This is a genomic window from Ensifer adhaerens, assembly GCF_001270265.1.
GTDB lineage: Bacteria > Pseudomonadota > Alphaproteobacteria > Rhizobiales > Rhizobiaceae > Ensifer > Ensifer adhaerens_B.
Window position 1 is genome coordinate 115344 of sequence record NZ_LGAP01000005.1, and the last position, 57671, is coordinate 173014.

49 protein-coding genes (2 of these 49 cut by a window edge) are annotated in these 57671 nt (G+C 62.7%); 30 read left to right on the forward strand and 19 right to left on the reverse strand.

Going from position 1 to position 57671, the window contains the following annotated elements:
• The 3 genes from AC244_RS11900 to AC244_RS11910 form a co-directional block, all read right to left on the reverse strand.
• A protein-coding gene (locus AC244_RS11900) for an ABC transporter permease (RefSeq protein WP_053249037.1) crosses the window boundary here: on the reverse strand, positions 1 to 179 show its beginning. Its footprint begins 691 nt before the window's first position; the window shows 179 of its 870 coding nt (coding positions 1-179); the start codon lies at positions 177 to 179; its stop codon lies off the left edge, out of view.
• Complete coding sequence (locus AC244_RS11905; protein WP_053249038.1) at positions 176 to 1117, reverse strand: ABC transporter permease; 942 nt, start codon at positions 1115 to 1117, stop codon at positions 176 to 178. The genes AC244_RS11900 and AC244_RS11905 overlap by 4 nt, the downstream gene beginning before the upstream one ends.
• A gap of 65 nt (positions 1118 to 1182) precedes the next feature.
• Positions 1183 to 2760 (reverse strand): ABC transporter substrate-binding protein, encoded by a 1578-nt coding sequence (locus tag AC244_RS11910; RefSeq protein ID WP_053249039.1) that lies wholly within the window; start codon positions 2758 to 2760, stop codon positions 1183 to 1185.
• 233 nt (positions 2761 to 2993) lie between these two features.
• Between AC244_RS11910 and AC244_RS11915 the strand changes: the two genes are divergently transcribed.
• On the forward strand, positions 2994 to 3614 hold the full coding sequence (locus AC244_RS11915) for a helix-turn-helix domain-containing protein (RefSeq protein WP_082366827.1): 621 nt from the start codon (positions 2994 to 2996) through the stop codon (positions 3612 to 3614).
• Positions 3615 to 3626: 12 nt separating this feature from the next.
• Here AC244_RS11915 and AC244_RS11920 read toward each other — a convergent pair whose 3' ends face one another.
• Positions 3627 to 4658, reverse strand: a complete 1032-nt coding sequence (locus AC244_RS11920) for a trans-3-hydroxy-L-proline dehydratase (protein ID WP_053249040.1) — start codon at positions 4656 to 4658, stop codon at positions 3627 to 3629.
• Positions 4659 to 4877: 219 nt separating this feature from the next.
• Here AC244_RS11920 and AC244_RS11925 point away from each other — a divergent pair, with 219 nt between their 5' ends.
• The 6 genes from AC244_RS11925 to hpaH all read left to right on the forward strand — a co-directional run bounded on the left by AC244_RS11925 (position 4878) and on the right by hpaH (position 16057).
• The gene (locus tag AC244_RS11925; RefSeq protein ID WP_234716917.1) at positions 4878 to 5606 is read left to right on the forward strand and encodes a GntR family transcriptional regulator; all 729 of its coding nucleotides are present in this window, start codon (positions 4878 to 4880) and stop codon (positions 5604 to 5606) included.
• A gap of 156 nt (positions 5607 to 5762) precedes the next feature.
• Positions 5763 to 11213: an alpha-2-macroglobulin family protein gene (locus AC244_RS11930; protein ID WP_053249137.1), complete on the forward strand. Its 5451-nt coding sequence runs from the start codon at positions 5763 to 5765 to the stop codon at positions 11211 to 11213.
• Between the two features lie 50 nt (positions 11214 to 11263).
• Positions 11264 to 13303: a penicillin-binding protein 1C gene (gene pbpC / locus AC244_RS11935; protein ID WP_414735918.1), complete on the forward strand. Its 2040-nt coding sequence runs from the start codon at positions 11264 to 11266 to the stop codon at positions 13301 to 13303.
• Between the two features lie 267 nt (positions 13304 to 13570).
• Entirely contained in the window at positions 13571 to 14230 is a 660-nt protein-coding gene (locus AC244_RS11940) for a response regulator (RefSeq protein WP_053249042.1), read from the forward strand.
• 208 nt (positions 14231 to 14438) lie between these two features.
• Positions 14439 to 15053, forward strand: coding sequence for a LysE family translocator (locus tag AC244_RS11945; RefSeq protein ID WP_053249043.1), 615 nt, complete (start codon positions 14439 to 14441; stop codon positions 15051 to 15053).
• Between the two features lie 188 nt (positions 15054 to 15241).
• On the forward strand, positions 15242 to 16057 hold the full coding sequence (gene hpaH / locus AC244_RS11950; protein ID WP_053249139.1) for a 2-oxo-hept-4-ene-1,7-dioate hydratase: 816 nt from the start codon (positions 15242 to 15244) through the stop codon (positions 16055 to 16057).
• Between the two features lie 40 nt (positions 16058 to 16097).
• Here the strand turns inward: hpaH and AC244_RS11955 are convergent, their stop codons facing one another.
• The 4 genes from AC244_RS11955 to gcl all read right to left on the reverse strand — a co-directional run bounded on the left by AC244_RS11955 (position 16098) and on the right by gcl (position 21090).
• On the reverse strand, positions 16098 to 17366 hold the full coding sequence (locus tag AC244_RS11955; RefSeq protein ID WP_053249044.1) for a glycerate kinase: 1269 nt from the start codon (positions 17364 to 17366) through the stop codon (positions 16098 to 16100).
• Positions 17367 to 17573: 207 nt separating this feature from the next.
• Entirely contained in the window at positions 17574 to 18494 is a 921-nt protein-coding gene (gene glxR / locus AC244_RS11960) for a 2-hydroxy-3-oxopropionate reductase (protein WP_234716922.1), read from the reverse strand.
• A complete protein-coding gene (gene hyi, locus AC244_RS11965) occupies positions 18464 to 19279 on the reverse strand; it encodes a hydroxypyruvate isomerase (RefSeq protein WP_053249046.1) in 816 nt (271 codons plus the stop codon). The genes glxR and hyi overlap by 31 nt, the downstream gene beginning before the upstream one ends.
• A 26-nt stretch (positions 19280 to 19305) precedes the next feature.
• Positions 19306 to 21090 carry a glyoxylate carboligase gene (gene gcl / locus AC244_RS11970; protein ID WP_053249047.1) on the reverse strand — a complete coding sequence of 595 codons (1785 nt, stop codon included), beginning with the start codon at positions 21088 to 21090 and terminating at the stop codon, positions 19306 to 19308.
• Between the two features lie 169 nt (positions 21091 to 21259).
• Here gcl and AC244_RS11975 point away from each other — a divergent pair, with 169 nt between their 5' ends.
• Entirely contained in the window at positions 21260 to 22081 is an 822-nt protein-coding gene (locus AC244_RS11975; protein WP_053249048.1) for an IclR family transcriptional regulator, read from the forward strand.
• 55 nt (positions 22082 to 22136) lie between these two features.
• On the opposite strand, the gene AC244_RS11980 is transcribed toward AC244_RS11975, so the two are convergent.
• Positions 22137 to 23258, reverse strand: a complete 1122-nt coding sequence (locus AC244_RS11980) for a C45 family peptidase (protein ID WP_321166225.1) — start codon at positions 23256 to 23258, stop codon at positions 22137 to 22139.
• Positions 23242 to 24357, reverse strand: coding sequence for a P1 family peptidase (locus AC244_RS11985; protein ID WP_053249049.1), 1116 nt, complete (start codon positions 24355 to 24357; stop codon positions 23242 to 23244). Before AC244_RS11985 ends, AC244_RS11980 begins: the two co-directional genes overlap by 17 nt.
• A gap of 113 nt (positions 24358 to 24470) precedes the next feature.
• Here AC244_RS11985 and AC244_RS11990 point away from each other — a divergent pair, with 113 nt between their 5' ends.
• The 5 genes from AC244_RS11990 to AC244_RS12010 are packed head-to-tail and all read left to right on the forward strand — an operon-like array spanning position 24471 to position 30341.
• On the forward strand, positions 24471 to 25985 hold the full coding sequence (locus tag AC244_RS11990) for an ABC transporter substrate-binding protein (RefSeq protein ID WP_053249050.1): 1515 nt from the start codon (positions 24471 to 24473) through the stop codon (positions 25983 to 25985).
• Between the two features lie 52 nt (positions 25986 to 26037).
• Positions 26038 to 26976, forward strand: coding sequence for an ABC transporter permease (locus tag AC244_RS11995; protein ID WP_053249051.1), 939 nt, complete (start codon positions 26038 to 26040; stop codon positions 26974 to 26976).
• Positions 26976 to 27809 carry an ABC transporter permease gene (locus AC244_RS12000; protein ID WP_152975922.1) on the forward strand — a complete coding sequence of 278 codons (834 nt, stop codon included), beginning with the start codon at positions 26976 to 26978 and terminating at the stop codon, positions 27807 to 27809. The genes AC244_RS11995 and AC244_RS12000 overlap by 1 nt, the downstream gene beginning before the upstream one ends.
• A 2-nt stretch (positions 27810 to 27811) precedes the next feature.
• The gene (locus AC244_RS12005; protein ID WP_161807858.1) at positions 27812 to 29452 is read left to right on the forward strand and encodes a dipeptide ABC transporter ATP-binding protein; all 1641 of its coding nucleotides are present in this window, start codon (positions 27812 to 27814) and stop codon (positions 29450 to 29452) included.
• Positions 29445 to 30341, forward strand: coding sequence for a MurR/RpiR family transcriptional regulator (locus AC244_RS12010; protein ID WP_053249054.1), 897 nt, complete (start codon positions 29445 to 29447; stop codon positions 30339 to 30341). Before AC244_RS12005 ends, AC244_RS12010 begins: the two co-directional genes overlap by 8 nt.
• Before the next feature lie 252 nt (positions 30342 to 30593).
• Here AC244_RS12010 and guaD read toward each other — a convergent pair whose 3' ends face one another.
• On the reverse strand, positions 30594 to 31946 hold the full coding sequence (guaD, locus tag AC244_RS12015; protein ID WP_053249055.1) for a guanine deaminase: 1353 nt from the start codon (positions 31944 to 31946) through the stop codon (positions 30594 to 30596).
• Entirely contained in the window at positions 31943 to 33181 is a 1239-nt protein-coding gene (locus AC244_RS12020; protein ID WP_053249056.1) for a urate hydroxylase PuuD, read from the reverse strand. Before AC244_RS12020 ends, guaD begins: the two co-directional genes overlap by 4 nt.
• Positions 33182 to 33328: 147 nt before the next feature.
• Here AC244_RS12020 and AC244_RS12025 point away from each other — a divergent pair, with 147 nt between their 5' ends.
• Positions 33329 to 34243: a LysR family transcriptional regulator gene (locus AC244_RS12025; RefSeq protein ID WP_053249057.1), complete on the forward strand. Its 915-nt coding sequence runs from the start codon at positions 33329 to 33331 to the stop codon at positions 34241 to 34243.
• A gap of 137 nt (positions 34244 to 34380) precedes the next feature.
• Here AC244_RS12025 and AC244_RS12030 read toward each other — a convergent pair whose 3' ends face one another.
• Complete coding sequence (locus AC244_RS12030; RefSeq protein WP_053249058.1) at positions 34381 to 35361, reverse strand: quinone oxidoreductase family protein; 981 nt, start codon at positions 35359 to 35361, stop codon at positions 34381 to 34383.
• 99 nt (positions 35362 to 35460) lie between these two features.
• On the opposite strand from AC244_RS12030, the gene AC244_RS12035 reads away from it, so the two are divergent.
• Entirely contained in the window at positions 35461 to 35838 is a 378-nt protein-coding gene (locus tag AC244_RS12035) for a winged helix-turn-helix transcriptional regulator (protein WP_053249059.1), read from the forward strand.
• A 2-nt stretch (positions 35839 to 35840) separates the two neighbouring features.
• On the opposite strand, the gene xdhC is transcribed toward AC244_RS12035, so the two are convergent.
• The 4 genes from xdhC to uraH are packed head-to-tail and all read right to left on the reverse strand — an operon-like array spanning position 35841 to position 40934.
• Positions 35841 to 36704 carry a xanthine dehydrogenase accessory protein XdhC gene (gene xdhC, locus AC244_RS12040; RefSeq protein ID WP_053249060.1) on the reverse strand — a complete coding sequence of 288 codons (864 nt, stop codon included), beginning with the start codon at positions 36702 to 36704 and terminating at the stop codon, positions 35841 to 35843.
• 12 nt (positions 36705 to 36716) lie between these two features.
• A complete protein-coding gene (xdhB, locus tag AC244_RS12045) occupies positions 36717 to 39062 on the reverse strand; it encodes a xanthine dehydrogenase molybdopterin binding subunit (protein ID WP_053249061.1) in 2346 nt (781 codons plus the stop codon).
• Between the two features lie 12 nt (positions 39063 to 39074).
• Entirely contained in the window at positions 39075 to 40556 is a 1482-nt protein-coding gene (gene xdhA, locus AC244_RS12050; protein ID WP_053249062.1) for a xanthine dehydrogenase small subunit, read from the reverse strand.
• A 6-nt stretch (positions 40557 to 40562) separates the two neighbouring features.
• Positions 40563 to 40934, reverse strand: a complete 372-nt coding sequence (gene uraH / locus AC244_RS12055) for a hydroxyisourate hydrolase (protein WP_053249063.1) — start codon at positions 40932 to 40934, stop codon at positions 40563 to 40565.
• A 171-nt stretch (positions 40935 to 41105) separates the two neighbouring features.
• On the opposite strand from uraH, the gene puuE reads away from it, so the two are divergent.
• Genes puuE through AC244_RS12070 form a run of 3 tightly spaced genes read left to right on the forward strand, consistent with a single transcriptional unit; the run spans position 41106 to position 44068 of the window.
• On the forward strand, positions 41106 to 42521 hold the full coding sequence (gene puuE / locus AC244_RS12060; RefSeq protein ID WP_053249064.1) for an allantoinase PuuE: 1416 nt from the start codon (positions 41106 to 41108) through the stop codon (positions 42519 to 42521).
• Positions 42522 to 42530: 9 nt separating this feature from the next.
• A complete protein-coding gene (gene alc, locus AC244_RS12065; protein WP_053249065.1) occupies positions 42531 to 43553 on the forward strand; it encodes an allantoicase in 1023 nt (340 codons plus the stop codon).
• 29 nt (positions 43554 to 43582) lie between these two features.
• On the forward strand, positions 43583 to 44068 hold the full coding sequence (locus AC244_RS12070) for an ureidoglycolate lyase (RefSeq protein ID WP_053249066.1): 486 nt from the start codon (positions 43583 to 43585) through the stop codon (positions 44066 to 44068).
• 70 nt (positions 44069 to 44138) lie between these two features.
• Here the strand turns inward: AC244_RS12070 and AC244_RS12075 are convergent, their stop codons facing one another.
• Positions 44139 to 44996 (reverse strand): helix-turn-helix transcriptional regulator, encoded by an 858-nt coding sequence (locus tag AC244_RS12075; protein WP_082366828.1) that lies wholly within the window; start codon positions 44994 to 44996, stop codon positions 44139 to 44141.
• A 103-nt stretch (positions 44997 to 45099) separates the two neighbouring features.
• Here AC244_RS12075 and AC244_RS12080 point away from each other — a divergent pair, with 103 nt between their 5' ends.
• Positions 45100 to 46347, forward strand: coding sequence for a cytochrome P450 (locus AC244_RS12080; protein WP_053249141.1), 1248 nt, complete (start codon positions 45100 to 45102; stop codon positions 46345 to 46347).
• A gap of 68 nt (positions 46348 to 46415) precedes the next feature.
• Complete coding sequence (locus AC244_RS12085; protein WP_053249068.1) at positions 46416 to 46736, forward strand: 2Fe-2S iron-sulfur cluster-binding protein; 321 nt, start codon at positions 46416 to 46418, stop codon at positions 46734 to 46736.
• 144 nt (positions 46737 to 46880) lie between these two features.
• Here AC244_RS12085 and AC244_RS12090 read toward each other — a convergent pair whose 3' ends face one another.
• Positions 46881 to 48173 (reverse strand): NCS2 family permease, encoded by a 1293-nt coding sequence (locus tag AC244_RS12090; protein WP_053249069.1) that lies wholly within the window; start codon positions 48171 to 48173, stop codon positions 46881 to 46883.
• 436 nt (positions 48174 to 48609) lie between these two features.
• On the opposite strand from AC244_RS12090, the gene AC244_RS12095 reads away from it, so the two are divergent.
• The 10 genes from AC244_RS12095 to AC244_RS12140 all read left to right on the forward strand — a co-directional run.
• Entirely contained in the window at positions 48610 to 48807 is a 198-nt protein-coding gene (locus AC244_RS12095) for a heavy-metal-associated domain-containing protein (RefSeq protein ID WP_053249070.1), read from the forward strand.
• A 324-nt stretch (positions 48808 to 49131) separates the two neighbouring features.
• Positions 49132 to 49497, forward strand: coding sequence for a DUF4396 domain-containing protein (locus tag AC244_RS12100; RefSeq protein WP_234716919.1), 366 nt, complete (start codon positions 49132 to 49134; stop codon positions 49495 to 49497).
• 109 nt (positions 49498 to 49606) lie between these two features.
• Positions 49607 to 52129, forward strand: a complete 2523-nt coding sequence (locus tag AC244_RS12105) for a heavy metal translocating P-type ATPase (protein ID WP_053249071.1) — start codon at positions 49607 to 49609, stop codon at positions 52127 to 52129.
• Between the two features lie 111 nt (positions 52130 to 52240).
• On the forward strand, positions 52241 to 52711 hold the full coding sequence (cueR, locus tag AC244_RS12110) for a Cu(I)-responsive transcriptional regulator (RefSeq protein ID WP_053249072.1): 471 nt from the start codon (positions 52241 to 52243) through the stop codon (positions 52709 to 52711).
• A gap of 94 nt (positions 52712 to 52805) precedes the next feature.
• Complete coding sequence (locus AC244_RS12115; protein WP_152975923.1) at positions 52806 to 53216, forward strand: hypothetical protein; 411 nt, start codon at positions 52806 to 52808, stop codon at positions 53214 to 53216.
• Positions 53217 to 53542: 326 nt separating this feature from the next.
• Positions 53543 to 54994 (forward strand): TolC family protein, encoded by a 1452-nt coding sequence (locus AC244_RS12120; RefSeq protein WP_053249074.1) that lies wholly within the window; start codon positions 53543 to 53545, stop codon positions 54992 to 54994.
• A 14-nt stretch (positions 54995 to 55008) separates the two neighbouring features.
• Positions 55009 to 56358 carry a multicopper oxidase family protein gene (locus tag AC244_RS12125; protein ID WP_053249142.1) on the forward strand — a complete coding sequence of 450 codons (1350 nt, stop codon included), beginning with the start codon at positions 55009 to 55011 and terminating at the stop codon, positions 56356 to 56358.
• 38 nt (positions 56359 to 56396) lie between these two features.
• The gene (locus tag AC244_RS12130; protein ID WP_053249143.1) at positions 56397 to 56882 is read left to right on the forward strand and encodes a plastocyanin/azurin family copper-binding protein; all 486 of its coding nucleotides are present in this window, start codon (positions 56397 to 56399) and stop codon (positions 56880 to 56882) included.
• A 26-nt stretch (positions 56883 to 56908) separates the two neighbouring features.
• Entirely contained in the window at positions 56909 to 57181 is a 273-nt protein-coding gene (locus AC244_RS12135; protein WP_053249075.1) for a copper-binding protein, read from the forward strand.
• A gap of 81 nt (positions 57182 to 57262) precedes the next feature.
• Positions 57263 to 57671: the 5' portion of a DUF411 domain-containing protein gene (locus tag AC244_RS12140; protein WP_053249144.1), read on the forward strand. 56 nt of this gene lie beyond the right edge of the window; 409 of the gene's 465 nt are visible here — the first part of the coding sequence; its start codon is at positions 57263 to 57265; its stop codon lies off the right edge, out of view.

Here is a 57671-nt window from a genome sequence, read left to right on the forward strand (position 1 = left end):
GCACTCAGGTCGAAGGCGAGCGGATCGTAGGGTGCCAGCACCTGCGGAAAAAGAGCCAGCGCGATCGACAGGGTGAGAATCGCAAAGCCGATGACGAAGGACGGTCGCGAGAAGGCCCGGCCAAGAAAGGGACGCAAGCGACCCGCTTTGCGGATGGGAGATTGCACGACAATGCTCATGACTGGCGAAGCCTCGGATCGAGCCAGGATTGCACGATGTCCGTCAGCAGGAAGACGACGGAAACGAGCACAGCGAAGGTGAGCGTGAGCCCCTGGATCAGCGGATAGTCACGCGCGAAGATCGCCTCCAACATCAGCCGACCGACGCCCGGAACGGCAAAGACGGTCTCGGTGACCAGCGTTCCGCTCATCAGGTTGCCGATGGAAAGGCCGAGCAGCGTCACGGTCGAGACCAGCGCGTTGCGCAGCACATGCCGCGTCATGACGATGCGCCGCGACAACCCCTTGGCGCGGGCGAACTGCACGTAGTCGGCATCGAGCACTTCGATCAGGGAGGCCCTCAGGTTGCGCAGGATGATGGCCGAGGTGTAGAGCGCGACGCTGAGCGCCGGCAGGATCAGGTGATGAAGGTTGTCGAGAAAGCCCGTCCCGTAGCCGCCGACGGGAAACCAGCGCAGCTGGGCTCCAAGAACCGTCAGCAGCACCAGACCGATGTAAAAGACCGGCATGGACAGCCCGACCTGGAAGACGCTGCGAATTGCCACATCAACGGGACTGTTGACCCGCGAGGCGGCAAGAAACGCGAGCGGCCCTGCGAGACAGATTGCCAGCAGAACCGAGTAGAGTGCCAGGAAGATCGTGGTCGGCAGGCGCGCGAGGATGATCTCGGTGACCGGCGCCTTCAGCATGATCGAACGCCCGAGATCGCCGGTCAGTGTGTTCTTGACGAACACGAGAAACTGGATCGGCAGCGGCTGATCGAGGCCGAGATTGTGGCGGATCTGCTCGAGTTGCGCGTCCGTCGCCTTGGCTTCGGCCATGGCGATGGCAGGGTCCCCGGGCAGCAGCCGGACAAGCAGGAAGATGAAGATCATGACCAGAAGAAAGGTCGGGATGATCTGCAGCAACCGCGCCAGAAGATAGGATAACGAGGGCATGGATTGAACCTTGTGAGCGGTGTCGGGCAGCGCTCGCCGCCCGACATGCGGAAATCACGCTGTCGTCACTTGGCCCGCCAGGCCTCGGAGAAATCGTTCGCACCGAGTGGCGTCTGTACATATCCCTCGATCGACTTCGAAACGGCAACGGCAAAGGGGGTTTCGAACAGGAAGAGCAGCGGCGCGCCCTCTGCATAGATTTCCTGCATCTGCTTGTATTCGTCCTTGCGCTTGGCCGGATCGACCTGGACATTGGACGCCTCGAACAGCGTGTTGAATTCTGCGTTGTTCCAGCCGGTACCCACTGCCTGCCGCTGCTTGTAGTAGCCGAGCCAGCCGGTGACCTGCGCCGGGTCGTTGACGTCGTTTGCCCAGCCATAGGTGTGGATGTCGAAGTCTCCGGACCGGTTCTTCTCGCCGCGTGTCGGATTGTCGACCTGTTCGACCTTGAGGTTGACGCCGAGCGGCGACCACATCTGCTGCAGGGCGGTGAACAAGGTCGCGTCGTCCGCGCTGCCGGCAAGCGTGGTGAACGTCACCTCGAAGCCCCCGCCGAGGCCGGCTTCGTCGAGCAGTTGCTTGGCCTTTTCAGAATTGTAGGGATAGAGCGGCTCGGGTCCGTAATGGAGCTGGGTGGCGGCCGACATCAGCGACGTCATCGGCTTGCCAGTATCGAAGGTGACGAGCTTGATCAGGACGTTCTTGTCGGTGGCGTAGTTCAGCGCCTGCCGTACCTTGACGTCGGCAAGCGGGTTCTTGGAGCCGTCCTTGCGGGTCTCACGCGTATTGATCGGTGCATAGACGATGCGGGTCGAGGGAAAGAGCTCCATCTTCAGCGCGGGATCGGCGCCGAGTTCGCCAACCCGGGCGAAAGGAATGAATTCCGCGGCATCGACCTCACCGGCCTGGAGCTTGAGAATGCGAGTAGCGTCGTCAGGGATGATGACGAAATCAACCTGGTCTAGATAGGGCAGCGGTTGCCCGTCCGTGCCGGGCCGCCAATAGTTCGGGTTGCGTGCGAAGGTCATGCTCGAGCCCTGCACGCGGCTCTTCATGGTGAATGGGCCGGAGGTTACCGGGCCGGCCTCGAAGAAGGCGCGCGCCTTTTCCTGGTCGTTTGCGCCGGCCGCCTTCTCGAAGGCCGCTTGCGGCATGATGCCGGTGTTGAAGGTCGCGAGAATCGAGACGATGGTCGGGTCCGGGTTCTTGAGCGTCAGCGTCACCTGGTTGCCTTCGGCGGAAACCTTGTCGACGGCGCCAAGCAGGCCGGCCCAGGGGCCAAGCTCTGGGTTGCGGGCCCGATCGAGCGAGAACACCACGTCGGCACCCGTCAGGGCCGACCCGTCGGAGAATTTCAGGCCGTCACGCAATTTGAGCTTGATCGAAAGCCCGTCGGCAGCGACGTCGTAGCCCTCGGCCAGCCCCGGCACGATCGACCCGTCCGGGCCGTTGCGCAGCAGCGTTTCGTAAAGGCCGGTGACCATCCAGAGATCCGGATTGCGATCTGCATAGACCGGGTCGATGACCGTGGAATCGTCGTAGCGCGCAAAGGTCATCGCGCCGCCACGCTCGATGGCCAGTGCAGACGTGGCCGCAGCCAGCCCGAGTGCCGCGCCTAGTAAGATCGGCAACAAACGTTTCATCTCTCACTCCTCCTGTTTGATCGACCGGCAAACGCCGGCGCGACACCTCGGCGCATTAATTGGATATTGGATCCACTTTTTCCGGACGTTTTTCTTGCGTCCGGATTGCGGCGAAGGCATTCTTGTTGTTCCCCTTTTTAAAGCGGTAAAGCAGCGGAGCTGATCCGCTTGCATAACCGACTTTAGCTGGACTAAAGTACAACAACAGACGCGAGTCAAGCAGAAAGAAAACCATGCCTCTCGATACGGATGAGGCGCCTGTGGCCGACGCCGGCGCCCCCCTTTCCGACATGCCTGCGGCCGCAACCATCGGCCAGATGCTGCGGGCACGCCGCAAGGAAATCGGCAAGACGATGAAGCAGGTCGCGCACGAAGCGGGTCTGACCGAGGGCTTTATCAGCCAGATCGAAAGAGGCATTTCGACCCCGTCGCTGATCTCGCTCTACAATGTCGCCAATGCGCTCGGCACCAGCGTCGACACCTTCCTGTCGCAGCCGCCTCAGCATGCCCATTCCATGGTGTCTCACGCCGGCGAGCGCCGCGGCTATAACGTCGAGACCAAGGAGCGCGTCTATGAACTGCTCGAGCGCGGCTTTCCCGGCGCCCAGCTCAACGGCTGCATCACCCACATGCCGGTCGGTTACGCCTCCGAACTGACCAGCCATGAAGGCGAGGATTTTCTCTATCTGATCGAAGGCGAGATGCTCTACGAGATCGACGGAAAGGAATATGTGCTGAAGGCAGGAGACACCCTGCACTTCCCCTCGTCCCTGCCGCACCGCGCCCGCAACATCGGCGCAGGGCCGGCCCGCGAACTCTGGGTCGGCACCACGCGCATCATTGCCGAGGAATAGGCCGCCGAGGGCCTACTGTTTGCGAGGCCAGGTATCGGCGAGCCGGTAGCCGGCCGGCCACGGATCAGCCGGATCGAGCATCACCTGGTGCGTGCCGGTGACCCAGGCGCGACCGGAGATTTCCGGAACGATGGCCGGGCGCCCACCAACGGTCGTTTCGCCGACGATGCGGCAATCGAACGTCGAATCGATGATGGAGTGACCGACAAAACGCTGCCCGACCTTCATTTGTCCGCGGGCGTGCAGCACCGCCATGCGTGCCGAGCAGCCCGTGCCGGTCGGCGAGCGGTCGAGCTTAGCTGGCTGGATCACCACCGTGTTGCGACCGTGCAGGACGCCGTCGCGCTCTTCCACCGGCAGCGTCAGCTGGCAAAACGAGATATGAGCCCATTCCGAGTTTTCGGGATGTGAAAATCCGAGCTGCTCGTTGGCGGCACGCGTGATCTTGATACCGGTCTCGGCCAGTTCGCGGGCTTCGTCCGGCGTCACTGAAAAGCCGAGCGTGCGAGCATCGGTGATCACGAAGCTGTCGCCGCCATAGGCCGTGTCGACGGTGAGCGTGCCGAGCCCTTCCACCTCAAGCTTGGCATCGAGCTTGCCGGCAAAGGAGGGCACGTTGGTCACCGTGATGCGCTCGGCCTTGCCGTTGCGGCAGGTGGCGACGACATCGACCAGTCCGCCGGGCGCCTCCAGCACCATCCTCGTCTCGGGCTCCTGCATCGGCACGATGCCGCTGTCGAGCAGCACGGTCGAGACGCAGATCGAGTTGGAACCCGACATCGGCGGCGTGTCCTCCGGCTCCATGATAATGAAGCCCATGGTCGCGCGCGGATCCTTCGGCGGCACCAGCAGGTTGATGTGACGGAAGACCCCGCCGCGCGGCTCGTTGAGCACGAAATTGCGCAAGGTCTGATCCTCGGCGATGAAGCGCCGTTGCTCCCAGAGCGTCTTGCCCGGCGGCGGCGCGACGCCGCCGACGATAACATCGCCGACTTCCCCCTCCGCATGGCAGGAAACAATATGAATGACCTTGCTGCTGCGCATCTCTCGCCTCCACACGAAGCATGCGAACCGCATCCACATGCCATGCCTTGATATCTGCACGTCGACACTCAGGAGAACGGCTCTCATTCGGCGGCCAAAGGGCCGCTGACAGTCGACTTGCCAACAGTCATAGAAAGATTGGATCCAATATACAATCTGAAATATACGAAACTTTGAGGAAAGCCGCACGCTCTGTTGCCCGGCCAAAGGAATGGACCTATGACCAGAACCACGGCAGTTTTCCGCACTGCCAGAGACACAAGCCGCTGGGGTCTGGACGCAATGAAACTCGATGCCGTTGATATCAGGCAAGCCGCTTCTGCAGCCGATATCGTCTATGAGGCATTGCGCAAGGCGATCATCGAGGGCGCGCTCGCCGAAGGCGAAAACCTGCGGCAGGACCAGATCGCCCAGATGTTCAACACCAGCCGCATCCCCGTGCGCGAGGCGCTCTCGCGCCTTGAACAGCATGGGTTGATCACGACACAACGCTACAAGGGCGCCGTCGTTGCCGGCCTCTCCATCGAGGAAATCGAAGAGATCTTCGAATTTCGCGCGCTGCTGGAGGCAGAAGTCATCCGGCTTGCCGTGCCCAACATGGACAGAAGGACGCTCGAGCTTGCCCGCAGACACTGCGACGAGTTTGGAAAAGAATCCGATTCGGCCAAGTGGGGCGAGACCAACCGGAACTTCCACTACAGCCTCTATGAGGCCGCGCGGCGGCCCTACTACCTGCAGATCGTGCGCGCCTCGCTCGACCGTATCGATCGCTATCTCCGCGCTCAACTGACGCTGACGGACGGCATGAAGCGCGCGGCGCGCGAGCATGAGGCGATCCTCGAGGCCTGCACCAAGGGCGACGCCGAACTGGCCTCGTCGCTCACCCGAGACCATATCCTCGACGCCGGCCGCTCGCTCGTCGCTTTCCTTAGGGAACAGAGAGGTTAAGCGCCCTGTCGGCGTGATGTCGTCGTACCAGGACACGCTGTTCGTTCTCGCGTAAATTGTCGTCCAACTCTTGGACGTCTGCGGTTGACAAGGCGTCAGGAACCTTGAAAAAGTGAAGCCCTATCGAGACCGGCTGCGTTGGGAGGACTTATGTCTGTGCGCGCGTTTTTCGGCCTTTCCACTCTCCTTGTTTCTGTTCTGGCCGCCGGATACCCGGCTTTTTCGGCCGAGACCGGCCGCCAGGTCGAGATCACCCAGGACGGTGACTATTTCGGTTTCGATCTTCGAACCGAGCAGAATGTCTCCCTGGATCAGTGCGAGACCGCCTGCATTGCGGACCAATCCTGCCGTGCGTTCACCTACAATCCCAAGGTGAAATGGTGCTTTCTGAAGTCGGACTACAACCAGTTGAACGACTTCCCCGGCGCCATCGCCGGCAAGATCGTCCAGACACAGGCCGCGCAGCCGGACCTCGGCGCTCCTCCGCGCCTTTCCTTCATTTCCGACCAGATCCTTCAGGACGCGCGCGACGCCAAGGCGAACCTTTCGCTTGCCGACGACCAGCAGGGCTTCGGCGTCAACAGCCTGATCGAAACGGCGCGCGCCCAAGCGGCCGCTGGCATCATCGACGGTGCCTTGAAGGCATTCCAGGGCGCGCTTGCGATCACCCCCGAAGACAGTGAGCTGTGGCTCGAAACGGCGCGCACGGCAAACCGGGTCACCGGCAATACCGATGTCGCCACGCAGGCCGCCCTTGCGGCGATCAACGGCTACCAGCTGACCCGCACTGCCGAAAGCCGCGCCCATGCGCTGGCCGTTCTCGCCAAGGCACTGGAAAATGCCGAGAACTTCCGTGGCGCGCTGAATGCCTACAAGGCCAGTCTCGAACTCGTGCAATCGAAAACGGTCGAGACCGCCTACCTCGACCTGAAAGAGCGCAAGCGCTTCCGCGTGATCGAAAACACTGTGGACGCCGACAGCGCCTCGCCGCGCGCCTGCGTGCAATTCTCCGAGCAACTGCTGAAGAGCGGCGCCGACTATGCCTCCTTCGTCACGCTCGACGGCGCTGCACCGAAGGCAGTCGAAGCCAAGGGCGACCAGATCTGCGTCGAGGGATTGTCGCACGGACAGCGCTACAAGCTGACGCTGCGCACCGGCCTGCCCTCGTCGGTCGACGAAGTGCTGGAAGCGCCCGTCAGCCTTGAAATCTATGTCAAGGACCGCGGGCAGATGGTGCGCTTTACCGGCGATAGCTTCGTGCTGCCGTCGACGGCGCGGCGCGGCATCCCGCTAGTTTCCGTCAACACCGACAGCGCCAAGCTCAAGCTCTATCGCATCGGCGATCGCAGCCTGGCCCAGGTGCTGCAGAATTCGCAGTTCCTGACGCAGATCGACGGCTACAGTGCCCAACGCATCGAGGATGAAAGCGGCGAGCTCGTCTGGCAGGGCTCGATCGGCATCGAGAGTATCCTCAACAAAGAGGTCATCACCAGCTTCCCCGTCGATGAAGCGTTGCCGCAGCGCAAGCCCGGCGTCTACGTGCTGACCGCGGCATCGGAAACCGGCGTCAGCCAGGATTGGGACGCCCGCGCCACCCAATGGTTCGTCGTCTCCGACATCGGTGTATCCACCTATGCGGGGACCGACGGCCTGAATGTCTTCGCCCGCTCGCTCGCCACTGCCAAGCCGATCGAAGGCGTGGAGCTGCAGCTTGTCGCCAAGAACAACGAGATCCTCGGCACGGCGACGACGGATGGCGATGGCCGCGCCACCTTCACCGCAGGCCTCATCCGCGGCACCGCCGCCCTGACCCCGGCCGTGATCACCGCCAAGAACGGCGAGGACGATTTCGTCTTCCTCGACATGACCAGGGCCGGATTCGACCTATCGGATCGGGGCGTCACCGGCCGTGCCGCCCCCGGCGCGATCGACATCCTCGCCTGGACGGAGCGCGGCATCTATCGCGTTGGAGAAACCGTGCATGCGGCTGCCCTCGCTCGCGACGTCAATGGCGAGGCGATCGAGAACCTGCCGCTCACCTTCGTGTTCCTGCGCCCTGATGGCGTCGAATACCGTCGGATGATCAGCGATGGCGGCAAGCTCGGCGGCCACACGCTCGATCTCGATGTTCAGGAAAGCGCCATGCGCGGCACCTGGACGATGCAGATCTTCACCGACCCCAAGGCCTCGCCGATCGGCGAGAAGCAGTTCCTGGTCGACGATTTCGTGCCGGATCGCACGGAATTCGATCTGACGAGCGAAGCAAAGGAGATCGCCGTCGGCGAACCGGTGCAGGTCGCCGTCGACGGACGCTATCTCTATGGTGCACCAGCCGCCGGGCTTACGCTTGAGGGCGAAGTGGTTCTCAAGCCGACGCGCGAAAGTGCTGCTTTCAAGGGATATTTCTTCGGCCTTGCCGACGAGGAGGCGAGCGAGGACACGCGCCTGCCGCTGGAAGAGCTGGTGCCGCTCGATGACGACGGCAAGTCGACCTTCGACGTTGCGCTCAGCGAAGTGCCGTCGACGACGCAGCTCATCAACGCCAATGTCACCGTGCGCATGCGCGAAGCCGGCGGCCGCGCCGTCGAGCGCTCCTTGACGCTGCCGGTGAAGCCGGAAGACCCGATGATCGGCATCAAGCCGGAATTCTCCGGCGATCTTCAGGAAAACTCGGTCGGCAAGTTCCGCGTGATCGCTATCGACCCCGACGGCGGCAAGGCCGCCATGCCGGGCGCGCTCTGGAAGCTCATCAGCGTCGAGCGCAACTATCATTGGTACCGCGACGGAACCGCCTGGAAATACGAACCGGTGGTCACCACCAAGCAGGTGGCGAACGGCACGCTCGACGTGACCGCCGAGGGCGGCGAGATCGCCGTGCCGGTCGGCTGGGGTCGTTACCGTCTCGAAGTTGAGACGGCTGCTCTCGACGGACCGACGTCGAGCGTCGAGTTCGATGCCGGCTGGTATGTCGCCTCGACGTCGACCGAAACGCCCGACGGCCTCGAAATCGCGCTCGACAAGGAAAACTATGCCGTCGGCGAGACCGCCAAGCTCAAGGTTTCGCCGCGTTTCGCCGGCGAGTTGCTCGTGACCGTCGGGACCGAAGACCTGGTCACGACGCAGACCGCAACGATCGCCGCCGAAGGTGGCGAGGTCGATCTGCCCGTCACCGCCGATTGGGGAGCCGGCGCCTATGTGACTGCGACCCTCTATCGCCCCGGCGACGCGCAGGAAAGCCGCATGCCGATGCGGGCTATCGGCATCAAATGGTTGGCCGTCGATCCGGCCGATCGCAAGCTTGCCGTCACCCTCGAAGCGCCCGAAAAGACCGAGCCGCGCAAGCCGCTCGACATCAGCCTGCAGGTGGCAGGCGCCGGCGCCAACGAGGAAGCCTATGTCACGATCGCCGCGGTCGACGTCGGCATCTTGAACCTGACCCGTTACGAAGCTCCGGATCCGGCGGCCTGGTATTTCGGCCAGCGCCAGCTCGGCCTCGAAATGCGCGATCTCTACGGCCGTTTGATCGACGGCTCGCTTGGCGCGACCGGTAAATTGCGCACCGGCGGCGACGGTGGCCAGGTCGCACTGCAGGGAAGCCCGCCCACCGAGAAGCTCGTGGCGTTCTTCGAAGGCCCAGTGAAGCTCGACTCCGACGGCAAGGCGACAGTCAATTTCGATATCCCGCAATTCAACGGCACGGCGCGCATCATGAGCGTCGCATGGACAAAATCCGGCGTTGGGCATGCCGTCCGTGACGTCGTGATCCGCGATCCGATCGTCGTGACCGCAAGCCTGCCCCGCTTCCTCGCGCCGGGAGATCGCGCCGAACTGCGGCTCGATATCGCCAACACTGACGCCCCGGCCGGTGACTACCAGGTAGAGCTGACCACCAACGGACCGGTGACGGTGGAACAGGCAGGTCCTAGCGAAACGGTGCGCCTCGAACAGGGCGGCAAATCGGTTCTGACGCTGCCGCTCGTCGGCCAGCACACGGGCGACGGCCTCGTCACCGTCCAGCTCACCGGCGCCTCCGGGCTTTCGCTCGAACAGGCGCTCAACATCCCAGTGCGCCCGGCTACTCTGCCGGTCACGCAGCGGCAGGTGGTTAACCTTGCAGCAGGAAGTAGCCTGACGATCGATGGTCAGTTGCTGGCCGATAGCGTGCTCCAGGGCGCGTCGGTTTCGCTGAGCGTCACCCGGTCGGCCGCCTTCGACATTCCCGCCATCCTGATGGCGCTCGACCGCTACCCTTATGGCTGCGCCGAGCAGACGACGAGCCGGGCGTTGCCGCTTCTCTATATGAGTGAACTGGCGAAGCAGTCGGGCCTCCCCGAGGACGGCGAGGTGACGAAGCGGGTGCAAGAGGCGATCTACCGCGTGCTCTCCTACCAATCGTCTTCCGGCAGTTTTGGCCTTTGGGGTCCGGGTTACGGCGACCTCTGGCTTGACGCCTATGTCACCGACTTCCTGACACGCGCACGCGAACAGAAGTACGACGTGCCTGAGGCAGCGATGGTGCAGGCGCTGGAAAACCTCCAGAACGGCCTCGGCTACGACACCAACGTTAGGGATCGCGGCAACGAGATCGCCTATTCGCTCTATGTGCTCGCGCGCAATCGCAAGGCTGCGGTCAACGACATCCGCTACTACGCCAACACGCTAATCAACGATTTCCCCACGCCACTGGCCAAGGCGCATATCGCGGCGGCATTGGCGCTCTATGGCGATGCCCAGCGGTCGCAGGAAATCTTTGCGTCCTCCGCCAACATGTCGACCGGCCTCGTCAATGTCAGCCTGTCGCGCTCCGACTACGGTTCTTCGCTGCGCGATGATGCAGCCGTCCTGGCTCTGGCCGCGGAAAGCCGTCCGGTTCCACCGATCATCCCGGAACTGTCGAAGGTCGTCGCCCGGCAATGGGAGCAGAAGAAGTACACCAGCACCCAGGAACAGGCCTGGATGCTGCTTGCAGCCCGTGCCGTTCAGGGTGGCGACGAGGACATGCTGCTTGACGTCAACGGCGCCTCGAAGACCGGCAGCTACGCCGCGAGGATGCCCGGCGACGCTCTTCTCTCGCATCCGGTGGTGATCAAGAACGAGGGAGCGGATGCCGTCTCTGCCGTGGTGACCACGGTTGCGGCCCCGGCCCAGCCGCTGTCAGCCGGCGGTGACGGCTTTGCTATCGAGCGGACCTATTACACCCTTGATGGTGCCGAGGCCAATGTCAGCCAGGCCAGGCAGAACGAGCGCTATGTCGTGGTGCTGAAAGTGACCGAAACCAACGACTGGCCGTCCCGCGTGCTGGTTTCCGATTTGCTGCCGGCAGGCTTCCAGATCGACAACCCGAGCCTCGTCGACAGCGCCCAGCTGACGAACTTCGAATGGCTCGGCGAGATCACCGCCACGCACACGGAATTCCGCAACGACCGCTTCGTCGCCGCCTTCGACCGCACTGCCGGCGACAGCCGCGAGCTGACGCTTGCCTATGTTGTGCGCGCCGTGAACCCGGGCGTCTACGATCATCCCGCAGCAAGCGTCGAAGACATGTACCGGCCGCAGTTCTCGGCACGCACCGCGACCGGGCGCATGGAGGTCTTGGCGGCGCAATAGGCCTGATGATGTCGATAGCGCGAAAACTGCTGATCGCGATCTCCGCCGGCATGTTGCTGGCGGGGCTTTCGGTTTTTGCGCTCGACAAGGCCGATCAGGCGTTTCCGCCGCCGCTCGAGGCGGCCGGCATCGTGTCCCGCGAGGTCCTCGCTGTCGACGGGCAATTGCTCAGGGCCTTTGCAACGCCTGACGGTCTCTGGCGACTGAAGACCACTGTCGATGATGTCGACCCGCAGTTCCTGCGGATGCTGGTCGCCTATGAGGACCAGCGGTTTCGCGAGCATGCCGGCATCGACTTCCTCGCGCTTGGCCGCGCCGCGCTGCAGTTCGTCACCAATGGCCGCATCGTTTCCGGCGCCTCCACTCTTTCGATGCAGGTGGCGCGGCTGATCGAACCGCGCGAGCAGCGAAGCATTGCGGCCAAGCTGCTTCAGATCGCCCGGGCGATCCAGATCGAGCGCCGCCTGTCCAAGGACCAGATTCTCGATCTTTACCTGAGTCACGCGCCCTATGGCGGCAATCTGGAAGGCGTGCGCGCCGCGAGCCTTGCCTGGTTCGGCAAGGAGCCGAAGCGCCTTTCGGTCGGCGAAGCCGCACTGCTGGTAGCGCTGCCGCAACTGCCGGAAAAGCGCCGGCCGGACCGAAATCATGCCGCAGCCGCGGCGGCACGTGAGCGTGTCTTGACCCGCATGGCCGTTGCCGAAGTGATCGGCGAAGGCGAGGCCGAGCGCGCTGCGATGACAGATATTCCCACTCGCCGCCTTCAACTGCCGGCCTATGCCGCCCATCTGGCCGAGGCGGCGCTGCGCAAGCAGCCGACGGCCGTGCAACATCACACGACGCTGCGCCGCAACGTGCAACGCGGCCTGGAGACGGTTGCACGGGAAGGCGCCGCCAAGTTGGGGCCGCGGGTGTCCGTCGCCATGGTCATGGCCGACGCGCGCACGGGCGAGATCATCGGCGAAGTCGGCTCGGCCGACTATTTCGATGCAAGCCGCTCGGGCTGGATTGACATGACGCGGATCAACCGCTCGCCCGGCTCGACGCTGAAGCCCTTCATCTACGGTCTCGCCTTCGAGGAAGGCCTGGTCAGCCAGGAAACGATCATCGAAGATCGGCCGGCCGACTTCTTCGGCTATCGGCCGCGCAATTTCGACATGAGCTACCAAGGCGACGTCAGCGTGCGCCAGGCGCTGCAACTGTCGCTCAACGTACCCGCCATCCGCCTGCTCGATGTCGTCGGCCCTGCCCGGCTGATGGTGCGGTTCCGCCGCGCCGAGGTGAAGCCGGTGCTGCCGGCCGGGGAGGCTCCCGGACTGGCGATCGGCCTTGGTGGCGTCGGCCTGACGCTACGAGATCTCGTGCAGCTTTATGCGGGTCTCGCCAATCGCGGATTCCCGGTGCGGCTTGGCGATGGCATCACCGGCACGGCCGGATTGATTGACGGCGAGCCGCTGCTGTCTGCCGTTTCCGCCTGGCATGTCTCTGATGTGCTCTCCGCCGTCGTTCCGCCGGCAGGAAGCCGCCAGCGGGGCATCGCCTATAAGACGGGCACCAGCTATGGCTACCGCGACGCCTGGTCGGTCGGCTACGACGGCCGTTATGTCCTCGGGGTCTGGGTCGGGCGGCCGGACAATGGCGCCGTCCCGGGATTGACCGGCTATGGCGCCGCCGCCCCCATTCTCTTTGAAGGCTTTGCCAAATCCGGCTTGCCCATCACGCCGCTGCCGGATGCGCCGTCAGGTGCCGTTCGCATCTCGCAGACCGAGCTGCCGATCAGCCAGCGCCGTTTCTCGATGACGGCAAGCGGTCTCGTCAACGCTTCGGCGCGCGAGCCGGCGCCACAGATCGTCTTCCCGCCGGAGGGTGCGCGCGTCGAACTCGGCGTCGGCCTTGAGACAATGTCGCCACTGACCTTGAAGCTGCAAGGAGGCCGCGCTCCTTTCCGGTGGCTCGCAAATGGCAAGCCGCTTCCCGATCCGACCCGCAGGCGGACAACGCAATGGCAGCCGGACGGTGCTGGCTATTCCACCCTCACGGTTATCGACGCCGTGGGTCGGGCTGCCAGCGTCCGGGTCTTCATCGAGTAGGGGTAAACCTTATTCGGCTGCGGTTTTGCGCGCCTCGCTCAGCAAGGCACCGACCGGCTTGTGGACCGTCGCGTTGGCTCACTCCCTCGGCGCCGAAGCAACCGACGGTGGAATGGCAAAATTGCGAACAGCACCGCGTAAGATTGACGAAATAGTAGTTCTATCAGGAGAGGTTGCAATCGCTCACGCTAATCCATTGCACCGCCTCTGCTCGCCGACCTGATGATCGTTGCCGACAATTGCTGATTTCAATGAAGGATTGCTTACATGTCGAGGGCCATGACCGTCACCGTTGCCGACGACCACGCCATCGTGCGCGAAGGCTTGAAGATGCTGCTCTCGACGATGGAAGGCATATCAGTGGTTGGTGAGGCCGCTGATGGCGAAGCCGTTTTGGCACTTGCCCGGAGCGAGCCGTCGGACCTTCTGATCCTTGATCTCGGCATGCCGGGTGTGGCGGGCATTCAGTTTATCGCCGACATCAGGGCGATCGCCCCAAGGATGAAGATCCTGGTACTGACCGCCAATATCGAGCCGCGAACGGTTCGCGCTGCCATCGATGCCGGCGCCAACGGCTATCTCACGAAGAATGGCGACCCGGCCGAGCTTACCGCTGCGGTTGACGCGCTTGGCGCCAACGGCATCTACCTCGCACAATCGATACGTTTTGCAGTCAGCGACCCGGAGCGGCGGACCCTGCCCTCCGCCACCGATGAAGCGCTTTCGCCCATTCCCCTGACCAGGCGCGAAATGCAGATCCTTTCGCTCGCAGCACAGGGCCTGACGGCGCGCGAGATTGCCGAGCGGCTTGGCATCAGCCCTCTCACTGCACGCAAGCACCGCGAAAACCTGATGCGCAAGCTCAGCCTGCATAGCGCCGCCGAGATCGCCGCCTACGCGGTTCGCATCGGCCTGCCCATTGGCTGAAATCCGCATGCCGCGCCGGCTCCATCGGTGACATTCCCTTAACCACCCCATCGTTAGCCGCCGGTTCGAAGCTCCGAAATACGGCACCTGCCGTATGTCGCGAAGATACAACCAAGCGTAGTTATCTGCCGGCTCGATTTCCGGACTGACCGGGTCGAGACGAATGCCGCGCTGCCCGAGGAGCGGCCGGCAAACCGGAGGAACTGCGATGCCCTCGATCGAGCACTGGATTTCGTTTGCGGTCGCCACGGCGATCTTTGCCTGCATGCCGGGGCCAGCCATTCTCTATATGACGGCGCAGACACTGGCCCATGGGCGCAAGGCCGGTTTTCTGGCGGCTCTCGGCATTCATATCGGCTGCTATGTGCATATCGCAGCAGCAACCCTCGGGCTTGCCGCCCTTCTCAGTCACGCACCGTTTCTCTACGCTGCGATCAAACTCGCCGGCGCCGTTTATCTGGTCTGGCTTGGCGGCACGATGCTGCTCGGCATCGGCAAGCATGGCGGACATAAGACGGACACCAGTCCGGGCGTGTTGCGCGACAGCATCCTCGTCGAAATCCTCAACCCGAAGACCGCGTTGTTCTTCGTGACGTTCCTGCCGCAGTTCGTCGATCCGGCAGCGGCGATGCCGGTCGCGCTGCAATTCCTGGTCTTCGGCATGCTCGTCAACCTGGCATTGTCGGCGGCGGATGTTGCGGCTGTGCTGCTCGCCTCCCTGACCCTTGGCCGTTTCACTGGCGGCCAGAGCCGGCTGGTCCCACGCGCCTGCGGTTCGATCCTCATCGGTCTCGGCATGTTGCTGGCAACGCAGTCCGTCTGACACGTAAGGTTCTGTGGCCGGATGCTCGGCTCTTCCATCAAAGCATGCCCGCCGGCCATCTCGCCCTTTCCTATCCCGGCTGTTTCAGCGATGATATCCACGCCTTGAACGCCAACGGAAAGCTCGAAGTCCTTCGGACGCCCATCTCAAGGTTATGGTTGCGCTCCATGCCAGAGGAATACGGTCGCATGCTCAGCTCCGCCGAAATTTCGCAAGCAGCCGAGAGCCTTCACCAGGCGGAAGTCGATCGCAGCCAGATCGGTCTGCTCTCCCTCAAGCATCCCGGCATGACGATAGACGACGCCTATGCGGTTCAGTCCGCCTGGGTCCGGCGCAAGCGGGACCTCGGCCGGCGGATCATCGGCTTCAAGATCGGGTTGACATCCAAGGCCATGCAGCAGGCGCTGAACATCGACACGCCGGATTCCGGCGTGCTCTTCGACGACATGCTGTTCGAGGATGGCGCCACCATTCCCGCCGACCGGTTCATCCAGCCCCGAGTCGAAGCAGAAATCGCCTTCGTGATGAAGGCGCCGCTCAAGGGGCCGCGCGTCACCGTCCTGAACGTGCTTAACGCGACCGACTTCGTCATCCCTGCCTTGGAGATCCTTGATACCCGCATCGTCAGACGCGATCCGGAGACGCAGCAGGCGCGGGGCATCGCCGATACGATCGCCGACAATGCTGCAAACGCCGGGCTGATCCTTGGAGGACGACCGATGCGGGCCGACGCGGTCGACATGCGCTGGATGGGCGCCATCGTCTCGCGCAACGCCGAAGTCGAAGAAACCGGATTGGGCGCGGGCGTTCTCAATCATCCCGCCCGCGGCATTGCCTGGCTCGCCAACCGCCTGGCGCAGTATGGCGATGCGATCGAACCGGGGCAGATCGTGCTTTCCGGCTCGTTCGTGCGTGCAGTGGAAGCGCGCAGTGGCGACACTTTCGTTGCCGATTTCGGCAACCATGGCACAGTCAGCTGCCACTTCGCCCGAAGCGCCGCCTGACCAAGCGGCGCCAATGCGTTAGTCGCTCTATCCTCGCGCGCTATTGCACCAGGATAGCCCGGAAATCGTTGACATTGGTACCCGTCGGCCCGGGCTTGAAGATATCGCCAAGCGCGTCGAAGGCGCTCCAGCTGTCATTCCGCTGCAAGAGTGCCGCCGCATCGAGCCGTTGCTCGGCGAGCCGCGCGATGGTCGTGCCATCGGCAAAGGCACCGGCATTGTCCTCAGAACCATCAATGCCGTCGGTATCGGCAGCAAGCGCCGAAACGCCCTTGGCGCCATCGATGCCGAGCGCCAGGGACAGCAGGAACTCGCTGTTGCGCCCGCCCTTGCCTGCGCCACGCATGGTCACGGTCGTCTCCCCGCCGGAAAGAACGACAACGGGCTTGGGGAAGGGCCGGCCGCGGCCTGCGACCTCGCGGGCAATCGCCGCGTGAACGCTGCCAACGTCACGCGCCTCACCTTCGATCGCGTCCGAAAGAATGATCGCCTCGATGCCGGCTTCCCGCGCCTTGGCGGCCGCCGCTTCGAGCGAGACGGAAGCGGATGCGATCAGGCGGACCTCGTTGGCGGCGAAACGCGGGTCGGACGGAGACGGGGCCTCGGCTGCCGGATCGGCGAGCCACGCCAGAACTTTTTCGGGGAGCTGCAAGCCGTAGCGCTCGACGATCTTCAGCGCGTCGGCTCGGGTGCTTGCATCCGGCAAGGTCGGGCCGGAGGCCACCAGCGCCGGGTCATCGCCGGGTATGTCCGATACGACGAGGGAAACGACCTTCGCCGGGTAGGCAGCGGCTGCGAGCCTGCCGCCCTTGATCATCGAGACATGCTTGCGCACCGCGTTCATGGCGCTGATCGGCGCGCCCGAGGCGAGCAGCGCCCGATTGACGGCAACTTCATCATCGAGCGAAAGCCCCGAAGGTGGCGAAGGCAGCAAGGCCGAACCGCCACCGCAGACAAGGGCGACGACCAGATCGTCTTTCGTCAGGCCGCTGACCTCGGCAAGCAAGCGCCGCGAGGCTTGCAGACCGCTTTCATCCGGCAGTGGGTGCGATGCTTCCAAGACTTCGATGCGTTGGCACTGGGCTGCATACCCGTAGCGGGTGACGACGACACCGGAAAGTGGACCGCCCCAGTGGCGCTCGAAGGCTTGCGCCATCTGTGCCGCACCCTTGCCGGCCCCCACCACGACGGTCCGGCCCTTTGGCCGCTCCGGCAAATTTGCCGCGATCACCAGTGCCGGATCGGCAGCGGCAACAGCAGAGGTGAACAGCGTCTCCAGGAAGCTGCGTGGGTCGGTGATGGCTGGCATTGGTCTCCCCCTGGAGCATGTCGCATCGCCTTCGATGCTCTACTACCCGTCATTCGCAATTCCGGACGCAAGACCGCTGCGCGCTCTTGCTGGAATTGCTTAGTCGTCTCGGGCGGCGGTTCCTCCTACCGCCGCCCGAACACATGATCGGCCCGGTGCAATGGGTCTCCGAACGGATCATGCGCATTTATGCGGCCGGCAAAGGTCTCAGGCGACCTGATGGTTCGCCATGCGCTCCAGTGCACGCACCAGGCCGGAGTGGTCGAGACCGCTGTCGCCATTGGCGGCGCAGTTGTTGAACAGTTCCTGGGTCGCAGCCGTGTTGGGCAGCGAGATGCCGAGGGATTTTGCGCCCTGCAGCGCCAGGTTCAGGTCCTTCTGATGCAGCGAGATGCGGAAGCCCGGATCGAAGGTGCGCTTGATCATGCGCTCGCCATGCACTTCGAGAATGCGCGAGGAGGCAAAACCACCCATCAGCGCTTCGCGCACGCGCGCCGGGTCGGCGCCGGCCTTCGACGCAAAGACGAGCGCTTCGGAAACCGCTTCGATCGTCAGGGCAACGATGATCTGGTTGGCGACCTTGGTCACCTGGCCATCACCGCAATCGCCGACGAGGGTGATGTTCTTGCCCATCAGCTTGAACAACGGCAGGGCGCGGTCGAAACTCTCCTGCGAGCCGCCGGCCATGATCGAAAGCGAGGCGTTCTTGGCGCCGACTTCGCCGCCGGAGACCGGCGCATCGACGTACTCCGCACCGGTTTCGCGAACCTTCCTGGCGAACTCCTTGGTCTCGATCGGCGAGATCGAGCTCATGTCGATGACCAGCTTGCCCTTGGAAAGGCCATAGGCGACGCCGTTCTCGCCGAAGAGCACGTCCTTCACTTCAGGCGTATCGGGCAACATCAGGATGATGGTGTCAACAGTCTCGGCAAGTGCCTTCGGCGTTTCAACGAACTTCAAGCCGTTGTCGAGCAGTTCCTGGCGCGGCGGGATCGCAAACTTCGAGGTGATGATCGTGTGTCCGGCATCCTGCAGATGGCGTGCCATCGGCGTACCCATGATGCCCAGTCCAATAAAGCCGATCGTTGCCATTGTGCTTAACTCCTGATCTTGATGATGTCTGCGGATTGCGTGCGCTTGCGCTCGGCGCCAAGCCAGCCGAGGCCTTCGACCGTGGTCGTGCGCGGCTTGTATTCGCAGCCGATCCAGCCGTCGTAGCCTGCCTCTTCGAGTGCGTCGAAGACGTAGGGATAGTTGATCTCGCCGGTACCCGGTTCGTTGCGGCCGGGGTTGTCGGCAAGCTGGACGTGGGCGATGCGGCCGGCAAAGCGCCTGTAGGTGCCGATGAGTTCGCCCCGCGTGCGCTGCTGATGGTAGAGATCGTACTGGATGAAGAGATTGTCGCTGCCGACCTCGTCGATGATCGAAGCGGCCTGCTCGACCGTGTTGAGATAGAAGCCGGGAATATCGAAGTGGTTGATCGGCTCGATCAGCAGGCGAATGCCCTGCTTGCCGAGTTCGCTTGCCGCAAGCCTGAGGTTGGCGACCAGCGTGTTGCGCAGCACGGCCTCCGGGACCCCGGCCGGCGCGATGCCGACCAGGCAGTTGACCTGGCTGCAATCGAGCGCGGTCGCATAGTCGATGGCGCTGGCCACGCCCTTGCGGAACTCGTCGATCCGGTCGGGCAGGATGGCGATACCGCGCTCGCCACCGGCCCAGTTGCCGGCCGGCAGGTTGTGCAGCACCTGTTTCAGACCGTAGCGCTGCAGCTCGGCGCGCAGGCTCACCTTCTCGAATTCGTAGGGGAAGAGATACTCGACGCCTTCGAAGCCGGCTTTTGCAGCAAGGGCAAAACGATCGAGGAACGGCGCCTCGGTAAACAGCATTGTCAGGTTCGCAGCGAACTTCGCCATGCGATGTTTCCTCCTTATGATTGTTTTCAGTCGAGAAGCGCTTCGATCGCGGTCGGTGCGTCCTCGCCGCGTGCCGCCAGCTCTTCGAACTCGACGACGGCGTTGATGTCCGCCCCCATGGCGATGTTGGTAACGCGCTCGAGGATGAACTCGATGACGACGGGAACCTGGTGTTCGTCCATCAGGGCACGTGCCCGGTCGAACGCTTCCTGGAACTCGTTGGGGCTGCGCACCCGGATCGCCTTGCAGCCGAGCCCTTCGGCGACGGCGACATGGTCGACGCCATAGCCCTTCTCCGCGTCTTCAGACGCATTGATGTTGTCGAAGGCGAGGCTGACTTCGAAGTCCATGTTGAAGCCGCGCTGCGCCTGGCGGATGAGGCCGAGGTAGGAATTATTCACGACCACGTGCAGATAGGGCAGCTTGTGCTGGGCACCGACCGCCAGTTCCTCGATCATGAACTGGAAATCGTAGTCGCCGGAGAGCGCGACGATCGGCCGATCGGGATCGGCGGCACGCACGCCAAGGGCAGCCGGCAGGGTCCAGCCGAGCGGGCCGGCCTGGCCGCAATTGATCCAGTTGCGCGGCTTGTAGACATGCAGGAACTGGGCGCCGGCGATCTGGCTGAGGCCGATGGTCGAGACATAGCAGGTGTCGCGGCCGAAGGCCTTGTTCATCTCTTCATAGACACGCTGGGGCTTGAGCGGCGTCTGGTCGAAATGGGTCTTGCGCAGCATGGTCCGCTTGCGCTCGCGGCACTCCTCCGCCCAGCTCGACCAGTCGCGCAGCTTGCCGGCCGTCTTCCACTCGGTTGCAACGTCGAGGAAAAGCTTCAGTGCCGCGCCGGCATCGGACACGATGCCGAAGTCCGGAGCGAAGACTCGGCCGATCTGCGTCGGTTCGATATCGACGTGCACGAACTTTCGACCCTCGGTATAGATCGGGACGTTGCCTGTGTGGCGGTTTGCCCAGCGGTTGCCGACGCCGAGCACGAAGTCGGAGGCGAGCATGTTGGCGTTGCCGTAACGATGCGACGTCTGCAGGCCGCACATGCCGGCCATCAGCGGATGATCGTCCGGGATCGTGCCCCAGCCCATCAGGGTCGGAATAACCGGAATGCCGGTGATCTCGGCAAATTCCGTCAAGAGGTCCGAGGCATCGGCGTTGATGATGCCGCCACCGGCGACGATCAATGGCCGTTCGGCCTCGTTCAGCATCGCGATCGCCTTTTCGGCCTGCGCACGCGTTGCCTTCGGCTTGTAGGGTTCAAGCGGCTCGTAGGTTTCGGGATCGAACTCGATCTCAGCCAGCTGAACATCGACCGGCAGGTCGATCAGGACCGGCCCCGGCCGCCCGGAGCGCATCAGGTGGAAAGCCTTCTGGAAGACGAAGGGCACCAGCGCCGGTTCCATGACGGTAACGGCCCACTTGGTGACGGGTGCGGCGATCTTGGCGATATCGACCGCCTGGAAATCTTCCTTGTCCAGACGGGCGCGCGGCGCCTGGCCGGTGATGCAAAGGATCGGGATCGAGTCGGCGGAGGCGGAATAAAGACCAGTGATCATGTCGGTGCCGGCCGGGCCCGATGTGCCGATGCAGACGCCGATGTTGCCGTGCTTGGCGCGGGTATAGCCTTCCGCCATATGCGAAGCGCCCTCGACGTGGCGGGCAAGGATGTGCCGAACCGAGCCGCGCGCCCTGAGAGCGGAATAAAACGGATTGATGGCCGCACCGGGGACACCGAAAGCACAATCGATGCCCTCTTTTTCGAGAACGTAAACAGCCGCATCGACGGCGCGCATCTTAGCCATGGAAACTCCTCCTATTTGATGAAACGATAGCCCATTAATAGCGATATGCAACAACTAAATGGGATGCATTTCCACCAGATGGAAATAAACATCTTCAAGAATTTCGAAACAATCGATCCTGGTCCTGCTAGAGGATGATAGGAATGACTCGGCGGTTGGAGGATGGATCATGGATGCGACAGGCAAGGGAAAACGCGGTCGGAAGGCAGGCGAAAACGCAGCCCCCGGCTCCGTGCAGGTGCTCGACCGCAGCTTGACGCTCCTGGCAATCGTTGCCGAGAACGACGGCTCGACACTGACCAACTTGTCCGACGTCACAGGGATGGCGCCATCGACCGTGCACCGGCTGCTGACGTCGCTGGCCAACCACGGCATGGTGATGAACGACCCCGACACCGGCGCCTGGACGATCGGCCTCAAGGCCTTCGAGATCGGCAACGCCTATCTGCGCTTCCGCAAGCTCGGCACCATCAGCCGCCCGTTCCTGAAACAGCTGATGGAAGAAAGCGGCGAGACCGCCAACATCGGCATCGAGGAAGGTGGAGATGTCGTCTTCATCTCGCAGGTGGAAAGCCATGCCCCGATGCGGGCCTTCTTTCGCCCCGGCCGGCGTGGGCCAATCCATGCATCGGGCATCGGCAAGGCGATCCTGTCGACATGGGCCGACAAGGATGTCGCACATCTGCTGGCCGGCCGCGAGCTGGCGCATTTCACTGACAAGACACGCGACAACCTGCCGGCCCTGCTGCAGGACATTCAGAAAATCCGCCAACGCGGCTGGTCGATTGACGACGAGGAACATACGCTCGGCATGCGCTGTGTGGCCGCGCCGATCTTCAACGAGTACGGCGAAACGATCGCCGGGATCTCGATCTCAGGACCATCCGTGCGCGTCAATGACGACAAGCTCTCGGTGCTTGGACCGGTCGTGCGCGAGCGCGCCGATGCCCTGACCCGGGCCATGGGCGGCAAGCGGCCGGAAGAGCTATAGCACGCTCCCGACCGCTCCCTTCGATCCCGGGTTTCGGTGGGTGTCACGGCATCGCTCAACCGAATGACAGTTCGCGCCAGGCGCCGGCGCTTGGCGGGCCGCCGGTTACCCAGCCGCGGATCGCCCCGCCGATTTCATAGACCACCGCGCCGATCGACATCAGTTGTGTTTGCCCCATGTCCGGACGACGTTCCATGGAGATCGCTGCGCCTTCTCGCCGGCTGGCGAGGGCGGCTTTGATATTCTCAACCGTCCGCCCCTGCGCGTCACAGAGCTCTGCGTGGAGCGAAGAGAGACGTGCCTTCGAGTTCTCGCTTGCCGCAGCGTCCGTCCGAAGGTCCAGGCTCACCAGAGGGTGGTTGGTATGAAGGATCCGTCCGTTCTGTGCCGCGACCTCACGCGCTCCGGCGGCAGAGCACTCCAGGGCAAACACGTTCCAGCGGTCGCCGATCAGGTAGTTCTGTCCGGAGGCGTGCGGGACGCCCACCAGGAAGCGTTTTGCGTCGGTCGCGCTTTCGCGTGCCAGCGCGCCGCGCATCACGAAGGCAACCGGCAGGCCGTCCGGCCGTGAACGCAGGCCTGAAAGCGTGTTGACACAGATGCCCAGCCCTCGGCCCGAGAAGCCCATGAGCCCGATCATGCCGGCAGACGTGAAAACCAGCGACGGCGTACCGTTTTTTCCGCGCAGCTTCAGAAGCGCCTGCGCGCCGTCGTGCCAGGCGGGCAGATCCATGGTCTGTCCCATCGCCGTTACATCACGGCCGGACGGCGCGATGGCGGCGCCGCTGCAATGTCCATCATGTGCGGCGCGGCCGAACCACCATTCCTCGTCCATAAGCTGCATTGCATAGGCGGTCTCTGGGTCGATCCCGGCTCCTTCGGCGATACCCAAGACCTCCTCCATCAATTCCGGGGTGTGGCGCTCGATGGCGGCGCGAAACCCCGTCTCTTTCAAAAGCCGCTCGAAAAACGACGAAGGGGCCTCACCATAGTCGGCCGCTGTCGCACTCTGCCAGCGCTCGATCTTTTCGCGGATCGGCAAGCGGAGCGCCTCGCCATGTTCCCGGCCGCGCGCCCGCGGCTCCGGCGAGACGCAGTCGACGATCGGCAGCCGCTCCGTCGTCATCGCGGGAGCCATCAATGCAGACGATCGGCTCATGTCACGCCATCCTTCCATACCGCGCGAGTACGCCCACCAGCGCAGCCGGATCGATCGCGCGGCATACTTTGCCCGCGGGCTTCAGCGTCTCCATGTCTTCGGCCGCCAGCATGGCGTTGACGATCGCCTCATCAACCGCACGGACGGTCGCCAGATAGATCGGGTCGAACCATTCGTCAGGGATGCATTCCATCTGCCGGCGCGCGTCGATGAATTCGTCGCGCGTGATCTGGTTGGCGGTACTGAAAGCGAGAAACATGTCGCCGGAATTATTGCCCCCGGGCGTGCCGTGGCGGCCGATACCGATCGCGCCGCGCTGGGCAACGCGTTCGAGCTGGTGCGGCAACATCGGAATGTCCGTCGCGATCACGACGATGATCGAACCCTGTTCGGTGGAACGCAGCCTGTCTGCGGTCAGATGGCGCCCGACGGGCGCGCCGAGGACCGTGAACCAGTCGCGCAGACCATGGTTGGCCTGCACCAGCACCCCGACGGTGAAGTCCTGGCCGTCGAGCCGGACGACTTGCGACGCGGTGCCGGTTCCACCCTTGAACTCGTAGGCGACCATGCCGGTACCGCCGCCGACATTGCCTTCGGCGATCCGCCCGCTCGCGGCCGACTCGATTGCCGCCCGCGCGTGATGCGGGCGTACGTGTAGCCCGTTGATATCGTTCAGTGTGCCATCATAGGTCTCGCCAACGACCGGCAGCGCCCAGACGTGCTTTGCCCTGTAATCCTCTGCATGATGCTCGATCATCCATGAGGTTACGGCTTCATGGACCGCGCCAACACTGTGGGTATTCGTGATGCAGATCGGTCCGTAGAAGTGGCCGGCATGCTTGATCCACTGTACGCCCGTCACTTCCCCGTTGCCATTCAGCGCATGGAAGCCGGCCCAGACCGGCTTCATCGCCTTGTCCCTGCCGCGCGGAAGAATTGCCGTCACGCCGGTGCGTACCGGCCCGTGGCCCTGCCGCAAGGCGCCCACCCCTTCGATGATCGTCGAATAGCCGACAAGAACCCCCGGAACGTCGGTTATCGCGTTAGACGGGCCGGCCTCCCCTTCGAAGGCGAGACCAAGCTCGCGGGCGCGCAATTTCTTTGCTGACTGGTGCATTTCATTCCTCTTTGATATTTAACCAACAGTGATTGACATGTTTGTTGTATTCATATCAGATTGAGAATGAAAGGGGCGACGATCTCCTTTCCGCAAAAACGGGAGAACTAAAGATGCATTGGCACGGTAACGCCGCCGCGGGCATAGCGATGGCACTTTCCCTTCTGGCGGCGCTCCCCGCCGCTTCGGCTGAGGCGCCGATCCGTATCGGCTCGCCCTACGCGACGAGCACGCTCGACCCGATGCGCTCGGCCGCGGCGGGCAACATCGAAACATTCGGACAACTCTATTCGCGACTGCTGCGCCGTGGCGCCGACGGCGCGCTGGAACCGGGCCTCGCGGTATCCTGGGATATTTCCGCCGACGGAACGGTGGTGACCCTGAAGCTTCGGGATGCAAATTTCTCCGACGGCAGCCCGATCAGCGCCGCCGATGTGGCCTTCAGTCTGCTGCGCGTCCGCGACGACGCGGAATCGGCCTATGCCGCCCCCCTGCAGCAGTTGAAGGAGGCCCGCGCGGAAGGCGACAAGACCGTCGTGCTGACGCTGAAGCACCCCTTCGCGCCCTTCCTCGGCAATCTCGAAGTCTTCAATGCCGGCATCGTCTCCAAGGCCGATGTCGAGAAGCGCGGCAAGGATGCCTTCACCAAGGACCCGGTGACATCCGGACCCTACATGGTCGGCGAGTGGCGCCCGAACGACCGGCTGATCCTGAAACCCAATCCGAACTATTGGCGGGTGGGCTATCCGAAGAATGCCGGCGCGGAGCTGATCGAGGTTCCGGATGCGAACACGCGTGTCTCGATGATGCTGTCGGGCGAGCTTGATGCCGCGCGCGACATTCCCTGGTCGCGCGTGTCGGAAATCCAGGCACGCGAGGGGCTCACACTTCCCCTCGAGCCATCGACGGTGATCTACATGACGCTGTTGAACGAGATGAAGCCGCCGTTCGATGACATCAAGGTCCGCCAGGCGGCGGCTCACGCGTTGGATGCACCGGCGATCGCCAAGGCAATGACGCTCGGACACGCCAAGCGCGCGACGACGACGCTGCCCGCCGTGGATTACCATGCCGCGGACTACCCCGGCATCGACTACGATCCGGCGAAGGCCAAGGCCCTGCTCGCAGAGTCGAACTACAAAGGCGAAGAACTTGTCATCCTGGCAAGCTCATCCGGCGACAACGACAAGCTCTCCGTGTTGATCCAGGCGCAATGGACCGCGGTCGGCATCAAGTCGAAGATCGAAAAGGTCGATCGCGGTGTCTGGTGGGAGCGCATCCCCGCCGGCGACTACCACGCGTCGGCAAGCTGGTGGTACAACGAAACGCTGGACCCGGACCTTGCCGTTCGTTGGGCGCTTTGCGGCTCCTGCGGCAGCAAAAGCTTCTACACCGGCTACAACAACAAGCATGTCGACGAGATGACCGAGGCGGCGGCGAGAGAACTCGACAAGGCGAAGCGTGCCGAGCTCTACCGTGAAATCCAGGCAACTACGACCACGGAAGTGTCACAGATCCCGCTCTTTTACGCTCCCTACGCCAACGCCTACAGCGATCGCATCAAGGGTCTCGGCATGAACCCGATGCTGCAATGGTCCCTGGAGGAAACAACGGTCGCCGGCGAGTGAACGCCCGCCGCCGCCGTCGCGCTGTCGTCCGAGAAATGGTTTGAGGTTTCCAATGCCGTTCTTGTTTGCCCTCGGGCAACGTCTGCTCCAACTGATTCCGGTCTTGATCGGGATCAGCGTGGTCAGCTTTCTTCTGGTGCAACTATCGCCGGGCGATCCGATCCGCCTGCTTCTCGGCGACCGCGCGACGGCAGAGGCCGTGGCACAGCTACGTGAGCAATATGGTTTCGACCGACCGTTGATCGTGCAGTATTTCTCGTATGTGTCGAACGTTCTGCAGGGCGATCTCGGCCGCTCGATCCGTTATCAGTTGCCGGTGGAGAGCTTGATCCTCGATTTTCTTCCTCCGACGCTTTTCCTGATCGGCTATGTCGTCGCAATCAGCGTTCCGACAACGGTTGTGCTGGCGATCGTGTCGGCGCGCTGCCGCGATCGCTGGCCCGATCACCTCATTCGCGCGGCTGCCATCCTGGGCATGACCATTCCCGTCTTCTGGTTGGCGCTGATGATGTCGCGGCTCTTCGGCGTGGAGCTCGGCTGGTTTCCAGTTAGCGGTTACGGCGACGGGTTCGTGGGGCATCTCCACCATCTCTTCCTGCCGGCGATAAGCACATCGACATGGCTCATACCGCTACTCCTGCGCAACCTGCGGGCAGCGCTGATCAACGAATCGGAATCCGACTACGTCACGGCCAGCCGCTCCAAGGGGCTCGGCGAAGGCTATATCTTCCGGCGCCACGTTCTGGTCAATTCCGTGCTGCCCACGCTCAATCTGCTCGGCGTCATGATCGCCTTCCTCATCGGCAGCTCCGTCGTCGTCGAGATCATCTATGCGGTGCCGGGGCTTGGCACGCTGATGGTCAGCGCGGTTCTCGGACGCGATTACTACGTCATTCAGGGGCTGACCCTGTTCTATGCGATCGCGACCGTGATCGTGACGCTCACGATCGATATCCTTTCCGCCATGATAGATCCCAGGGTGAAATTATGATGAGCCTTCCTCTCGCAAGCACGCGGCGTCAGCTCGAACCCGGAACGTTCGAAATCATCGCCGGAACCGCCATCATCCTCGCCTGGGTGATTCTCGCGCTCGCGGCGCCGCTCTTCTCCGGGGCCGACCCAAACAGTATCGACCTTTCAGGCCTGCTGCAGCCGCCCTCGGCCGATCATTTCTTCGGCACGGATCATCTCGGGCGCGATGTGTTCACCCGCGTTCTTCATGCTGCACGCATCGATGTCTGGATGGGGATTGCCGGTGTCATGCCACCTCTCCTCGTCGGCGCCACGATCGGCCTCGTCTCCGGCTATGCAGGGGGGGCCACCGACGCGGTGATGATGCGGCTCGTCGATATCACCGTGGCCTTCCCCTTCTTCGTGCTGGTGATCGCCATCGTTGGCATACTCGGTCCGGGGCTATTCAATTATTTCGTCGCCTTGGCTCTGGTCGGGTGGGTTTCCTATGCTCGGCTCGTGCGCGCCGAAGTGCTCGTGCTCAAGAACAAGGAATTCGTGGCGGCGGCCCAGGCGCTCGGTTACCCGCCGTCGATCATCATGGCTCGCCATGTCCTTCCCAATACGCTCTCCAGCCTTCTGGTCTATGCCACGACCGATGCCGTCCTCGTCCTGCTGGCCGGCGCCAGCCTCGGCTTTCTCGGGCTCGGCGTCCAGCCGCCAACGCCGGAATGGGGTGCGATGATCGCCGACGGCCAACCCTATGTCGTTGATGCCTGGTGGATATGCTTCTTCCCGGGTCTTGCCGCCATGTCGCTCGGTTTCGGCTTCATCCTGACGAGTGACGGTTTATCCCGGGTTCTGGGACGATGAACATGATCGCAAGACCCAAGGCGCGCCTACTCCACGTCGAAAACCTCTCGATCGCCTTTGGCAGCATGCCGGTGGTGAAGAACGTCTCGTTCGCGCTCGACGAGGGCGAGATACTGGGATTGGTCGGCGAGAGTGGTTCCGGCAAATCCATTACATGCCGGTCGCTGCTCGGCCTGCTACCGCGCAACGCCAGCGTCGGCGGCAAGATCGGCTTCGAGGGCCGGGACCTGCTCGGGCTTTCCAGCGAGGAGATGCGGACAATCCGTGGCCGCGACATCTCGATGGTCTTCCAGAATCCGTCGTCGCATCTCGATCCGCTGATGACGCTCGGCGGGCATGTGATGGAACCGCTGCGTCATCATTTCGGCCAGACCAGCAAAGAGGCGCGGCAAAACGCGATCGACGTCTTGCGTTCGGTGCAGATCAACGAGCCCGAACGCCGGGTCGATGCCTATCCGCACGAACTGTCCGGCGGCATGAAGCAGCGCGGCATGATCGGCAGTGCGACCGCCTCCCGGCCGCGCCTGCTGCTTGCGGACGAGCCGACCACGGCACTGGACGTGACGGTGCAAGCGCGCATCCTCGAACTGATGCGCGAGCTCAACCGTAGCCATGGACTGAGCATCGTCTTCGTTTCCCACGATCTGGCCGTGGTTGCAGAGCTCTGCCATCGCGTCGTCGTCATGCGCCACGGAGAGATCGTGGAGGAGGGACCGGCGCGCGAGATCCTGCGTTCGCCGAGGCACGAATACACGAAACTGCTGATCGACTCCCAACCGTCGTCGCTTGCGCTTCCGCCGATCGTTCGAAAACATAAGGCAGAGACGCCACTCATCGAAGTGGAGCGCCTGTCGATCACCTATTCCAAACCCAGCGTCCTGCCGGGAATACGAAAGGATGCTGTGTGCGCCTTGCAGGAGGCGAGTCTAACCGTCGAGGCCGGCGAATCCTTGGGCATCGTCGGAGAGAGCGGTTCGGGCAAGAGCACCATTGCGCGGGCCATCATGCGGCTGGTCGAGCCGTCCGGTGGCGAAATCCGCTTCCGCGGCAGGAACATCGCGACCATCAGGGGAGCGGAACTCGCCGTATACCGACGTAAGGTCCAGATGGTGTTCCAGAATCCCTTCGACTCGCTCAATCCACGGATGCGCATCGTCGAGACAATTGCCGAGCCGATGGTCCGGCATGGCCTTGCCACGCGCGCTCAGGCACTCGAGCGCGCCCGCGGCCTGATGCGCCAGGTCGAACTGCCGCTGGAGCTGGCCGATCGCAAACCTCGGCAACTGTCAGGCGGCCAGTGTCAACGGGTCGGCATCGCACGGGCGCTCGCGCTCGACCCGGAAGTGCTGATCGCCGACGAGGTGACATCAGCGCTCGACGTGACGATCCAGGCGCAGATCCTGAGGCTGTTGCAGCGTCTGCGCAGCGAGCGGCATCTGACAGTGATCTATATTTCACACGACCTTTCCGTGGTGCGAAAATTCTGTGACCGCATCGCCGTCTTTCGGGCGGCAAGACTCGTCGAACTGGGCAGCGCCGAGGCAGTTTTCGAACGTCCGCAAGAAAGCTATACGAGGCTTCTGTTGGAATCTGCGCCGCGTTTCGAGCGGACGCTGGAGCTAGCCGGAGCATCCGATGAGTGACACGGTCAATACGGACGACACCCTCTCGCGACTGGAGCAGGTTTTGCGCGAGGGCGACGCCTCCCTCACGCGTTCCGGTCGGATCGTCGCGGCCTATCTGCGCGACAATCTGCAGAACATTCCCTATGAGACCGGCGCAACCATCGCCGTCCAGGCGGGTGTCAGCGAGATGACCGTCATCCGCTTCATCCGCGGCCTCGGTTATGCGAGCCTCAAGGAACTCAAGGACGCGTTGAAGCCCGCCGAAAGCGGCAACGGCAGCGCACTTGACGATATGCTGGAGCGCTTTCGTGTTCAGCACGGCGACGTCGGCGGCTTGGAAACCAGTCTCGAACTCGAGTTGCGGGCTGTCACCGATGCCTATCGGTTGACGACGCTCGAGCGCTGGCACTCCGTGGTCGACCTGTTGACGCGATGCAAGTCCGTCTATGTCGTCGGCTTCCAGGGCTCCAAGGGCCTCGCGCTCGATTTCTCCAGCCGTCTCAAATACGCCCGCGGCGGCGTTCGCTTCGCCGAAGGAAACGCAGGCGTCTATTCCGAGGTCTTGGAGAGCGATCCGCAGGAAACTTGTCTCGTGCTGGTCGATACCGCCGCTTACGCCCGGAAGGGTTTGCTCCTTGCCGAGCGCGTCCGGGATCTGAAGATCCCGTTGATCATCGTGACCGACCGCTTCTCGAATTGGGCATATGAGTTTACCGATCTTGTGCTGCAGGGCTCCACCTACGTGAAGTCCTTTTGGGATTCGACCGCAAGCCTCTCGGTCATTTTGAACCTGCTCACCAATTCCGTTGCCGGGCGGCTTGGCCCCGAAGCGGAGAAGCGCTTTGAGCTGATGCGTGATCTCGGCCGCCACTTCGATGAGTTCGAAGTGCCGCCGGAGCGTGAATGACCGACGGTAGGTTCCCCGTCGTCTCTATCGAGGATGGACCGAATAGCTTACAGCGCCGCGCGTCGAATATAGCGCGCAAAGGACGCTGTAACGCTTTAAACTTGCTGCATAATTTTCGCCTTAAATCGAATCGGATTCAAGGAATTATGCAGTAGGGCAGCGCCGCGCGTCGACAGGCGCGGCGCCACGCAGCAATTCAAAGTCCTTACAGCGACCTTTGCGCGTCTGATGAGGCGGCTGGTGCTTGCCAGCCTATGCGATTTCGAGGCTTTTGGTGGCTGCGATCGCTGCATCCTTCGCGCCAGCAGACGTGCCTTTCATCGGCCGGCCGGCAACATAGGTTTCTGCCACCGAACGGTCGTCACCCATCGTCTGCACGATGAAGAGTTCCTCGGCGAGCGTGTTGGCCACGCGCATTCTCAACTCCATCGACGGCTTGGCGCGACTGTCGAGCACGACGATGTCGGCGTCGGCGCCGATATGCAGCGAGCCGATGCGGTCGGCGAGATCGAGCGCCCGGGCATTGCCGAGCGTCATCATGTAGAACGAGTTGAACGGCGAAAGCCGCTGCCCCTGCAGATGAAGAACCTTGTAGGCCTCGTCCATGGTTTCCAGCATCGAGAAGCTGGTGCCGGCGCCGACATCGGTTGCCACCGACCAGCGCGCGCCGAGCTTGTTGAAACGGTCGCGATCGAAGAGGCCCGAGCCGAGAAACAGGTTCGAGGTCGGACAGAAAGTGCCGACGGCACCCGTCTCGGCGAGAACCGAAATCTCGCGATCGCTCAAATAGATGCAGTGCCCGAGCAGTGTCTTGCGCGTCAGAAGGTCGTAGCGCGCATAGATGTCGGTATAGTCCTTCGCCTCCGGGTAGAGTGATGTTGCAAAAGCGATCTCGTCCTTGTTCTCGGAAAGATGCGTCTGCACGTAGCATTCCGGATGTTCGGCGACGAGCGCGCGGCTCATCTCCATCTGCTCCGGCGTCGAGGTAATGGCGAAACGCGGGCTGATGGCGTAATGCGCGCGGCCGCGGCCGTGCCACTTGCCGATCAACTGCTTCGTCTCGTCATAGCCAAGTTGCGGCGTGTCGCGCAGCGCGTCGGGCGCATTGCGGTCCATCATCACCTTGCCGCCGATCATCAGCATGCCGCGCGCTTCCGCAGCTCCGAAGAAGGCATCAACGCTTTCCGGATGGACCGAGCAATACGCAACAGCCGTCGTCGTGCCGTTGGAAAGAAGCTCGTCCATGAACCGGCCGGCAATGAATTGCGCATGTTCCGGCTGGCGGAACTTCTGTTCCTCGACGAAAATGTAGGTGTTCAACCATTCGAGCAATTGCGCGCCATAGGATGCGATCGCCTGCGTCTGCGGGAAATGCAGATGCGTATCGATCAGGCCCGGCAGCACCAGGTTCGGGCGGTGGTCGGCAACCCTAACGTTTGCGCCGGCACGGCGAGCGACGTCCGCATGCTCGCCGATGTCGGCAACCTTGCCGTTACGCACCAGAACGGCGCCATCTTCGAAGTAGCGATAGGAGGCGGTATCGTCGATGCCCTTGGGTTCTTCGACGAAGGTCAGCACACGGCCGCGGATCAGCAAATCGGTCATTGAACCTTCTCTCCATTTACGACCGTTTCATACCAGGCGACGAGAAGCTTGCGTTCCTCGTCGGATATGCCGGTGACATTGGCAGGCGGCATCGCGTGCGAGCGGCCGGCCTGCAGATAGATTTCACGCGCGTGATTTGCGATCTCGGTATCGGTCTCGAGCGTCACGCCCTTGGGCGGCACGACCAGCCCCTCCCAGCCGGGCTCCTTGGCATGGCACATGGAACAGCGGCCAAGGACGGTATCGCGAACCTTCGGAAAGGCTTCGGCCGTGACGAACGGCTGCTGCGCGGCTGAAACCTTCGCCTCCTCGTCACCGCTCAGGATCTTCGGCACGGTCGACAGCCACATGATCACGATGAAGAGCAGCGCGGTCGCAAGCCAGGTCCAGGTCGGATTGCCCTTGTCGGCATGGCGCGTGTTGAAATAGTGGCGGATGGTCACGCCCATCAGGAACACCAGCGAGGCGATAATCCAGTTGTACTGTGTGCCGAACGCCAGCGGATAGTGGTTCGACAGCATCAGGAACAGCACCGGCAGCGTCAGGTAGTTGTTGTGCGTCGAACGCTGCTTGGCGATGACGCCGTATTTCGCGTCCGGCGTGCGGCCGGCGATCAGGTCTGCAACGACGATCTTCTGGTTCGGGATGATGATGAAGAACACGTTGGCCGACATGATCGTCGCGGTGAAGGCGCCGAGATGCAGGAAGGCGGCGCGGCCGGTGAAAAGCTGCGTATAGCCCCAGGCCATGGCGACGAGGATGAAATACAAAAGCACCATCAGCTTGGTGTTGTCGCGGCCGGCCGGCGACTTGCAGATCGTGTCATAGGCAAGCCAGCCGAACCCGATCGATGCCAGCGAAATCGCGATCGCCGTCGTCTTCGACACGTCAAGCACATTGGGATCGATGAGATAGAGGTCTGCGCCGGCGTAATAGACCATGCACAGCATGCCGAACCCGGAAAGCCAGGTGACGTAGGATTCCCATTTGAACCAGATCAGGTGCTCCGGCATGTTGGCCGGCGCCACCAGATACTTCTGGATGTGATAGAAGCCGCCGCCGTGAACCTGCCATTCCTCGCCATAGGCTCCAACCGGCAGATCGGCTCTTTTCTTCAGGCCAAGATCGAGCGCGACGAAATAAAACGACGAACCGATCCACGCGATACCGGTGATGACATGCAGCCATCTCATGGCAAAGGTGAGCCAATCCCAGGCTATGGCATACTCGTACATGCAATTCTCCCATTTCTCCGTGGCGCATTATGTGTCATTGCTGGAGGTCGCGGGAACGTCGCTGCTTCACCAACACTTTCAAAAAAAACTATAAAATCGCGACGGAATGGATGCGTTACATAAGGCCCGGAGGAGAGATCGGGAGGCATGTCATATTTGGACAATGTGCGCGTCTTCGTACGCGTCGTAGAGCTTGGAACCCTGTCGGCGGCTGGTCGTGATCAGCGCGTAACACCGGCGGTTGCCAGCAATAGAATCAAAGAGTTGGAACGCCATATGGGCGTTCGGCTGTTCAATCGGACGACGCGAAAGCTGACCCCGACCGAGCACGGTCGTGTGTTCTACGACGGTGCCGTCAAGATTCTCGAAGCGGTCAACGAGGCGGAAAATGCCATCGCGGATCTGTCGCACAATCCGAAGGGCGCGCTCAAGATTACCGCTCCGTTAGGGATAGGTCGGCGGCTGATCGCTTCGGGCATCCCCGAGTTTCACGACAAGTATCCGGATATCGAGGTGCGGCTCAGGCTCTCCGACCACAACGTCGACATCCTGTCGGAAGGGGTCGATGTCGCCTTCAAGCTCGGCATTCTCGAAGACTCGAACCTGCGCATGCGCGGCATCATGAATTGCGAGCGGGTCGTCTGTGGCGCACCCGCCTACTTCGAAAAACGTGGGATACCGCAGACGCCGGACGAGCTCATCGCCGACAAACACGACTGTCTGCTGCTGCGTTACCCCGGGTCCAAGGAATACTTCTGGACGTTGCAGACGCCGGAGGGCGTCAGGAAATTTGAAGTGACCGGGCCTTATGATTCCGATGACGGTGACGTGCTGACGCAATGGGCGCTCGACGGGCGCGGCATCATCAACAAGCCGCTCTTCGAAGTGAAGAGCTACATCAATACCGGCGAGCTGGTACCAATTCTGGCGGCAACGCCGCCGCTCGGCGTGCAGCTGGCTGCAATCTACCCGCACAAGCGCTTCCAGGATCCGAAGGTGCGGCTGATGATCGACTATATGGCGGAGCGCTGTCAGCGGCTGATCGGCAAGATGCTCGCCTGACCACCGGCTGAGGTCAGCCTAATGCATGTCGCGCAAAAGTGTGCAGCGGTTTTGCGAAAGCGACATGCACAAAAACAAGAACTTAAAGTGCGGCAAGCGAATCCTAGAGATCGCGACGCGCTTTAGATTTCCCCGCGCTAAGGCACGAGCACGATCTTGCCGGTCGTGCTTCGCGTTTCCATAGCGCGATGGGCCTCTGCTGCTTGTTGCAGCCGAAATCGACCGCCCACGTGGACCTTGAGCCGTCCGTCTTCGGCGCGACCGAACAGATCGCCGAGATCGGTTTTCAGCGCGGAAGGCGTGAGCAACGGCAATAGCGCGAACCCACGCAGAGACTGATTGGCCGACAGCATCTGTTCGATATCGGCTGCTTCGAGTTCGAAGCGGCCGATCGCGCCGAAGACGAGTTCGCCGCCTGGCGCCAGAACGCCAAGCGCTGATTTGGTGAAGTCACCACCCACCAGGTCGTAGATCGTCTCGACCGGCCTGCCCGCCAGATGCCTGCCAAGCACCGCCGGCCAGTCCGCGGCTTGGTAGTCGATTGCAAGGTCTGCGCCGAGCGTGCGCGCGAACGCGATCTTCTCGCCGCCGCCCGCAAGCGCGATAACCGTTTTAGCACCCGCCTGTTTTGCCAACTGGACCAAGAGAGAACCGACGCCGCCAGCTGCAGCTGTTACCATCACGGCCTTTCCCTTTGGGTTGCTTTGCCGAACGAGATGAAGCGCCGTCAGCCCCTGGATCATCAGGGCCGTCGCTACTTCGAACGAAACGGCGTCAGGGATCGGCACGAGGGCGTCAGCGTCGATCGCGACATATTCGGCGTACCCGCCCGCCCCGCGCCCGAAGGCGAACATCGGCACAGCGACACGCGTTCCGATCGCCGGCGTTTTGACGCCTTCGCCCATGGCCTCGACAATGCCGGCCACTTCGACGCCCGGCACCAACGGCAAATCAGGCGTGACGGCATATCGATCCTGTCGCATCAGAACTTCGAAGAAATTGAGCCCGATCGCCCCAACCCGCACCAGCACTTCGCCGTGCGCGGGCACCGGCTTCGGTATATCGATCAGCTCAAGGACTTCAGGGCCGCCGAAGGAGCGGTATTGGATTGTTTTCATGAATCTCGACCTGATTTGATTGGCTTCGATCCATAGTTAGCCTTAGGCTCCCGCTCGGCTCTACACACCCTTTTGTTCCATACTGACCGGATGGTAACCATGGCCGATATCATCAAGAGACTGCCGTCGCTACCCTCCGAGCGTGCGCTCAAGGTGATCTCCGGGCGATGGAAGGCAGTGATCCTCTATCACCTGTTCGACGGTCCGAGGCGACTTTCAGAGCTGCGGCGGCTTGTGCCCGCCGTCAGCCAGAAGGTCTTGATCCAGCAGCTTCGCGAGATGGAAGAACACGGCCTCGTTCATCGCGAGATCTTTCGCGAAGTGCCGCCCCGGGTGGAATATTCGGCAACGACGCTCGGGCAGAGCCTCGAACCGGTCCTGCTTGCCCTATGCGAATGGGGGCAGCGTCATGCCGAAGAACTGGGTGAATTCGATCAGGTCGGCGACTGCGTCATCCGACCGCGCCAAAGCGCCTGAGGTCAGGCGCCGACGCGCTTGCCTGGCTTGACCGACGAGACGGCGGGTGCTTCCCAATGGTAGTTCAGAGCGGCTGTCATGATCTCGGCGGCAGCCAGGGCTGCGATAACGGCGGGCCTCTTGTCCTTTACCGCCGTGCCGCCGATCGGGCAGACGAGGCGGTCGAAAAGATCGGGCCGGCCGATTTCCCGCGACAGCCAGCTCTTGAAGGTTGAACGCTTGGTCTTCGAACCGATCATCCCGACATAGGACGCGTCGTCACGCCTGAGCGCCTCGGCTGCAATCAGGAAGTCGAGCGCGTGGTCATGGGTGAGGATCACGAAGGCGCTGCCGCGCGGGGCATCGCGGACCACCGCCTCGGGCATCGCCGTCAGACAAGTCTCGATGCCGTGAATGTCGGCGGCCGAAAGCTCATCCTCGCGCGTGTCGACAAGGATGGTGCGCACGGGGACGAGCGACAGCGCCATCGCCAGCGCATCGCCGACATGTCCTGCGCCGAAAACATAGACATGGGGACGACTGGCAATCTCCAGATCGCTGCGTTCAATCAGCATGGCGGCTTTCTCCCGATCGATGCGCGTGAAGGCGAGCGCGACACGCCCGCCGCAACACTGGCCGATCTCCGGCCCGAGCGGGATCGTCATGGTGTCGGCGCGGTCGCCGCGCTTGAGCGCACGCCGACCGTGGTCGATCGCCATATATTCGAGCTGGCCGCCGCCGATGGTGCCGAAAAGGCCGTCCGGCGCCACCAGCATCCAGGCGTCGGTGTCGCGTGGCGTCGAGCCGGCAGCCCCCGTCACCTCGACCAGCACGCAGTCCGGCTCGCGGCGCAGGAAATCCCTGATATCTTCTCGGCTCGCAACCATCGCTATCAATCCTTAAGCCACTGCCCCTTGCCTTGCGGCGGTCCGCAGCCGCTCGATTGCCATCAGCACCCGCTCCGGCGTTGCCGGCGCGTCGATGCGCGGAGGAATACGATACTCCGCTACGCTCGCGGCTGCCATCGACAAGGCCTCCAGGACCGAAATGCCCAGCATGAAAGGCGGTTCGCCCACGGCCTTCGAGCGGCGGATCGTTTCCTCGCGATTAACAGACCATTCGGCAAGGCGGACGTTGAACACACGCGGACGATCAGAGGCAAGCGGGATCTTGTAGGTCGACGGCGCATGCGTGCGCAGCCGCCCCTTGGCGTCCCACCATAGTTCCTCGGTGGTGAGCCAGCCCATGCCCTGGACGAAGGCGCCTTCGACCTGACCCAGATCCAATGCCGGGTTCAGCGACCGTCCGACATCGTGCAGGATGTCGGTGCGATCGACCTGATATTCGCCGGTCAACGTATCGACGCTGACTTCAGAGCAGGACGCGCCATAGGCATAATAGAAGAACGGACGGCCGCGGCCCTCCGAGCGGTTCCAGTGGATCTTCGGCGTCTTGTAGAAGCCGGCCGCCGAAAGCTGGATACGGGCGCCATAGGCGAGCTTGATGAATTCGCCGAAGGGCAGGCGTTCCGCGCCGATGCGCACGGTATTCGGTTCGAACGCGACATCGGCTTCGCCAACATTCCAGCGCTCGGCAGCAAAACGCACCAGCCGCGCCTTGATCTGCTGCGCCGCATCGGCGGCCGCCATGCCGTTCAGATCAGAACCGGAGGAGGCTGCCGTCGCCGACGTGTTCGGCACTTTGCCGGTCGTCGTCGCCGTGACCTTGACCCGATCGAGATCGACCTGGAACTCGTCGGCCACCACCTGGGCAACCTTGGTGTAGAGCCCCTGCCCCATCTCGGTGCCACCGTGATTGAGGTGGATCGATCCGTCGGTATAGACGTGCACCAAGGCGCCGGCCTGGTTGTACTCGGTCTTGGTGAACGATATGCCGAACTTGACCGGCGTCAACGCGATGCCGCGCTTGATGATGTGGTTTTCGCGGTTGAAGGCGATCACCGCCTTGCGACGCGCAGCGTAATCCGCCGACGTTTCGAGCTCGCCGATGATCCGACCGATGATGTTGTCTTCGACAGTCTGGTGGTAGGGCGTGAGATTGCGGCCCTCGCCGCCATAGAAGTTGAGCTTGCGGATTTCGAGCGGATCCTTGCCGACCGCATAGGCGACATCCTCGATCATGCGCTCGCCGCCGACCATGCCCTGCGGGCCGCCGAAACCACGAAACGCGGTGTTCGAGACGGTGTTGGTCTTCAACGGCTTCGAGCGCAGACGGACGTTCGGATAGAAGTAGCAATTGTCGGCGTGAAAGAGCGCGCGATCGGTGACCGGCCCGGAGAGATCGGCGGAAAAGCCGCAGCGCGCCGCAAACACCGCGTCGACCGCCTCGATGCGTCCCTCGTCGTCGAAGCCGACCTTGTAGTCGACATGGAAGTCGTGACGCTTGCCGGTGGCCGACATGTCGTCGTCCCGGTCGGGCCTGACCTTGACGGCGCAACGGTATTTCTTCGCGGCCAGGGCGGCCACGGCTGCGAAGATATTGGCCTGCGTCTCCTTGCCGCCGAAGCCGCCACCCATGCGGCGCACGTTCACAGTCACGGCGTTGGACGGCACGCCGAGCACGGTTGCCACCATGTGTTGGGTTTCGCTCGGATGCTGTGTCGAAGAATAGACCAGAACCTCATCGTCTTCGCCGGGAATGGCAAAGGAAATCTGGCCCTCGAGGTAGAAGTGGTCCTGGCCGCCGATGCGCATCTCGCCCTCGACGATGTTTTTCGTTTTGGCAAAACCGGCTTCGATGTCGCCACGCTCCAGCTTGAGCGGATCGATGACCAGCGGATAATTCGCGGCAGCGGCCTCCAGCACGTCTGTCACATGCGGCAGGTCACGGTATTCGACCTTGACCTTGACGGCTGCACGCCTTGCCGCTTCGCGCGATGTGGCGATGACGGCAAAGATCGGCTGGCCATGAAACTCGACCTTGCCGGTCGCAAATACCGGATCGTCGTGCTTGTGCGCGGGGCTGATGTCGTTTTCCCCCGGGATGTCGTCGGCGGTCAGGATGCCGATGACACCCTCGCTGGCGCTGACCGCGTCGAAATCGATCGACAGAATGTCGGCATGCGCGCGCTGCGACAGACCGAGATAACCGTGCAGAGTGCCGGTCGGCTCCGGAATATCGTCGATGTATTCGGCCGTTCCAGACACGTGTTTGTGGCCGGATTCGTGCCGCTCATTTTCGTGGACGCCACCGCGGATGCGGTCGATGGGCTGCATCACATTCATGGATCTCACCTCCTAGACGGCAACAGCGATGTTGCGGTCGAGCCGGATGTTTCCGGTCGCCTGTGTTTCGAGATAGAAGCGGCGCAGCAGGTTCTTGGCAACCAGCTGACGATACTCCGCCGAGGCCCGCCAATCGGTGAGCGGCGTGAAGTCCTGGTCGAAGGCGGAGATCGCCTGCTCGATCATTTCTTCGCGCCAAGCGTTGCCCATGAGCACAGCCTCGACATGAGCGGCTCGCTTCGGGGTTCCGGCCATGCCGCCAAAGGCGATCACCGCGTCCGTGACATCGCCGGCAGCATCGAACGTCAGGCGGAAGGCGCCGCAGACCGCGGTAATATCCTCATCCAGACGCTTGGTGATCTTGTAGACGGCAAAGCTGGCATCGGCTTCAAGGAAGGGGATGTGGACCGCCTCGACGAATTCGCCGGGCTCGCGATCCTGCTTGCCATAGGCGATGAAGAAATCTTCGAGCGCCACGGTGCGGCGGCGAGCGCCCTTGCGTAGCGTCACCGATGCGCCGAGTGCGATCAGTGCCGGCGGCGTATCACCGATCGGCGATCCGTTGGCGATGTTGCCGCCGACAGTGCCCATGTTGCGGACCTGCTGTCCGCCGATCCGGTCCCAAAGCTCGCGCAATTGCGGGAAGTGCTCGGTGATGACGGGATAGGCTTCGGCATAGCTGACACCGGCGCCAAGTGTTACGCCCTCCTCGCCGACAGTGATGCGGCGAAGCTCTTCGAGATGCGTGAGGTGCACGGCCGGCGCGATGTCGCGCATGAATTTCGTGACCCAGAGGCCGACGTCGGTCGAGCCGGCGACGATCGTCGCCTTCGGGTTGGCTTCGAGCACATCGGCGAAATCGTCGACGGAAGCCGGCAACATGAACAGCTCCGCACCCTCGCCGATCACCACGCGGCGACCGTCCTGAAGGGCGGCGAGTTCGCCGGCGAGCCGGTCGCGCTCGGCAAACAGCGGATCCGTGCCGAGATCACCAATGGTCGAAATCGCCTCCGCCGCGCGAATGATCGCTGCATAGCCGGTGCAGCGACAGAGGTTCCCCTGCAGCGCCTTCTCGATTTCGGTGACCGAAGGCTTCGGATTTTCCATCCAGAGCCCATAGAGCGACATGACGAAGCCGGGCGTGCAGAAGCCGCATTGCGAAGCATGCGTCTGGACCATCGCCTGCTGGACGGGATGGAGCGGGCCGCCAGGCGTTGCCAGCGAATCCACCGTCACCACGTGACAGCCGTCGAGCGAACCGACGAAACGGATGCAGGCATTGACGGATTCATACTTCAGCTGCCCGCCGAGCAGCCGGCCGACCAGCACTGTGCAGGCGCCGCAGTCGCCTTCGGCACAGCCTTCCTTGGTTCCGCGCAGGTTGCGATCGATGCGCAGGAAATCGAGCAATGTCTGCACCGCAGAAACGTCGGAAAGCTCGACAAGGCGATGGTTCAGGAGGAAACGGATCGTGTTGCGGATCTGGATGGTCATTGCTGATCAGCTCCCGCGGTAGGTCGAATAGCCGTAAGGCGACAAGAGCAGCGGCACATGGTAGTGCGCCGCCTGGTCGTCGATGCCGAAGCGGATCGGGATGACGTCGAGAAACGGGTTGGCGCCGCGCGCACTTTCAGAGCCGAGATAGTCGCCGGCGTGAAAGTGCAGCTCGTAGGTGCCAGCCTGCATCAGCGATCCGCTCAACAGCGGCTGATCGCAGCGTCCGTCGTCATTGGTCCTGACCGAGCGCAGGTGTGTCTGCTGCTCGCCCTCGATGCGATAGAGCTCGATGCGCAGGTCCTTGGCCGGTTTGCCACTGGCCGTATCGAGCACATGGGTCGTCAGACGGCCGTCGTTTCCACCATGAGATTGCATGCGTCTTGCTCCTCCCGAAGTCAGCTTTCCAGTTGGCAGTATCCTGGTGGGCCGGTGCATTGAGAAGCGGGCGGATCATTCGAGACTTTCAAATTTTTTGGGGGGAATGACGTCGGAAAAATCCCGTTAGGAATCAGGCCGCAGAGACAATTGTCTGGAGGACTGCTTCAAATGAGATACCCCCGCGATCTTCACGGCCATGGCCCGAACCCCACCACCGTCTGGCCCGACGAGGCGCGGATTGCCGTGCAGTTCGTGATCAATTACGAGGAAGGCGGCGAGAACTGCGTGCTGCATGGCGATGCCGCATCAGAGGCTTTTCTGTCGGAAATCGTCGGCGCGCAGGCTTGGCCCGGACAGCGCCACTGGAACATGGAATCGATCTATGAATACGGCGCTCGCGCCGGTTTCTGGCGGCTGCATCGCATGTTCACGGAAAAGGGCGTGCCGGCGACGGTCTATGGCGTCGCAACGGCGCTAAAGCGCTCGCCGGCCCAGGTCGCGGCCATGCAGGACGCCGGCTGGGAGATCGCCTCGCATGGTCTGAAATGGATCGAGCACAAGGACTTCAGGCCGGAACGGGAGCGGGAAGAGATTGCCGAAGCGATCCGGCTGCACACCATCGTTACCGGCGAACCACCGCGCGGATGGTATACTGGCCGCTGTTCGGACAACACGCTCGACCTGGTTACCGAGACCGGCGGCTTCGACTACGTGTCGGACAGCTATGCCGACGACCTGCCCTATTGGCATGAACATGCCGGCCGCCATCAGCTCGTCATTCCCTACACGCTCGACACCAACGACATGCGCTTTGCGACCGCGCAGGGTTTTAATAGCGGCGACCAGTTCTTCAGCTATCTCAAAGACAGCTTCGACGTGCTCTATGCGGAAGGTGCAGCGGGTGCACCGAAGATGCTCAGCATCGGTCTTCACTGCCGCCTCGTGGGCAGGCCCGGTCGCGCTGCAGCGCTTGCCCGCTTCCTCGACTACGTCAAAGGCCACGAGAAGGTCTGGCTGGCCCGTCGCATCGATATCGCACGCCACTGGGCAAAGACGTATCCCTTCAAGGCCTGGGACGATCGTCCGTCACGGCTTTCCGAGGCCGATTTTGTCGCCCGCTTCGGTGGCGTTTTCGAGCATTCCGAATGGATCGCCAGGCGCGCATTTGCCGGCGAACTGTCGGCCGCCAACGACACGGCCATCGGACTTGCGGCAGCCCTCACCGCAGTCTTCCGCGAGGCGAAGCCAGAGGAACGTCTTGCCGTGCTCAACGCCCACCCGGATCTGGCCGGCAAGCTGGCGCAGGCAAAGCGGCTCACCGAAAGCTCGACCAGCGAACAGGCCTCCGCCGGCCTCGGCGCCCTGACCGATGCCGAACGCGCCCGCTTCACCGAACTCAACAGCGCCTATGTCGAGAAGTTCGGTTTTCCCTTCATCATCGCCGTCAGGGGACGTAGCAAGGATGACATCCTGGCAGCCTTCGAAAGCCGGATCGGGAACTATCGCGACAGCGAGCTTGAGACGGCATGCCGGCAGGTGGAAAGGATTGCGCTTCTCCGCCTCAAAGACATGCTGCCGAGCTGAGCCTGGGCGATGACGATCGACAGCGTCGGCCTTCCTGACTTCGCCCGCAAGGCGATCAACCTTGCCTCCGCCGGTCTCGGTGCGAGGCCGGTTTTTGCCACCGACGAGTTCTTCGCCCCGCTCGAGCGACTGCTGCAGGATTGCCCCGCCGTCTTTCATCCGGGCGTCTACGACGAACACGGCAAATGGATGGATGGGTGGGAAACACGGCGTCGGCGCGGTCCCGGCCATGACCATGCGATCGTCGCGCTTGCGGCAACCGGCCGGATCGCCGGTTTCGACGTCGATACCGCGCATTTTACCGGCAACTTTCCTTCCGCCTGCGCTATCGATGCCTGCCTGGCCCCGAACGGGCCTGATGAAACCACCGTGTGGACCGAACTGTTGGGCATGAACCCGCTTGGTCCAAGCGCCCATCACTACTTCACAGCGGTTGCCGACGGGATCTGGAGCCATGTCAGGCTGCGCATCTATCCCGACGGTGGCGTTGCCCGGTTGCGGGTCTACGGCACGCCCGAACTCGACCGGGATCGGATCGGCGACGAGGCAGTCGATCTTGCATCCTCGCTGCTCGGCGGCCGGATCGTCGTCTTCTCCAACGGCCACTACGGCCATCAACGGCTGCTGGCACCCGGTCGGGGGATCAACATGGGCGACGGCTGGGAAACGCGGCGGCGGCGCGAACCCGGCAACGACTGGATCATTGTCAGGCTTGCCGCGCGCACGTCGATCGAACGCATCATCGTCGATACTGCGCATTTCAAAGGTAATTACCCGGACGCCTGTTCGGCGCAGGCGGCTGATCTCGGCGAGGCGGACTGCGCGGTCGATGCCTTGGTAACCGCGTCCTCCCTCTACTGGCAGGAAGTGCTGCCGCGCCAAAAGCTGAGCGCCGACGGCATCCATGACTACGGCCACGGCCTGATCAAAGAGATCGGTCTCGCCACCCATGTTCGTCTCAACATCTACCCCGATGGCGGCGTCAGCCGGCTGCGTGTCTTCGGGCGCATTGCAAGGGCCGGCACCCCATAAACGACCAACATAGGACGGAGGAGCGTCACATGAAGGAGATCGAGATAAAGCCGCTGACACGCGAGGCATTCGCGCCATTCGGCGACGTGATCGAGACTGAAAACGCCTACAGTTTCCCCATCAACGGCGGAAAATGCACCCGCTACCATGACCTCGCCAAGATCGAAACCGCCGGCGAAAAGGCCCGGCCGATGATCAGCCTGGTACGCGGCGAGCCCTACCCGCTGCCATTGAAACTGACCATGGTCGAACGCCACCCCCTCGGCAGTCAGGCCTTCATTCCCTTGTCCGACAACCCTTTCCTGGTTGTCGTTTCGGAAGAGACGAAAGAAGGCCCGAGCGAGCCGATTGCCTTCCGGACTGCGCCAGGCCAGGGCGTCAACATCGCCCGCAATGTCTGGCATGGCATCCTGACGCCGCTCGACGACGTCTCCGACTTCGCCGTGATCGACCGTGGCGGCGAAGGCGTCAACCTTGAAGAGCATTTCTTCGAGGAACCATTCCTGCTGCGTTAAACGGCAGGTTTGAAATCAGAGGACGGACCCGCTCGAACCGAGTGGGTGCCGTCATCTCTTCATGCGCGAACTAGTACCCACCGTCGCGCCTGAACTTCGTCGGGGTGTAACCGGTCAAACGGCGAAAATCGCGAGAGAAATGATAGGGGTCGGGATAGCCGCAAAGCGCGGCGACCGCTGAAACCTTCGCTCCCGGCTCGACCAGCTGACGTTTCGCCTGGTTGATGCGCTCGTGGCGCAGCCAATCCATCGGCGTCGTACCGATCGAATCCTTGAATCTGCGAAACAGTTGCGACGGGCTGAGACGTGCGAGAGCGGCAAGTTCGTTGATCGTCCAGGCCTTTGCCAGGTCCTTCCTGACCGCCGCAAGCACGCCGGTTATCCGATCGCGCAATGCAGGATCGTCGGTTGGTGCGGCACCGGCCAATCGCGGCGCACTCAAATTGGCGATGAGACCGGCAATCGCCGCGCTGACCAGCGCATCCGTTGCCGACGTGCGGTCATCGAGATAGCCGATGACAGCCTGGAACGCGGCCCGTGCCGCTTCGCGATCGGAAGGTTCGAACAGCGGCGACTGTTGCACATTGAGGAAGGCATAGACATCGTCCAGCCCGTGCCCCTCGACACCCATCCAGAGATAGCGCCACTCCCCGGCATCGGGCGCACAACGATGCTCATAGGCCTGCGACGTGTCCAGCCAGATCGACATGTCCTTTTGGGCGACGAACCGCTGCCCGCGCACCTCGATCAATCCCTGCCCCGCAGTGGTGTGAACGAGCACGTGCTGGTGGAAGCGCTTGCGGATCGGCGGCTCCTCAGGCAACGCCACCCGAGCGCCGGCAACCAGCGCCGTGTAGGGAAACACCCCGGCGAGACGCGCCGGTGTGTGGAAATAGATCTCTTCGCGCTCAGCCAACATGTGCGACATTCTGCATTTCGATGCGAGTTTTGTCCATTATCTTGCGAGAGCGCTGCATTTCCTCGGACCACCTGATGACGTTATCCTGCAGCTTTTGCAGGGAGTGCGGCAAATGGCAGAAACCTTATCGAAACGCAGCCAAGTGGAGTTCGCTCCCCTGTCCCCCGATTTTGCGCGCGATCCCTATCCAACCTACAAGGCGCTGCGCGACAAGGGCGGTCTGCACTATTTCGAGGATTTCGACATCTGGCTGGCTTCGCGCTTCGAGGATGTCTCGGCAATCGTCATGGACAAGCGCATGGTCCGCTCGCTCGACGACATCGCCACGGCCGAGGAAATCGCCAGGATCCAGCGCGCCGGCAACTGGCACGACATGCCGCATCACTCACGCTTCGTGCAGTTCAGCCTGCTCGACAGCGATGGCGCCGTACACGACCGGTTGCGCAGGCAGGTTTTCAAACTGTTCACGCCGGCGATGATCGCCAAGCTGCGCGATCAGATCCAGGCCTATGTCGACCGGCTGATCGACAGCCTCGCCGATCGCGGTCAGATCGATTTCGTCGATGATCTCGCCGCCCACGTTCCCGGCCACATCATCGGCCGCCTGCTCGGCGTTCCCGACGAGGACTGTCCGCAACTGCGCATCTGGTCGGAAAACATCGTCCAGTTCTTCGACGTCGACCGGTCGGATGAACGCAAGCGCATCGCCGAGACCAACACCACCGAATTCTACGAATACCTGACAGCCCTGAAACACGAGCGCGAGCGAAGCCCCAAGGACGATCTGATCTCGGTCCTGATCGAGGCCGAGCGCGCCGGCGCGATGAATTCAGACGAGTTCATTTCGACCTGCATGCTGATCCTGATGGCCGGCCACGGGTCGACGATCGACGTGCTTGGAAGCGGCATGCATGCGCTGCTGCGCTTTCCCGAACAGATGGCGCGGCTGCGCCGGGATCCGGCACTGATCCAGACGGCGGTGCAGGAGATGTTCCGCTATGAATCGCCGCTGCCGTTCTTCCATCGTCACTGCATCGAGGACGTGGAAATCGGCGGACGGACTTTCGCCCGCGGCACGAAGTTCGGATTGCTCTATGGCGCTGCCAACCGCGATCCCAAGCAGTTCGAAATCGCCGATATGTTCGACATCGGCCGTACCCCCAACAGGCACCTGGCTTTCGGCGGCGGCGTGCACTTCTGCCTCGGCAATCATCTGGCCCGGCTGGATATGGACATCATCTTCAGCACCTTGCTGCGGCGCTTCCCGACGATCGAGCTTGTCGATGCGCAGCCGGAATACAAGCGCGGCCTCTCCGTGCGCGGCCCGAAGCGGCTGCAGATCGCCATCAAGGCGGCCTGAGCGCCAGCAGTCGCGCGAGCCTGCGTGACGCTATTCCAACAATTTCAGATTTGAGTGGAGACCAAACAATGCCCAGGATTGTCTTTGTGGATGCCGAAGGGAAAACGACCGAAGTCAAGGCCGAGATCGGCCAGTCGGTGATGTCGGCAGCCGTTCAGAACGGCATCGATGCCATCGCCGCGGAATGCGGCGGCTCCTGCGCCTGCGGCACCTGCCACTGTTACATCGATGCTGCGTGGGGCGAGAAGCTGCCATCGCCCGACTATCAGGAGCAGGACATGCTGGATTGCGTCGTCAACCCGGAGGATAGAAGCCGGCTCAGCTGTCAGATCACGGTCTCCGCTGCGCTCGACGGGCTCGTCGTGCATCTGCCGGCCGGGCAATATTGATCGAGGCTGTCGCGCGACCAGATCAAAACGTCACCCCAAATGTAAAAAGACCGGAGCCGCAGGAATGCTTGCGGTCCGGTCAGCTTTCGCGGGGGAAGTTCTGAGATATCGGGGCCGGGGCATTGTCTGCCCCAGCCTTTTTTCTTATTCGGCGAAGAAGGCGAAGCGGACGATGAAGAGCGCCGCAACGATCTGTGTTGCCGGATGAATGACACTCCACTTGCCGGTGAACACCTTGAGCACGACATAGCTCACAAAGCCGAAGGCAAGGCCGTTGGCGATCGAGTAGGTGAAGGGCATGGCAAGCGCGGTGAGCGCGGCAGGCGCCGCTTCCGTCAGGTCGTCCCAATCGACTTCCGTCAGTTCGCGCATCATCAGGCCGGCGACATAGAGCAGTGCCGGTGCCGTCGCATAGGACGGGACGGCCGCTGCCAGCGGCGAGAAGAACAGCGCGGCAAGGAAGAGCACGCTGACGGTCAGTGCCGTCAGACCGGTGCGGCCGCCAGCCTGAACGCCCGAGGCGCTTTCGACATAGGCCGTGGTGCTGCTGGTGCCGATCAGCGAACCGGCAACGATGGCGGTGCTGTCGGCGAGAAGCGCGCGGCCGAGGCGGCTCGGCTTGCCTTCTTCCACCAGCTTGGCGCGCTTGGCCACACCGATCAGCGTACCCGTGGCATCGAAGACTTCAACGAGCACGAAGACGAGGATCACGTGGACTAGGCCGCCATGCAGAGCGCCCATGATATCGAGCTGCATGAAGGTCGGTGCGATGCTCGGCGGCACGGAAACGATGCCCTTGAACTCGCTGACACCCAGCAGCATCGACAGGATGGTGACGACGAGGATGCCGATCAGGATCGAGCCGCGGACCTTCAGCGAATCGAGCACGGCAATGACGAAGAAGCCAAGGATCGCCAGCAGCGGCCCGGTCTGCTTCAGATCGCCGAGGCCGACCAGCGTTGCCGGGTTGTCGACGACGATGCCAGCATTCTTCAGTGCGATGATGCCGAGGAAGAGACCGATACCCGTCGCAATCGCGCTTCTGAGCGAATGCGGGATACCGGCGATCAGCCAGCTGCGCACCCCTGTTACGGTCAGGATCAGGAAGATCACGCCCGAGATGAACACGGCGCCCAAAGCCTGCTGCCAGCTGAAGCCCAGCGCTGCTACGACGGTAAAGGCGAAGAAGGCGTTGAGGCCCATGCCCGGTGCCATGCCGATCGGCCAGTTGGCGACGAGTGCCATGACGGCCGAGCCGAGCGCCGCAGCAATACAGGTCGCGACGAAGACGGCATCCCTATCCATGCCCGTGGTCGACAGAATGTCGGGGTTGACGAAGATGATGTAGGACATCGTCAGGAATGTCGTAACGCCGGCGATCACCTCGGTGCGCACGGACGAGTCATGCTCTTTTAACTTGAAAAGTCGTTCAAACATATTTCCTCCCTTGGCGGCGTCGCCACGACGCAGCCGAACGACAGAGATCGGGACACAGTCTCCTCCAGGACCCGACCAGTGCATTTCGATCATCCCCGAATTATCCGGCGCGATCACATCACGGACCGTTTGCGGCCCGTGCCGGGCGGGCGATCGTCCGCCCCCTTGAGACGACGCGAATGCCCTTGTGCACAGCCTGCGGATTGTGCGTCTTCCTGCGGCCGACCGCTAGCCGTCCATTCCAGGGTTCGGCGATGAAAGACTTTCAAATTTTTCGGAGCATTTGCGGCCAACCGGCAGGCCGATTTGTGATCTTTCGCCACCGGTTTCAGCGGCCGACGAAGCGCCGCGGAAAAAATATCGTCGGACGGCCTCTTGACCTTCCAACGGTGGGAAACCCCATGTTCTTCTCACATCGAAAAGAAGGAGACAAGCGATGCAGAATTACAAGATCGACAACATGACCTGCGGACATTGCGCCGGCAACGTACAAAAGGCGATCCTGAGCGTTGATCCGCAGGCAACCGTCAAGGTCGATCTCGGTTCACGCGAAGTCAGTGTGGAAACCGTCGCCGCACCCGGCCCGATCGCCGAAGCGTTGAAGGCGGCAGGCTACGAGAGCCTCCAGCTCTAAATCAAGCTCGCGACGGTGCCTCCAGTCACCGCTTTACGCTTCGGCCTCGCGCCGGGGCGTTTGTCGTTTAACGTCACCGGATCAAGGCAAGTATCCATCCGCCCGCGACACGCCTTGACCTTACAACGGTGGGAACCTTTAGGTTGCCGACTCCGCATCTTCTCGGAGACCGAACATGCAGCGCGACGAACATCACGCCCACCGACATGATCACCGCAGCGTGACGACAAACCCCTCGCAAGTCGAAGGCGCATCGCTCAACCGCCTCGCCTATCTGCGACGGTGCATTGCCTGACCGGCTGCGCCATCGGCGAGGTGCTCGGCATGGTCATCGGTTCGGCGCTCGGCTGGGGCAATGTCCAGACCATCGCGCTTGCCGTATTCCTTGCCTTTGTCTTCGGCTACGGCCTGACCATGTTTCCGCTGATCAAAGCAGGCATGCCGTTCGCCGCGGTCCTGAAGCTCGCGCTTGCGGCCGACACGGCGTCCATCGTGATCATGGAGATCGTCGACAACGCCCTGATGCTGATCATCCCGGGTGCGATGGATGCGGGCGTCACCTCCCTCCTCTTCTGGGCGAGCCTCGCGATCGCGCTCATCGTTGCCGGCGCTGCCGCGTTTCCCGTCAATCGCTGGCTGATCGCGCGCGGCAAAGGTCACGCCGTCGTGCATTCGCATCACCGGTACTGAGCAAGTGGATTGATGCATATTGGCCGAAGAAATGTTTCAAACCGCCCTTGACCTTCCCATCGTTGGAAGCCCCATCTTCCGATAAAAGAACAGGAAAAGGACCGCGATCATGGGATCAGTGACCACCATCGAAACGAAGAGCGCCGTAGCAATTCCCGGCGATGCCCTGACGGCCAGCATACCTGTCGAAGGTATGACATGTGCTTCGTGCGTCGCGCGCGTCGAGAAGGCCATCCGCGCGGTCCCAGGGGTCACGTCCGCCTCCGTCAACCTTGCAACCGAACGGGCCGATGTCCGGTTCGATGGAACGACCAAGACCGCCGACATCGTCAAGGCGATCGAAAACAGCGGTTATGGCGCCGCCGAGGAATCGATCGAACTGGCAATCGACGGCATGACCTGCGCCTCCTGCGTCGCCCGCATCGAGAAGGCACTGAAGGCGGTGCCCGGTGTCACGCACGCCAATGTCAATCTGGCGACAGAGCGGGCATCGGTGCGCCTCACCAAGGGCATCGCGACATCAGCCAGCCTCGAAGAGGCCGTGCGCGCTGCCGGTTACGACGCCAAGCGCATCACCGGCGACGAGAGCAGCGACGAGGAAGCCGAAAAGCGCGAGCGCGAAACTCGGCGCCTCAGCCGCTCGCTATTGATCGCCGCAGCCCTGACGCTGCCGATCTTCGTCCTGGAAATGGGCTCGCACTTCATCCCGGCCGTGCACGACTTCGTCATGATCAATATCGGCATGCAGGAGAGCTGGTACCTGCAGTTCGCATTGACGACGCTCGTCCTCTTCGGCCCGGGGCTTCGCTTCTACCAGAAGGGTATCCCGGCCCTTTTGCGTCTCGCGCCCGACATGAATTCGCTCGTCGCCATCGGCACGGCAGCCGCCTGGGGCTATTCGGTCGTTGCTACCTTCGCATCCGGGCTTCTGCCCGAGGGCACGGCAAACGTCTACTATGAGGCCGCAGCCGTCATCGTGACGCTGATCCTTCTTGGCCGAGTGCTCGAAGCCCGCGCCAAGGGCCGCACCTCCGAGGCGATCAAGCACCTGATGGGCCTGCAGGCAAAGACGGCGCGCGTCGTTCGCGACGGGGAAACGATCGAGATTCCGCTCGCCGACGTTCATGCGGACGATACCGTGCTGGTGCGTCCCGGCGACCGCGTGCCGGTCGACGGAACCATCCTCGACGGCAATTCCTATGTCGACGAGTCGATGATCACCGGCGAGCCGGTTCCTGTCGAGAAGATCGTGGGCGCTGAGGTGGTCGGCGGCACGATCAACAAGACAGGATCCTTCACCTTCCGCGCGACCAAGGTCGGTGCCGATACGGTGCTTGCGCAGATCATTCGCATGGTCGAACAGGCCCAGGGCGCCAAGCTGCCGATCCAGTCGCTGGTCGACCGGGTAACGGCGTGGTTCGTTCCCGCCGTCATCGCTATTGCCGCCGTCACCTTCGCGATCTGGCTCGTCTTCGGCCCGGATCCGGCTTTGACCTTCGCACTCGTCAACGGCGTCGCGGTGCTCATTATCGCCTGCCCCTGCGCCATGGGCCTTGCGACCCCGACCTCGATCATGGTCGGCACCGGTCGGGCCGCCGAAATGGGCGTGCTCTTCCGCAAGGGCGAAGCGCTGCAGACGCTGCGCAATGCCGAGATCATCGCCATCGACAAGACAGGCACGCTCACCAAGGGCCGTCCGGAACTGACCGATCTCGACACATCAGCCGGTTTTGACCGCAACGACGTGCTCGCACTCGTCGCCGCCGTCGAAACCCGATCGGAACACCCGATCGCAGAAGCAATCGTCGAAGCTGCCAAGACCGAAGGCATCGCCATCCCCACGCCAGCGAACTTCGAAGCCGTTCCGGGCTTCGGCGCCAGCGCCGTGGTGAATGGGCGGAGCGTCCATGTCGGCGCCGACCGGCTGATGGCCCGGTTGAAGCTCGACGTCTCGGTGTTTGCCGACCAGGCGGCCCGTCTCGGCTCGGAGGGCAAGAGCCCGCTCTATGCGGCGATCGACGGCAAGCTTGCCGCCATCATCGCGGTGGCCGATCCGATCAAGGAAACGACGCCGCAGGCGATCCGCATGCTGCACGATCTCGGTCTGAAGGTGGCGATGATCACCGGCGACAACCGCCGTACGGCTGAAGCGATCGCCGCCAAGCTCGGCATCGACCAAGTCATCGCCGAGGTGCTGCCCGATGGCAAGGTTGCCGCCCTGAAGCGCCTGAAGGCCGACGGCCGCGCCGTCGCCTTCGTCGGCGACGGCATCAACGATGCGCCGGCCCTTGCCGAAGCCGATGTCGGACTTGCGATCGGTACCGGCACCGATGTCGCGATCGAAAGCGCCGATGTGGTGCTGATGTCCGGCGACCTCCTGGGCGTGCCAAACGCGATCGCCCTGTCGAAGGCAACGATCCGCAACATCAAGGAAAACCTGTTCTGGGCCTTCGCCTATAACGCGGTTCTGATCCCAGTGGCAGCGGGCGCGCTTTATCCGGCCTATGGCCTGCTGTTGTCGCCGATCTTCGCCGCCGGCGCGATGGCGCTTTCCAGCGTCTTCGTACTTGGCAACGCACTTCGGCTGAGGGGTTTTCGCGGCATCGTCGCGGAAACGCCGGCGGCGCGATGACATCAACGCCTCCTCTCCCCGGCGGCTCCCGCCAGCATGGCGCCCGCCGGGGGGAGTTCCTATATTCGATCCGAATGCCCGCGCTTTGCGCGCCTCTCGAAAGGTGAAGCCATGAACATCGGCGAAGTCGCACGCGCCTCCGGCGTCTCGACCAAGATGATCCGCTATTACGAAACGATCGGCCTCATTCCGCCGGCCGATCGCAGCGAGGCCGGTTATCGCAACTACGGCGACAACGATGTCCACACGCTGCGCTTCATCCGCCGCTCCCGCGATCTCGGCTTCACCGTCGAGCAGATGGCCGACCTCCTGACGCTCTGGCGCGACCGTTCGCGCGCCAGCGGCGAGGTGAAGAAGATCGCGCTCGAACACGTCGAGATCCTTGAGCGCAAGGCGGAGGAACTGAAGGCGATGAGCCGGACGCTCAAACATCTGGCCGCCAACTGCCACGGCGACGGCCGGCCGGATTGCCCGATCCTCGACGACCTCGCCGACATGGCGAACGAACCCGGCAAAGCGCCGGAGCCTGCGCGCTTCGGCCCGGCAGGCATTGACCCGGTCCGCAACCGCCGACAGGCCTGAGAACAAAGAAACCGGGCCCGCGGCTCACGCATTCGTGAGCCCGAGCCCTGCCGGCAGCATTGACAGGAATCGAGAGCGTTTCTACGGATTGATGATGGAACAGGCACGAAATGCATATCAGCGTCTGCTGACGATGCTCAAGCTGGTGACGATGCTGTCGCTGGCTGTGCTGCCCTTTTCCAGCGCCGCCGGCATGACCCATGCCGCATCGCACGCGGCGATGCAGATGCACGCGGCGATGCAGCCGGATGCCTCGGTCGATATCAGCGCGCCGGCGCAGAGCGAGCACTGCCTGGAGGCAGACAGCGGCAAGACAAAACCCACCGGTGATAGCGGCAAGGCCGACAAGAAGGACTGCTGCAAGACGTTCTGCGCGTCTGTCGCGGTTCTTGCCGATGCCGGCGAAGCCCGGTTCGGCGTGCCACGCGCCACCTTGAGCTTTGGCCTGCAGTCGCAACTCAACCCCGGCGACAGCGCCGGTCTGCACCGCCCTCCAAGAGCCTGATCCCGTGAACAGCTGACCGCGTCTCGCGGTCAAGGTCTTGGCCTGCCCGGCTTTGCCGGTCGGATACCGATATCCATCATTCACATGTCAGGTTGAACCATGAAACGTCTGTTTCCCATGGCGCTCCTGCCCATATTTTTGGGCGGATGCGCGACGACTATGCCGGCTGAGGTCACAAGCCTCGCCGATCCCTCGGAGAGTTCCGCTGGTGTCAACGGCCAGGCCTACCGAAGCCCCGTTGCCGGTTATGTCCACCGCGAGCCGGTTGGCCCAAAACCTTGGGTGCCGCTCAACGACGCCCAATCTCCCGCCAAGGGAGAGGCATCATGAGCAGGCAAAGGTTCAAGCTTGCCGCGATCATCGGCTTGCCTTTGGCGCTTGCCGGCTGCGCGACAAACGCGGAGTATTCGGCAAATGATGCCGGTTTCACTGCCGTCGAGGCCAAGGTCGGCGCCGGCACGGCGAAGAAAAGCGTCTGGATCCAGAACCGCGAGCAGGCCGAACAAGCCGGAGCCCAGGTGAAGGCTCTGCTGGCACGCAAAACTGTCGACGCCGATACCGCCGTGCAGATCGCGCTTCTCAACAACAAGGGCCTGCAGGCCGCCTATGCCGATCTCGGCGAGGCGTCGGCGGATGCCTGGCAGGCAACGATGCTCCTTAACCCGACGGTTTCGATCGGCACCACCGGGATCGGAGCACCGGAGCTTGCAGCCTATCGGGCCATCGAAGGACTGGTCACCACCAATATCCTGGCGCTCATGACGCGCGAGAAAACCATCGCCGTCGCGGACGCACGCTTCCGTCAGGCGCAGCTTGCGGCGGCCTTGCAGACACTTGCGCTTGCGGCGGAGACGCGCCGCGCATGGGTAGAGACGGTTTCGGCCTGGGAGACTGTCGCACAGCTCAACCGAGCGCAGGCCGCAGCCGACGCATCCTCCGAACTCGCCGCCAAGCTCGGAGAAACTGGTTCCATGGGCAAGGGCGACCAGGCACGCGAGCACGTCTTCAATGCCGAACTCGCCGGCCAGGTGGCGGAAGCCCGCCTTGCCGCACGCCTTGCCAAGGAGAACCTCACCCGGAAAATGGGGCTTTGGGGCGGCGACGCCGATTACGAGGTGCCGAACCGGCTGCCTGATCTGCCGAAGACCCTTTCCCGCCGGGACAGCATCGAGGCCGAAGCGCTCAAACGCCGTGTCGACCTGCAGATGGCTCGCCTCGACCTCGACGCCGTGGCAAAATCCTATCGGTTAACGGAGGCGACACGCTTCGTCACCGATCTCACGCTCGTCGCAGGCGCCGAAGCCGAGCGCGAACGCGAAGACGGGGACACTAAGGTCGAAACCACCGGCCAAGCGGAGCTGGAGTTTTCCATCCCGATCTTCGACAGCGGCCAGGCGCGCTTGCGCAAGGCCGAACTCGCGCATATGCGCGCCGCCAACCTGCTTGCCGAGAAAGCCGTCAACGTCCGCTCGGAAGCGCGGTCAGCCTACCAGGCCTATCGTTCGCGCTACGACATCGCCCGGCACTACCGCAACAATGTCGTGCCGTTGCGCACGAAGATCGAGGAGGAAGCCACCCTCAGCTACAACGGAATGATCACCAGCACTTTCGAGCTGCTCGCCGACACGCGCGCAAAGGTGAACTCGGTGATCCTCTCCATCAACGCCAAACGCGACTTCTGGCTCGCGGACGCCGATCTGATGACGGCCATCCATGGCGGCGGTGCAGAGAGCGCGGAGGTTGAGACGGCCGCACCCGCAGCGGCCGATGCGGATTGAAAGGGACCATGACCATGTTCAACAGACGACAAATCCTCGGCGCAGGCGCGGCACTCGTTTCCACCACGGCCTGGGCACAGACCTCGACATCCGGCCTGCCGGAGGCGGCAGGCATGGACAATGCCGCCACACAAAAACCGCTTGTGCCGACGAGCGGCCCGGACTACCAGCCGGTCGTCACGCTCAATGGCTGGACGCTGCCGCACCGGATGAACAACGGCGTCAAGGAGTTCCACCTGGTCGCCGAGCCGGTGGAACGCGAGATGGCCGACGGCATGACCGCCTACCTCTGGGGCTATAATGGCCAGTCTCCGGGTCCAACGATCGAGGCGGTCGAGGGCGACCGGGTGCGCATCTTCGTCACCAACAAACTGCCGGAGCACACCACGATCCATTGGCACGGCATGATCCTGCCATCGGGGATGGATGGTGTCGGCGGCCTGTCGCAACCGCATATCCCGGCGGGCAAGACGTTCGTCTACGAGTTCGATCTCGTGAAGTCCGGCACGTTCATGTACCATCCGCATGCCGACGAAATGGTGCAGATGGCCATGGGCATGATGGGCTTCTTCGTCATCCACCCGAAGGATCCGGCCTTCATGCGCGTCGACCGCGACTTCGTCTTCCTGCTCAACGCCTACGACATCGACCCGGGCACCTATGTCCCGCGCATCATGGAGATGACGGACTTCAACATGTGGTGCTGGAACAGCCGGATCTTCCCGGACATCGACCCGCTGGTTGTTTCCAAGAATGATCGGGTGCGGGTGCGCGTCGGCAACCTCACCATGACCAACCATCCGATCCACATGCACGGCTACGATTTCGAGGTGACCTGCACCGACGGCGGTTGGGTCCGCCCGGAAGCCCGATGGCCGGAGGTCTCGATCGACATTCCCGTCGGCGCCATGCGCGCCTATGAGTTCGATGCCAAGTACGAAGGCGATTGGGCGATCCATTGCCACAAATCGCACCACACGATGAATGCGATGGGCCACGATATCCCGACCTTCATCGGTGCCGACAAGACCCAGGTCGCGGCCAAGATCCGCAAGATCAAGCCCGACTACATGCCCATGGGCACGGCCGGGATGGCCGACATGGGCGAAATGGAAATGCCGCTTCCCGACAACACGATCCCGATGATGACGGGCTGGGGCCCGCACGGTGCGTTGGAAATGGGCGGCATGTTCTCGGTGGTGAAGGTGCGCGATGGCATCTCCGCCGGCGATTACAGCGACCCCGGCTGGTACGAAAACCCACCGGGAACGCAGGCCTGGGAATGGACCGGCGCGCTGCCGGAGGCCACCCGCGCAACCGATGCCAAGACAGTGATCACGCCGCCGCCCGCAAGAAAAGGCTGACCGCCATGACCTCTACCAACGCAACCAAGGAAACCAAGATGAAGACGACACTATTCGCACTGGCGTTCCTCGCCGCATCCTCACTCGCCTCGCCGATGCTCGCCAGTGGCTCCCACGCCGGCGGCCATGATGCCATGTCGATCGGAGAGCCGGGCGACGCCAAGAAGGCGACGCAGACTGTGCGCGTGACGATGAAGGAAACCGAAGACGGCAAGATGATCTTCACGCCGGCCAGCATCAAGGTCCGCCAGGGGCAGACCGTGCGCTTCGCCATCAAGAATGTCGGCGAGCTCGAGCATGAGTTCGTGCTCGACGACAAGGCGCAGATCCAGGAACACAAGGCAGCGATGGAGAAGTTTCCGGACATGGAACACGCTGATCCGAATGCCATCCGGCTCGAGCCCGGCAAATCCGGCGAGATCGTCTGGACTTTCACCAACAACGGCACTTTCGAGTTCGCCTGCCTGGTCCCTGGCCACTACGACGCCGGCATGCATGGGCCGCTCGAAGTTGTGAAGAAGTAACCGTAACCCATTGAAAGGATGACATCATGAAAACGTTTGTAACGTTGCTCGCCACCCTGGTCATGGCCGTATCGGCCCATGCGGCGGAATTCACCAAGGGAACGGTCAAGAAGCTGGATACCTCGGCCAAGAAAGTGACGATCGCCCATGAGGATCTCAAGAACCTCGACATGCCTGCCATGACCATGGTGTTCCGGATCAAGGATGAGGCGATACTGGCCAAGCTGAAGGAAGGTGCCGCGATCGAATTCGTCGCCGACCGGGTGGATGGCAAGCTCACCGTGACCGAGATCAAGTAATCCAATGCCCAAGGCCCGGTATAACAACAATTCCGGGCCTTGGGCGACCAAGCCGAACAGCCAAGAAAGGAGCGTCCGATGATGGACGTCAAACGCAGACATTTCATCGCCGGTGCGATCATGGGCATAACGATGCTCACAGCCGGCGTGGCGATCGCAGCAGGCCCGATGACGGTCTACAAGGATCCGCAATGCGGCTGCTGCGAACAATGGGCGGAAGCGATGGAAGCCGCAGGCTTCAAGGTCGACATCCGCGATGAAGCCGACATGACGCCGATCAAGACACGGTTCTCCGTTCCGGCCGACATGGAGGGTTGCCATACCGCCGTCATCGACGGCTACGTCGTCGAGGGGCATGTGCCGCTCGAGGCCGTGCAGAAGCTTGTGTCCGAAAAGCCGGATATATCAGGCATTGCCGTGCCCGGCATGCCTTCAGGTTCGCTCGGCATGGGCAACGACCCGCAGGCGTCCTACGATGTCTACACCATCG

Excerpts from the sequence above, each read along its gene's own strand:
- AC244_RS12085 (WP_053249068.1), top strand. The coding sequence starts at position 46,416 with ATGCCCAGGATTGTCTTTGTGGATGCCGAAGGGAAAACGACCGAAGTC.
- gcl (WP_053249047.1), bottom strand. The coding sequence starts at position 21,090 with ATGGCTAAGATGCGCGCCGTCGATGCGGCTGTTTACGTTCTCGAAAAA.
- AC244_RS11920 (WP_053249040.1), bottom strand. The coding sequence starts at position 4,658 with ATGCGCAGCAGCAAGGTCATTCATATTGTTTCCTGCCATGCGGAGGGG.
- AC244_RS11980 (WP_321166225.1), bottom strand. The coding sequence starts at position 23,258 with ATGGAAGGATGGCGTGACATGAGCCGATCGTCTGCATTGATGGCTCCC.
- AC244_RS11905 (WP_053249038.1), bottom strand. The coding sequence starts at position 1,117 with ATGCCCTCGTTATCCTATCTTCTGGCGCGGTTGCTGCAGATCATCCCG.
- AC244_RS12095 (WP_053249070.1), top strand. The coding sequence starts at position 48,610 with ATGCAGAATTACAAGATCGACAACATGACCTGCGGACATTGCGCCGGC.
- AC244_RS12005 (WP_161807858.1), top strand. The coding sequence starts at position 27,812 with ATGATCGCAAGACCCAAGGCGCGCCTACTCCACGTCGAAAACCTCTCG.
- AC244_RS12100 (WP_234716919.1), top strand. The coding sequence starts at position 49,132 with ATGGTCATCGGTTCGGCGCTCGGCTGGGGCAATGTCCAGACCATCGCG.
- cueR (WP_053249072.1), top strand. The coding sequence starts at position 52,241 with ATGAACATCGGCGAAGTCGCACGCGCCTCCGGCGTCTCGACCAAGATG.
- AC244_RS12035 (WP_053249059.1), top strand. The coding sequence starts at position 35,461 with ATGGCCGATATCATCAAGAGACTGCCGTCGCTACCCTCCGAGCGTGCG.
- AC244_RS11990 (WP_053249050.1), top strand. The coding sequence starts at position 24,471 with ATGCATTGGCACGGTAACGCCGCCGCGGGCATAGCGATGGCACTTTCC.
- uraH (WP_053249063.1), bottom strand. The coding sequence starts at position 40,934 with ATGCAATCTCATGGTGGAAACGACGGCCGTCTGACGACCCATGTGCTC.
- AC244_RS12080 (WP_053249141.1), top strand. The coding sequence starts at position 45,100 with ATGGCAGAAACCTTATCGAAACGCAGCCAAGTGGAGTTCGCTCCCCTG.
- puuE (WP_053249064.1), top strand. The coding sequence starts at position 41,106 with ATGAGATACCCCCGCGATCTTCACGGCCATGGCCCGAACCCCACCACC.
- hpaH (WP_053249139.1), top strand. The coding sequence starts at position 15,242 with ATGCTCAGCTCCGCCGAAATTTCGCAAGCAGCCGAGAGCCTTCACCAG.
- AC244_RS12010 (WP_053249054.1), top strand. The coding sequence starts at position 29,445 with ATGAGTGACACGGTCAATACGGACGACACCCTCTCGCGACTGGAGCAG.
- hyi (WP_053249046.1), bottom strand. The coding sequence starts at position 19,279 with ATGGCGAAGTTCGCTGCGAACCTGACAATGCTGTTTACCGAGGCGCCG.
- AC244_RS11995 (WP_053249051.1), top strand. The coding sequence starts at position 26,038 with ATGCCGTTCTTGTTTGCCCTCGGGCAACGTCTGCTCCAACTGATTCCG.
- AC244_RS11945 (WP_053249043.1), top strand. The coding sequence starts at position 14,439 with ATGCCCTCGATCGAGCACTGGATTTCGTTTGCGGTCGCCACGGCGATC.
- AC244_RS12070 (WP_053249066.1), top strand. The coding sequence starts at position 43,583 with ATGAAGGAGATCGAGATAAAGCCGCTGACACGCGAGGCATTCGCGCCA.
- AC244_RS12135 (WP_053249075.1), top strand. The coding sequence starts at position 56,909 with ATGAAAACGTTTGTAACGTTGCTCGCCACCCTGGTCATGGCCGTATCG.
- AC244_RS12105 (WP_053249071.1), top strand. The coding sequence starts at position 49,607 with ATGGGATCAGTGACCACCATCGAAACGAAGAGCGCCGTAGCAATTCCC.
- AC244_RS12130 (WP_053249143.1), top strand. The coding sequence starts at position 56,397 with ATGAAGACGACACTATTCGCACTGGCGTTCCTCGCCGCATCCTCACTC.
- AC244_RS11915 (WP_082366827.1), top strand. The coding sequence starts at position 2,994 with ATGCCTCTCGATACGGATGAGGCGCCTGTGGCCGACGCCGGCGCCCCC.
- xdhC (WP_053249060.1), bottom strand. The coding sequence starts at position 36,704 with ATGGTTGCGAGCCGAGAAGATATCAGGGATTTCCTGCGCCGCGAGCCG.
- AC244_RS12000 (WP_152975922.1), top strand. The coding sequence starts at position 26,976 with ATGAGCCTTCCTCTCGCAAGCACGCGGCGTCAGCTCGAACCCGGAACG.
- AC244_RS12075 (WP_082366828.1), bottom strand. The coding sequence starts at position 44,996 with ATGTCGCACATGTTGGCTGAGCGCGAAGAGATCTATTTCCACACACCG.
- xdhB (WP_053249061.1), bottom strand. The coding sequence starts at position 39,062 with ATGAATGTGATGCAGCCCATCGACCGCATCCGCGGTGGCGTCCACGAA.
- AC244_RS11910 (WP_053249039.1), bottom strand. The coding sequence starts at position 2,760 with ATGAAACGTTTGTTGCCGATCTTACTAGGCGCGGCACTCGGGCTGGCT.
- AC244_RS11940 (WP_053249042.1), top strand. The coding sequence starts at position 13,571 with ATGTCGAGGGCCATGACCGTCACCGTTGCCGACGACCACGCCATCGTG.
- xdhA (WP_053249062.1), bottom strand. The coding sequence starts at position 40,556 with ATGACCATCCAGATCCGCAACACGATCCGTTTCCTCCTGAACCATCGC.
- AC244_RS11985 (WP_053249049.1), bottom strand. The coding sequence starts at position 24,357 with ATGCACCAGTCAGCAAAGAAATTGCGCGCCCGCGAGCTTGGTCTCGCC.
- AC244_RS12025 (WP_053249057.1), top strand. The coding sequence starts at position 33,329 with ATGTCATATTTGGACAATGTGCGCGTCTTCGTACGCGTCGTAGAGCTT.
- AC244_RS12125 (WP_053249142.1), top strand. The coding sequence starts at position 55,009 with ATGTTCAACAGACGACAAATCCTCGGCGCAGGCGCGGCACTCGTTTCC.
- AC244_RS12090 (WP_053249069.1), bottom strand. The coding sequence starts at position 48,173 with ATGTTTGAACGACTTTTCAAGTTAAAAGAGCATGACTCGTCCGTGCGC.
- alc (WP_053249065.1), top strand. The coding sequence starts at position 42,531 with ATGACGATCGACAGCGTCGGCCTTCCTGACTTCGCCCGCAAGGCGATC.
- AC244_RS12120 (WP_053249074.1), top strand. The coding sequence starts at position 53,543 with ATGAGCAGGCAAAGGTTCAAGCTTGCCGCGATCATCGGCTTGCCTTTG.
- AC244_RS12030 (WP_053249058.1), bottom strand. The coding sequence starts at position 35,361 with ATGAAAACAATCCAATACCGCTCCTTCGGCGGCCCTGAAGTCCTTGAG.
- guaD (WP_053249055.1), bottom strand. The coding sequence starts at position 31,946 with ATGACCGATTTGCTGATCCGCGGCCGTGTGCTGACCTTCGTCGAAGAA.
- pbpC (WP_414735918.1), top strand. The coding sequence starts at position 11,264 with ATGTTGCTGGCGGGGCTTTCGGTTTTTGCGCTCGACAAGGCCGATCAG.
- AC244_RS11925 (WP_234716917.1), top strand. The coding sequence starts at position 4,878 with ATGACCAGAACCACGGCAGTTTTCCGCACTGCCAGAGACACAAGCCGC.
- AC244_RS12020 (WP_053249056.1), bottom strand. The coding sequence starts at position 33,181 with ATGTACGAGTATGCCATAGCCTGGGATTGGCTCACCTTTGCCATGAGA.
- AC244_RS11975 (WP_053249048.1), top strand. The coding sequence starts at position 21,260 with ATGGATGCGACAGGCAAGGGAAAACGCGGTCGGAAGGCAGGCGAAAAC.
- AC244_RS11955 (WP_053249044.1), bottom strand. The coding sequence starts at position 17,366 with ATGCCAGCCATCACCGACCCACGCAGCTTCCTGGAGACGCTGTTCACC.
- AC244_RS12115 (WP_152975923.1), top strand. The coding sequence starts at position 52,806 with ATGGAACAGGCACGAAATGCATATCAGCGTCTGCTGACGATGCTCAAG.